Genomic DNA, 57,671 nt, shown 5'->3' with positions numbered 1-57,671 from the left:
CGAACCCTCGATGCGGCTGCTGGCTCTCGCAAGCAGCCGCATGATCGACAGCGAGGTTACGCTTTTGCCGGAGCCGCTCTCGCCGACGATGGCGACCGTTTCCCCCGGCATGACGTCGAAGGAGATGTCCTTGACGACCGAGCGCCACTCACCATCGACGAGAAACGAGGTGGTCAGATTGGAAACGGAAAGGACAGGCTGCCTGTTCGGGTCGATCGTCTGCGCGGCGTTGGTCGTCATCGGTTCCCCTTACATGATTTTGCGCATTGCTCGGACATCGCTGAGCGCCGTTGATGGTTGCTGGGGGCTCTACCTCCCTATGGCATAGGCCTGCATCAGACGCGGGGTTGCAGCGGCGCGCAAAAGGCCCGATGCATCGCGTCGCGCGGCGGTCAGCCGGCCGACGGTCCATTCCGGCGCGACGGTCAGCTGATGGCCCTTCCTGCGGAGTGCTTCGAGCACAGCGGCGCCGAAATTCGCCTCCGCCGTAAGGCCGCCTGGCTCGCGGGTGCGCGGATAGAACGAGCTCGGGAAATGCGTGCTGTGGAACAACGGCTTGTCGATCGCTTCCTGCAGGTTAAGGCCGTGATGGACATAGCGCAGGAAGAAGGAAAGCTGCCATTGCTCCTGCTGATCGCCGCCGGGCGTGCCGAAAGCGAGCGTCGGGCGCCCTTCATGCAGCGCCAGCGTCGGGGTGAGCGTCGTGCGCGGTCGCTTGCCGGGCGCAAGCGAGGAAGGCAGTCCGGGTTGCAGCCAGAACATCTGGGCGCGGGAGTTCAGGCAGAAACCGAGGCCGGGCACGATGGGGGAGGATTGAAGCCAGCCGCCGGAAGGCGTCACCGACACCATGTTGCCCTCGCGATCGATGACGTCGATATGCACGGTATCGCCGCGCTTCTCGGTAAGATGCGACATTGTCGGCTCATAGACCGCTCCGCTCTTGGCTTCCGGCGCCTCAAGCATCTTCATGGTGAGATCGTACTGGTCCTCGAAGCCGGGCACTTTGCCTGGGCGCAGAGCGAGGGAGGCTTCCGGCGATATCAGCCTGCGGCGTTCGGCGGCGTAGGCGTCCGAGAGCAAGGTGTCGAGCGGTACGGTCGTAAAATTCGGATCGCCATAATAGACCTCCCGATCGGCGAAGGCGAGTTTCATGGCTTCGGTGACGGTATGGACGAAGTCGGTCCCGGCCGGGTCCATGCCAGCGAGATCGAAGCCCTTGAGCAGCGACAGCGTCTGCAGGAACACAGGCCCCTGACCCCACGGGCCGATCTTGGCGACGGTCCAGTCGTGATAATCATAGGTCTGCGGCGCCTCGACCGTGGCCTGCCAGTTGGCCATGTCATCGGCGGTCAGCACCCCCTTGTGGCGCTCGCCGCTCGCATCCATGACGGCTGTCTTGCTGGCATAGCTGTCGATCGCTTCCGCCACAAAGCCGCGATAGTAGGCATCTCGCGCAGCTTCGATCTGCGCTTCGCGGTCGCTCTTGCTTTCCGCCTCGGCGACGACACGCTTCCAGGTTTCGGCGAGCACGGGGTTCCTGAAGTTGGACCAGGGTTCCGGGACGGCCCCGCCGGGAAGCCAGGTCTCGTAGGAGGTCGGCCATTCCTTGCGGTAGAAATCGGCAAGCCCGGCGATGGTGGCCGAGACGCGCGGCAGGACGGGGTGCCCGCTTTCGGCATAGTGGATCGCCGGTTCGAGAACGTCGCGGACGGTCAGCCGGCCGTAGTCGCGCAGCATCAGCATCCAGCCGTCGAAGGCTCCGGGGATGACAGTCGCAAGCAGGCCGTCGCCGGGGATCAGCTTCAGCCCTTCGTTCGTATAGTGCTCGATCGTCGCACCGGCTGGAGCCGGTCCCTGGGCGCAGATCACCTCGACCTTGTCCTTCTTCTTCGAATAGAAGATGGCCGGCATGTCGCCGCCGGGGCCGCAGAGATGCGGCTCGACGATCTGCAGCACGAAGCCGGTCGCCACGGCGGCGTCGAAGGCGTTGCCGCCTTTTTCGAGGATGCTCATGCCGACGGCCGACGCGATCCAGTGCGTCGAGGTGACGACACCGAAGGTGCCGAGGATTTCGGGGCGGGTGGTGAATGCGGTCATTGCGGGCATCCTTTCAGTTTATTCATGCTTCGCGCGGGTCGAGCGCATCGCGCAGACCATCGCCGAGGAGGTTGAAGCCGATAACGACGAGAAAAATGGCGGCGCCCGGCCACATGGCCATCCAGGGCGCCTGTTCGAGATAGTTCTTGGCGACATTGAGCATCGAGCCCCAGCTGGGGGCGGGAGGCTGCTGTCCGAGGCCGAGGAAGGAGAGGCTCGCTTCCGCAATGATCGCGGTTGCGATGGTGAGCGTGGCCTGTACCAGGATGGATGCAAAGACGTTCGGCAGGATGTAGCGGGTGATGATGCTGAAGTGGCGCAGCCCGATCGACCGGGCACCTTCCACATACTCTTCTGTCTTGACCGCCAGCACCTGGCCGCGCGTCAGCCGCACGAAGACCGGCGTCGCCGAAAGCCCGATGGCGATCATGGCATTCGTGAGGCTCGGCCCGAGGAAGGCGGCAAGGGCAATGGCGGTGATCAGGAATGGCATCGCCAGGAAGGCCTCGGTAATGCGCGAGATGATCTGGTCGATCCAGCCACCGTAATAGCCGGAAATCAGGCCAAACGGCACGCCGATCACGACCGCGATGGCGACCGAGAAGATGCCGGCCATAAGCGATGCCTGCGCCCCCCAGATCATGCGAGACAGGATGTCCCTGCCGAGATCATCGGTGCCGAGCCAATGCGCGGCTGATGGCGCCTTGCGGATCGCCGACCAGCTCGTGGCGACCGGATCCGGGATCGGCAGGAGCGGCGCCAGTGCGGCGAGAGCCGTAAAGAAGAGGATGATGGCGAGCCCGACCAATGCCCCCTTGTTGGCCCTGAGCTTCCGCCAGGCGCGACTGGGCGCGCGTTTGGCCGAAGTGCCTGCTGCGGTCGCCTGGACGATCGTGCTCATAGGGCTGCCCTCATGCGCGGATTGAGGAGGACGTAAAGAATATCGGCAATGAGGTTCATGGCGATGAAGCCGATAGCCGTGCAGAGCACGACCCCCTGGACCACCGCATAATCCCGGTTGAAGACCGCGTCGACGATGAGCTTGCCAAAGCCCGGAATGGTAAAGATCTGCTCGGTCAGCACCGCGCCGGCCAGAAGCTCGCCGAAGAGCAGGGCGCTGACGGTGACGACGGGCAGGATGGCGTTGCGAAAGCTATGCTGCAGGACGACGGCCGTTTCCGGAAGGCCCTTGGCGCGGGCCGTGCGGATGTAATCGGCACTGAGCACGCTCAGCATGGAAGAGCGGGTATGACGCATCAGCGTCGCGGCAAGCGCGTTGCCGAGGACGAAGGACGGCATCAGCATGGTCTGGATCGAGCGCCAGGGGTCCTCGAAGAAAGGCTGGTATCCGGAGGCCGGCAGCCAGTGCAGCTTCACCGAGACCAGCAGGATCAGCATGATGCCGAGCCAGAAGTTCGGCACGGACAGGCCGCACAGGGCGACGATGTTGGCCAGAAAATCGATGATGGTGTTCTTCTTCACCGCCGCCAATATGCCCATGGGAATGCCGATCGCGAAAGCGAAGATCATCGACATGACGGCCAGCTGGATCGTCACCGGCAGCTTTTCGGCAACGAGCGTAAGAACAGGCTGATTGGTGCGCAGCGAGACGCCGAGATCACCCTTGGCGACGCCCTGCAGCCAGTAGCCATATTGATAGATGACGGGATCGTTCAGGCGATATTTCTCGCGAAGCAGCTCGAGAACCTGCGGGTCGCGCTCCTCGCCGGCCATGGCCAGAACGGGGTCGCCGGGCAGAAGCTTTTGCAGCGAGAAGACGAAGATCGAAATGATCAGCAGCGTCGGTATGGCGACCAGCAGCCTCTTTCCGATATAGCTATACATGGGCAGATCCTCGGCGCGGTATCGAATACCGGAAGAGCCATGCGGGAGGGAGCCCGCATGGCGTTGCTAGCTCAGCCGCTCTTCTTCACGCCGACAAGACGGATCATGCCGTCAGGCGAGGGCACGAAGCCGGAGACTTTTTTGTTGTAGGCCCAGATCCAGGCCTGGTGCCCGAGAAAGGTGATCGGCAGGTCCTCGTTCAGGATCGCCTCGGCGGCATCGTATTTCTGCTTGCGCACGGCATTGTCCTGCGACTGGCGGGCCTCGAGCAGCAACTTGTCGACGTCGGGATTGCTATATTTGGAATCGTTGAGGCCGGCGCCGGTCGTGACGAACTGCTGGACATTGCCGTCGGGATCGGAGCGTCCGGACCAGTCGGAGCGGCTGAGCTGGTAGTTGCCGCTCGACTGCGCGTCGAGCAGCGTCGCGAACTCGGTTGTTTTCAGCGTCACGTCGAATCCGGCTTCGGCGACCATCGACTGGATGATCTGCATCATCTGCATGGAAACGGGATTGTTGGCGACGGCAAGCTCGACTGGAATGCGATCGAATCCGGCTTCCTTGATCAGCGCCTTGGCTTTGTCGACGTCGCGGGCCGGCACGGGAACATCCTTGTCGAACCAGGGGCTGTTGGGCGCAAACGGCTGGTTGCCGGCAAGTCCGGTGCCGTCGAAGACGATTTGCATGGCGGCCTCACGGTCGATCGCCAGCGAGAATGCCTGACGCAGACGCTTGTCCTTGCCCATCGGATTGTCGGCGCGCGGACCGTTGCCGATATTGGCATAGACGCCGAGCCAGCCGGTGCCGACGGCATCCGCGTAGACGAGATTGGAATCGCTCTTGACCGTGCCCGCATCGGATGCGGCCACGCGCTCGATCATGTCGAGGTCGCCGGAGCGCAGGTTTGCCAGGCGAACCGTCGTATCGGGAATCGGCAGGTAGGTGACCTTGTCGATGAAGATGTTGTCCTTGTTCCAGTAGTCCTGGAATTTCTCCAGTACGATGCGGTCCTGCTGCACGCGCTCGACGAATTTGAACGGACCGGAGCAGACAGGATGATCGCCGAACTTCGCGCCGGCAGCCTTTGCCGCGGTCGGCGAAACCATCATGCCGGAGCGGTCGGAAAGCTGGGCAAGCAGCGTGACGTCTGGCGCCTTCAAGGTAAACGTCACCTGATATTCGCCTGATGCCTCGACCTTCTCGACGGAGGAAAGCTCGCTCTTGCGGCGCGATTCCGGCAGGGTCTGATAGCGCTGGATGTTGTCGACAACCGCTTGCGCGTTGAACGGCGTCTCGTCCTGGAATTTCACGCCCTGGCGCAGTTCCATGATGAGCTGCTTGCCGTCCGCGGACCATTTCCAGGATGTGGCAAGCTGGGGCACGAACTGCAGGTCCGGCGTCACGTCGACGAGCTTGTCGCAGAGCGCGGTATAGACGATGCGACCGACGAAGGTGCGTGATTGCGCCGGATCCAGCGCGTCGGCATCGTCCTGCAGGCCGATCTTGAGTTCGACGGCAAAGGCCGGCAGCGCGATCAGGGCGCCGGCGGCAAGCGATGTCAGGAATCGGGCGATCTTCATTTCGTTCTCCTGTTCATGGTTGTCGTTCACCCGCGTCTTCGACCGTTTTCCTCTCCGGTCGTTATCCGTCGCGGTGTCGTGCCGATGCTCAGCCCGCCTCCCCGGTCAATCGCAGCTGCGGGTTTTGCGCGTCGAGGGACGTGATGCGGACCAGGCTTTCCTGAAGCATCAGAAGGTGTTCGCGCATGGCTTCGGCCGCCTTCATCGGATTGCGCGCGGCAATCGCATCGATGATCGCCATATGCTGGGCGTAAGAGACGGGGCGCGTCTTGTTGATGCTGCGGGCCAATTCGCGAATGGTTTGCCATGCTTCGTCCTGACGGACATGATTGATCACGTCGAAAATGGTCAGAAAGAACTGGTTGCCGGCGCTCTGCGCAATCAGCCGGTGCAGCGCGCCGTCCCAAAGTTCGCGGCTGTCGGCATCATCGCTGGCGGTGATCTTCTTCGCCAGCTCATACATGCGGTCGATGTCGTCGGGCTTGGCGCGCATGGCGGCGAGCTGCGCCAGTTGTGGTTCGATACGCAGCCGGACCTCCATGACCTCCATCAGATCCGTATCGGCGACAAGGGTGCTGACATGCTGGCTCCACTCGTCCGGCCGCTGCCCAACATAGGTTCCGGAGCCCTGACGCCGCCAGACGCGGCCTTCCGCTTCCAGCACCTCCAGCGCGCGCCGGATCGCGCGTCGGCTGACGCCCAGCGTCTCCGAGAGGGCGCGCTCTGTCGGAAGCTTTCCGTCCGCCGGCAGATCGGCGGAGTTCAGAAGCCCCCGGAGCCTTTCCAGGGCATGAACCGAATTCTCCGGAAGGCTGCTGGTTGCCATGGCGAGGGTTGAACCAATTTGGAATTGGTTCAATAGAAATTCAACTCAACTTCGCCGTCAAGCTCTTTTTTGAGCAATTCGAGCAATGCACAATGTTTGTGCGCAATGCGAAAGGCGACCCGCGGAAACGGGTCGCCTGTCTAATATGACGGAACGATTATGTTCGGGCTTTTCGGTGCTTGCCGGGACGGTCAGCGACCGATGGCGCGCGCCGAAAGTGCCGTTATGGGCGTGAAATCGAAATCCTTGTCGAAGGGATAGGTCGGCTTCGTCTTGCGCAGACGCGGCAGCCGCTCGACGAACTGGTCGACGACACCGGGCGACAGCGCCATCAGGTTCGGATTGGCGATCGGCGCCAGTTCCGGCGAGAGGTAGCCGGACTTGACGACGACGATCCGGGCCTTGCGCGGATCGAGCCCGAGACGGGTGAAATCGGCGATATTGTGATAGGGGCGGCGCTTGGCCGACAGCACCAGGTCGATACCGCCGATCGAAACCACGGCCTGCGCATCGCTTGGTTCGGTGACATCGAGCAGATACTTGACGGTAAAATTGCCCTTGACCGGCTGGCTTCCTTTCGTGTCGAGCGATGCGCCGACGGAGAGATCGAGTGTGGCGCCGACGCCTGCCGCATAGCAGGCTTCCGTCGCAGCCCTGTCGGCGATACCGGCGAAGATGACGCCTGCGGCGCCCCTGGCAATCAGTTCCGCCAGCACATCGGCGCGGTCGCCGACGCCGCCACCCGTCGGGTTGTCGCCGGATTCGGCCAGCACCACGGGCGCGGTCTCGCTCGCAATTGCTCTTGCGACGCATTCCCCGATCGAGCCGGTTTCGCAGCCGAAAACGAAATCCTCGCGCACATCCCAATAAGCTCGTGCCAGACGCTTTGCCTCACGCTCGAGCACGGTGCGATCCGTGCCGGTCATGATGGCGGCTGCCGTGGTGCGGGGCTCGTCGGCCCAGACGTAACCGACCATGAGCGACGCATCCCAGACGCCGTCGACGGCATCTATTCCAGGCAGCATGTCGTAGAGGCTCTTTGCCGGCTCGTCGACGGTGCTGGTGCGCTCGCCCGGCAGGACCACCGGGATCGGTGCCCAGAGCAGGATCGGTTTCACGCCGGTCTTCAGGCTTTCCGTCAGCATCCTGACGGCGCGGCGCATGGTCTCCTCGACGTCGATATGCGGCGCGGTGCGATAGGTGGAGTACATGTCGAGCGCATCGATGATGCGTTGGGTGACGTTGCCGTGCAGGTCGTAGCTGGCCGAGACCATGCAGTCTTCGCCGACCATGGCGCGCGCAGCGCTGATCCAGTCGCCTTCGGCGTCCTCCATGCCTTCGACATACATCGCGCCGTGCATGGCGAGATAGAGCCCGTCCAGCGGCAGCAACGGCTTCAGACGCTCCAGGAATTCAGCCTTGAAGGCCTCATATGTATGGCGGGCGACCGGGCCGCCGGCGATGGCTCTGGCATGAATGGTCGGCAGGAACTCACCATCATAATCCCCGAGGAAGGCGAAGTAGGGTGCGGCGGTCAAATCCGCGCCGCGCAGGACACGAAAGTCCTTCTCTTCATTCAGGACGGGATTATAGGTGCTGCATTCGATGTGAATGCCTCCGACTGCGATGCGCATGGGAACCTCAATAGGGAGTGGGACCAATCAGAAAATTATGAGCGGCGATGCTGGCGGCGCCGCGCGCCCAGACATCGCCATCGACGCGCTGTGTGCGGATCGATGTCTGGCCTGCGTAATGCGGCAATACGTTCGCCTCGGCCGCCTGCCGCATGACGGTGCCGAAAAGGCCGTCGAACCGACCTTCGACATGGGTGATCAGGATCAGGCCGGGATCGTTGAACTGGATGAGGTGCGCGATCGCCAGCCCAAGCGCGCTGCCGGCCCGATGCAGGATGCGGATCGCTGCCGCGTTGCCGAGCGACGCTTCCGTTTCCAGATCGTTGAGGCACTGGCATGCGAAGCCGTCGGCTTTCGCCATTTCCTTGATTGCCTTCAGTGACGCCACCGCGTCGAGGCAGCCGCGCTTGCCGCATCGGCATGGCGAACCATTGGGTTCGATAGTGCAATGGGCGATCTCGCCCGCGCCGCCATGGTTGCCGCGATAGAGTTTCCCGCCGACGAAATGGGCGCAGCCGATCCCGTTGTCGAAGGAGACGACGCTGAAATTCTGTACGTCGCGGGCGCTGCCGAACAGTTTTTCGCTGACGGCAACCGCCTTGGCGTCGTTCTCTATGAAGGTGTCGATGCCTGTCTTCTGCCTGACGATGCCGGCAAGCGGCACGTCCTGCCACCCGAGCAGGGTGGATTTGACACAGCTTGCCTGCTGCTCATCGACGAAGCCGGAGAGCGCTATGCCGAGCCCGGAGAACTTCTGTGCGGCGCCGCCACGTTCGGCCAGCAGTTTCGGCAGCGTGCCGGCAATCATGTCCGCAATGGCATCCGGATCGCGCGACAGCGGCATGGTTTGGCGGGCGACGATATTGCCGTTGAAATCACAAAGCACCAGCGGCGCCGGATCCTCCAGCAGCGAAATCCCGACGAAGAAAGCACCCTCCGGATGCAGATCCAGCAGGATCGACGGACGGCCCTGACCGTAGATGGTCTCGGTCTCCCTTAATACGCCGAGGGAAATCAAATCGCGCGCAATCCCGCTCATGGCGGCCTTGCTCAATCCCATGGAAGCGGCCAGAGCAGTCCTGCTGGAAGGCCCCGATTGGCCAATGACGCGCAGAAGCTGCTGCTGGGAAGACGTAAGCAATTCGACGGTCCGCCTGGATTCTTTCCTGTTTTCGCCGACGATAAGTTCGGAAAATGAATAAATCAATGGGTAGTTAATTCATTCGTGACCGTTGCGCAACGTGGCGTCAATCGGTGGCTGGCGCCACCCCACTCGGCCAGTTCGGTTGGATCGAGAGAGGAAGCCTGTGCCTCGTCGCCTCACGACATATGCGATGGTTTTGGAGGTCTCCGGTTCGGACATGGGATGGTGGTTGGGCGGCGCCCCATGTGTGTTCGGCCCTTTAATTGCGACTTTTAGTCAAGCGTCTGTGCGTCCGTGCCTCATGATGATGGTCGGATCCTGCTTCAACATAGGGAAATGAATTCGGCATACCGTCTCCAGCCTAGACAACGAAGTCACTGCAACCACCGTCCCGGCGGGACTTTGCTGGCTGGTCTGGCCTACAAAAAGCGTTTTGATGCTACTTTGCCGGCATTCCATTCAAAGGTCGTACCATCGATCCAAATGCAGCGAAGGATAGAGACTTCTTCAATTCAACGTCCTTGTTCGACCAGCGCGAGCCTTTACCCGGATCATGAATGAGTAGCGGTCTCCGACCAGCCGATTTTTAAGCCGTCGACATCAGCAATGCTGGAGAAGGGCGAAGGGCGGGTTCTCCCTTCCGGCGACCTAAACCTGCGGGACCGTCCTCGACCCCAAATCGGTCATTCCATCGAGGTCCAGCCGAGTATGCTATTAAAAATTCGAGGCAACGGCCTTTTTGTGACCACGGGGTCGTGGGTTCTGATCCCTTCAAGACCTAACGGATCATTGTATATCGCGTTCAGTCACGATGGATCATGATGGTGCGCGCTACGGTGCACACGTCTCTTGCGTCTTTTCCGATTTGATCGAAAGTCCAGCCCTGGCTTAGCCTTTACTATCTCGTTAACCGCCTCTTCGGCTCAATATGTTTTCTTGAGGTCGTGATCTAAATCCTACCGCTCGTACCAATACCGATGTAAATCAATATCTATCAATGTCTTGGCGCGGATAGGCGAATACGAAATAATCCATTGGCTCGGCGATAGCGAAGTTGATCTTGCCCTATGCCGTCAATGGTTCGTCATATCGCATCAGCCGCCCGGCGTTCGCCAGCACCAGCAGGGTGCTGAAATTATGAAGGAGGGCGGCGACAACGGCTCCCGCCGCTCCAAGAAAACCGAAACCCGCCAATACGACGATGGCCACGGTCCAGCCGAGGCCGATGATGATGTTGGTTTTCAATGTCCGGCGGCAAAGCCTGCTGAGGCGGATGCATGTGCCGAGTCGCCGCAGATCGCTGCTGATCAGGATGATGTCCGAGGAGGCGAGCGCGATATCGGCGCCGCCCGCGCCCATGGCAATCCCGACGGCCCCTGCCTTGAGGGCGAGCGAGTCGTTGATCCCGTCGCCGACGACCAGAGGTTTGAAGCCGCTTTTCGTTTCGCTTAGCACGCGTTTCAGCTTGTCTGCGGGCAGGGCCTCGGCCGCGACATCGGGTATGCCGATCTCCCGCGCCAGGGCTTGCGCGACCGATTGACGGTCGCCGGTGAGCAGAAGCTGACGGTTGAGCCCGAGCGTCCGCAACTCCGTCATCGCAACCACCGCCTCCGGTTTGACCGTGTCCGACAGGAGCAGCCAGGCGACAAACTCGTCGCCGATGGAAAGCCCTGCGAGCGGACCGTCATGCGAGGGAACCGGGGGAGCGACGACCGACAGGCGTTCGAACAGTTCGGGGCGCCCAAGGGCCACTTCGCCCGTTGCCGCACTGGCAACGACACCCAGTCCTTGCAGTTCCCTGACGTTTGCCAGCGGATGATAAGCGTCATGGGCGACGAGCGAAGCCAGCGCCCGGCTGACCGGATGGCTGCTGGCAGCACCCAGGGAGGCCGCCAGGGCCAGAACGATTTCCCGGTCCGTATAGCCCGTCAGCCTGATCTCCTGCAGCCGAAGCCGGCCGAAGGTGAGGGTGCCGGTCTTGTCGATGACCAGGGAGCTCAAATCAGCCAGTTCCTCGAGAAATGCCGAGCTGCGGATGAGAATGCCGTGGCGCGCGGCGACCGCGATACCGGCAATCGCCGTTGCCGGTGCGGACAGCACCAGGGCGCAGGGGCAGGCCGCGACCAGGATCGCAAGCATGATCTGGTCATTGTAGGTGAGAAACCAGGCGATGGCCGCGATCGTCAGCACGAAGCCCAGATATTGCTGGGCATAGCGCTCCAGCAGCCGGGTGATCGGTGGTTTCGAGTTTTCCGCACGCTGCATCAGCGCGATGACTTTTCCAAGCGTCGAATCCTCGCCGGTTCGGGTCACCTCGATCTCGAGACGGCCGTCCAGATTGATCGCGCCACCGAAGACCTCCATGCTCGCGGTAACTTCGAGAGGCACGGATTCGCCAGTGATCGGCGCGGTGTCGAGGCTTGCTTGTCCCTGCCTGACACGACCATCGGCGGGAATACAGTCTCCAGCTCTCACCTCCACCAGATCGCCTGGCTTCAGCGTGACATTGTCGACTTCATGGATCTCGCCATCCGGCGTGATCAGCCGTGCGTGGCTACGGGTCAGACGCGCCAGCGCCTCCATCGCTTCTTTCGATCCGATGACGCTACGCTCCTCCAGCACATGGCCGAAAATCATGATGATCGGGAGGAGGGCGGCGGTCAGCAGATCGCCCGTCGCCCAGGCGGCTAACATCGCCAGGGCGATCAACTGATCGGTGATGCCATGCAGGCTTGGATGGCGCAGGCTATGCCAACCGGAGCGAATGACCGGAATGGCAACAATCAGCGAGGCCGCCGCCAGCAGAAGCTGGCTCACACCCTCTTCGTCCGGCGCAAGCCAGCGCCAGGCAATGCCGAGCGCGAGCAGGCTCAAGGCGATCATGGCGAGGGTCAGCTGAACGGCCGCCGCCTGCTTTTCGTTGGCCGTCAGCAGGCCAGCACTGAGTAGATGGCCATGATGATGCGCGTGGCCCTGGGAGCCGTGGGAATGATCGGTTGCGACGCTCATTTGTCGGTTCCCTGCAGGATGAGGCGTGCATCGTCCCTGGGGTCGACCGTGACCACCGAGCCTGCTTGCGACAGGATTTTGGCAACGCGATCGCGATAGAGGCGCCAGAGAAGGCCGGGGTCGTTATCGGGACCTTGTGCGCTTGCAAAGCCGGTGACGGTGGCCGTGTCGGCGCGCGCCTTTGCCAGACGTTCGCTGGATTGAGCTTCCGCCACCTGCACGATCCGGTCGGCTTCCTGATCGGCAGCTTGCTTGTCCTTCTCCGCATCGTTTTGTGCTGACGCAATCGCCTGCTCTGCCTGCTGGCTCGCCGTCAGCACTCCGTCGAAAGCGCTAACGGCTGCTGTCGGAAGTGCGGATTGAACGTCGGCACGGTCGATCTCGACCCCGAGACCCATGCCCTTCGATTTCAACGAGATCAGGCTGGTGTTGATGCTGTTTACCAGGTCGGCCCGCAATCGCTCGCGGCGCTCGGCGACATCGCTGTCGGCGGAAACAAGTTCCGGGCGGGCGACCAGAATGCTGTCCAGGTCTCGCGAGGCGCAGATCACAACAGCGTTGCGGGTGACGAGGCGGTCGAGCGCCGGCAGAACATGGTCCTCTTGCAGGGCATAGGCGAGGGGATCGGTCACCCTGTAAAAGACACGGATGTCGAGTTGAACGACACTCGCGTCGGCGGTCAGCAGATATCCCGATCCCGCCAGTGTGTCGCTCTCCGTTGCCGCGTTGACCTCACCGCTCTGAGCCGCTGGAGAGCGAAGCAATCCATCGATCCGGCGTTCCAAAACCGTCGCGGCGGCGGGCAGAAGCAGGACCTTTTCGAAAGGCGCGGGTAGGGCCCACAGCAGGCCGGACTCCTGCACCCGGTTCAAGGCTCCCAGACGAAAGACGACGGCCCGATTTTGTGGTGCGATCTCCCTGATATTCGATGTTGCCCAGCCCACGGCCGCAAACACCATGATCCCAGACAGCAGCATGGACACCAGACGAACAGCCTGATGCTGCGCTGTCGAATTCCTATCCCCGACCGCACCCATCTCTAGTGTGCTCCGCCTACCGACGCGGCGCTGGGCGGACCATCGATCAAGGCCCGGAAAGGTGCTGCATCGGTGCGCAGGATGAGGCGCGTGTTGGAATTGACGATGGTGCCGAGCGTGTCGAGGGAGCGGAGCAGTTCGTAAAGCTCAGGCGCGCTTTTATAAGCCGTTCCATAGATCTTCGCCGCCTCGACGCGGGATTTCGCCTCTATATCGGCGGCCTTCACGGTCGCGTCCGCCTGCAGCACTCTCGCGTCGCGTTCCGCTGCCGAGCGGATTTCCGCCGCCTGGCGTTTGCCGATCGCCGCACGTTCGGTGGCGATCGTCTCACGCTCGGCCCGCATGCGGTCGACGGTCGCGTTCAGCGTCACCGAAGGCAGGGTCAGGCGCTCGATGCCGACATCAACAACCTGTAAGCCGTAGGTATCGAACAATTGCTGTGCGATCTGCACTTTGAGCTGGGCTTCGAGGGCATCGATCTGCAGTTTGGTCGGATCGGGATTGATCAGTGACGACAGGTCGAAATTGCTGGCCGTGGTCTCCAGCGACGAGCCGAGGAATGTGCGGATTTGCGCTGCCGCCTGGTCCGGCTGGTTCTGAACCGACCGCACGAAGCGCTTGATCGCCTCTGGATCCGGCGGAACCTGCCAGATCGCGTAGGCCTGTGCGATGATCCGCAGCCCATCCTTGGTTCCGACATCCTGCAGGCCGCTGGAGGTCGATTTGGCACGCAGATCGACGTCGATGGTCTTTTCCAGGGGAATGGGAAGCCGGAAGGCGAGACCGGGGTCGATCAGAACGCGCGCCGGATTGCCAAACCTGGTGATGATGGTCGCTGACCCCGACCTTACCTGGACGAGACAGGCGGCGACCAGAATGATAGCGACGACGATCATCGCAACGACCAGACGGGACCACCGAAAGGGCATTGCTTCCTTGTGATCATCGTCGTGATTATGATGATGATCGTGCTCGTGATGGTCCGATCCCGAATGGGCGTGCGTGTCAGTCATGGGCCGGTTTCTTCGCTTTGGTATGGGATGTCAGGCTTGGCACTTGTGTCCGGATCCACCAGTGGCATCATGCTGCGGAGATCGAGGGTCGGAGCGATGCTTCCGCCGATACGGTGATCGAGGACGAGAGCCTTCGAGTGGGAGAGCCCCATCGTCAGTTGACTGAAGTATTCCTCGGTCAGAAACGCTTGCCCCGCTTCGTGGAAGGCCGATTGCTCGGCCTGAAAACGCAACTCTGCGACCTCCGAGGCTGCGACACCTTCCCTTGCGGTTGCCGTCGCATTGTTCTGTGCGAGGCTGGCATTCAATTGCGCCTCATTCGTCTGTTCGGCGGCCGTTCCCCGCTCGCGCGCAACCAGCGCCTCCGCGCTGATCTGTGCCGCCTGGACCCCGTGAAAGGCATTGGCCGCGCCGGCGGGTGGGTGGATGGCCTCGACGACGACAGCCAGGATTTCGACGCCGCTGTTTTGCTCATCCATGTTTTTCTGGAGTGCCGAGGCGATATCGTTCGCCAGCGACAAACGGCCTTCGCTCAAGACATCAGTCAGTGTTCTTCTGGCAAAATCATGCACCAAGACGCGGTTTGCCGTGCTTTCGATCAAGGCTGGCAGATCGGCGACCCGATAGGCCGCCTGCATCGCCGCCTGGTCCGAAAGGCCGATGCGGTAGACGAAGCGCACGTCCATGTTGACGATCTGAAAGCTTTGCCCACCGCCGGTGCCACTGGCAATAAGCTGTGATTTCTCGCTGATGTGCGAGGCATCCCACAGTCGGTTTGCACTTTCGGGCGCGGGGCCCTCGGCATCGGCTAGCGGTTCGTCACTGTCGTTTGTGCTGACGGCGGTTGCCAGCTCGTGCACACTGCCGTTCTCAATGGGAATGACGCGGCCAAACGGCCAAGGAAGGCCGATGTGCAGACCGGAATGCAAGATAGCCTGGGCCCTGCCGAACCGTTCGTATACGCCCCGGCCGGTCATTGGAATTTCGCGCACGCCACTCAACAGCCAGCCCAGAAGGAGCGTTCCGAAAATGATGGCCGGAGCGGTCTTTCGAATGAACGAAAAGGCCCATATCTGGCGGAGATCAATGCCATGCCTGGTCCGTAGCTCCAATTGAATGCTGACCAGTGGCTGGGGCGGCCACTGAAGAGCGCCGGCGACAAGGCTTGTGGCGATCAGTGCCGGCTCGCGCCCGTCGTTTTGTGGGCGAAACATGGAGGCGAGCGCGCGCAACAGGAACTCAAGCCCGACAAGTGCGACAAAGCCTCCGAGCGCCGCCAGGAGCTTGATGGAGAGCCCGGATCCGCGCGTGCTCAGGAACAGGCAGAAGCAAGACAGGACGAGCACGAAAATCGGCACGCGCGCCAATTGCGAAATCGCTTTTGCCTCGGGCCATTCCGCCGCATCAATCGCGGCCAGCCGTCGTTCCGTCACAAGCAAAAGAAAGGCGAAAGCCAGACAGGCCGCAATGATGAGGAGGGACGGCGTTCCGATTACTGTGCTATCCGCCCTCAATGTCCAGCCGGCGTAGACGATCAAGCATGCGAGCATGGATAGACTGGCGACCCAGAGCGGGCGAGCTCCGATCCGCAACAGAAGCGATCGCCCGGCGAAGAAAGCGCTTCCCGTCCATCGATCGATCCGATCCGGTCCTTCCGTCGGCTGCTGCGACCACGGCGACGTCACGAAAGCAATGAGCGATTGCGCGGGTTTCCCGAGCCGAATATCCGCTAGACCGGCTTTCTTTCGACGCCACTCTGCAACGTCGTAGGCAGATCGAAGCCCGGCGTCATACAAGATAAGTGCGGCGGCGTTATTGCAAAAGAGAGCCACCCAAATTGGGCTCAGGCCGAATGTACTTGCAATCATGGCAAAGAGCAAAAGCAGGGTCGCGAAGATTGAAACGCTGAAGCCCTGGCTTGCAAGATCATGGGCTTGGACCGCGGCAAGCTGGAAGTCTGCTCGGTTTTTGATCTCGGCAAGCTGCTGCGTATCGTCGGAACTCGTTTTCGGCATTCCCATACTTCACGCGCTCTTCCGCGCCGCATTAGAGAAAGGTTTTCTATCTATTTCGCCAGCACCGCGATCATTTGGCTGGAGGGATACGTTATTACGTATCGTCGTCTTATCTGCAAGGCTTGGCCTTGATCAAGAAAAACCGGGTGATCGGCATCATTTATGCCGCGTAGCCTTGGAAACAGATACAGTTTAGCGAGGCCGAGCTTGGTCGCCGTCCTGAAGTCGATGCACGCATTTTAAACAGCGCCAGCGGATGACCCCGTGATCACGCGTATCCTTCACGAGCCTGAAATCCAATTTGGTGGATGGATGGTTCAAACCCCATCAAGACCGCCGGTCAGGCAATGGCAGATGGGCGGATCACATCTCTGGAAGAGCGTTGTTTCTTGCGCTTCCGCTATATTCATCAATGAGAAATGGGTTGTCGACTTGCGGCCAGTAGGGCTTGCGCAGCCTGGTGAAGGGAATTTTTTCGTAATTGGGTTGGGTTGCACCGGGTGGTGCGCAAAACAGGATACGCCCGGCGATCGGGGCGAAGCCCGCCTGAAAATGATAGTTCGACTTGACGACGACAATTTTCCTGTCCGCCGGATCGAGGCCGAGTGCAACCATGAACTCCGGATGAAAGACCTGGGTCCTTTGGGTGTTGATGATCAGGTCCACGCCGTCGGCGCTAACCCATGCGGCATCGCCGAGCGTGCAGGGCATGCCGCCATAGGTCTGCGTCAATCCGAAGCCAATGGCCTTGACCACGACATCCAGATCGATGGGATCGCCCGAGAAGGGGCCGCATTTGCCACCGACCCTCAGCTTTATCTCCGCTCCAACGCCTGCTTCCGCACAGAAACGGAATGCGATCGGGTCCCAATACATGGCGCTGACGACATCCTTGATACCGCGCTCGAGAATCCGGCGGAGGATGAACGTCGAATCGCCTGGAGCACCGCCGCCGGCATTGTCCGAGGTGTCGGCAATGACGATCGGGCCGTCCGTTTCGGCAAGGGCCGCATCAAGCGCCTGATCGATCGTCAATGCTCCGCGCCCAAGCTGATCGCGCATGGAGAAAAACTCGAGGCCCAAATCCTTGGCGATGCCGGTTGCACGATCCGCATCGCCATCGGTAACGACAAGCATTTTCGCGCCGACATCGGCGACATCGCCATGCGGAAAGCCGTGGCAGAGCGATACCGCAAGAATGCCGTCCTTGCCTTCCATCGCCTTCATGCGGTCGACGAAACCGCGCATCGGCTCTTCCTGCACGCGAAACGTCGCGATCATCCGGCAATCGAAGACGCCCAAGCGGGGTCTGATTTCTTTCCTGGCTGTTGCGACAAACAGGTCATAGAGCTCACCTGCCACTTCCATGATGTCGGTGTGGGGGTATTCCTTGTACGCCTTGATCAGGTCGGCGTTATAGAGCATATCGTCCGTCAGATGGCAGTGGAGATCGAGTTCCACCGCAATCGGCACGCCCTCTCCGACGATCGCCCGCACCCTGGAGAGCAGATCGCCTTCCGTGTCGTCGTAGCCCTGCGCGACGAAAGCGCCGTGCAGGGCGAACATGACACCGTCAACGGGCAGGGCGTTGCGCAAATCCGCGAGGATCTCATCGCGGAAATCCTCGTAAACCTTGCGAACGGTCGTGCCGCCTGGCTCGGCATTGACGCACAGGCTCTCGATGATCGTGTGGCCATCTGCCTCGCCCTTCTGCCGCCAGACATAGAGCTGGCAGGACGGTTCGTTGAGCGGACGGCTGGTCGCATCGCCATGCGCGATGCCGACATCGTCAAAGCTTCGATAGCCGGTCGGGATCGGAACGAACGTATTGGTTTCGGTGTCCATGCCAGCAATGAAGATCCGCATCACGTCTCCGATTTGCAAAAGGTATTTGAAGAGAAGCTCCGGCGATCGCGCTTTCCTAGAGCAATTTGCCTCTGGCATCGATCGGGTATGTTGTGAAGCCCCCATCGCTGTTTCGCATGACGAAACTGTCGGAAAGCGCGACGACGGCGCATGAGTGATTGGGAAAAACCCGCACCCGGCTTCCGACCGAAAGTGTCCGGCCTTCGAGCGGCAGGAAACCATGCTCCTCGGAGAGCTTCGCGACGCTGAAGGAAGAAGACTTGCCGCTATCCTCGATCCTGATCGCCCGCCCATAACCGCCGCCGCCCGTGCCATGCGGGCCATGATCGGAGCTCAGCGTCTTTGAACCGGCGTCGATGATCGCATAGGTGTCGTTCGTCGCGACGACCGTGGCGACGACCGACAGCGCCAGATCATCGGCGGAAGCAATGCCGAGTCGTACAGCCGTCAGATCGAGAAAGGCGTAATTTCCCGGGCGGATCTCGTCGGTCGCCGGCGTAATCGGGGCACCGAGCGCCGTCGGCGTGGAGCCGGTTGAAACACTAAGATTTGCAACTCCTGACGCCTCCAGCCGCTGGCGCAGCCCAAGGAGATTGATTCCCTCGGCGATCGCGATCTCCTCGATCGCTTCCAGGCTGTTCGCGCCGTAGGAATGTCCGGCATGCGACAGCAGTCCGGCGAATTTGAGCCCTTTCGCCAAGATAATTTCCTGTGCGACCTGCAAGGCCATCGCGCTCTGCGGTTTCACGCCGACACGGCCCAGTCCGACATCCACCTTCATGAACACCGGCAGACGCATCTCAGCCGTGGCCGCGGCTTCGTTCAATGCCTTGACCCCGGCTGTATCGCCGGCAATGAAAGCGACGCGCGCATTGGCGTCTTTCGCCAGTTGCAGCAGGGGCCCTATGGTGTCGGCGTGGATCACCGGATAGGCCATCAGCACATCCTTGAAGCCGGCTTGCAGAAAAACCTCTGCTTCGCTCGCTTTCGACGCGGTCAGTCCGGCTGCGCCGGCCTCGACCTGGCGGCGGGCAATTTCGATGCTCTTGTGGGTCTTGATGTGTGGCCGCAGGCGCACGCCCGCCTTCTCGGCGATCGACTGCATTTTCGCGATGTTGCGGTTCAGTCGAAATTCATCCACTTCGATGAACGGGGTCGCGCGTTCAGCCGGCAAGGGTCGCGCGAAGCCAGGTTCGGGAGCGTTGAAAGAATTGAAGACTTCATTCGGCATGAAATTCGAACCCGGCATTGTCAATCGCGACGGCCGCCAGAGGCGAACCGCCTGTTCAAATCGAAGAGGTTGGTACCCTGATCGCCCGGATGCGTTTTCCGTGGAAACACCATTGCCCCGCGCCAAGGCTTGCGACGGAAATTGCGACGGCGGGGAGTGTCATGTCAATGAAAATTTCTTTTGCGATAATATTTTTATCAAAGTAAAAATAGCTGGCGGCTTTCGCGCGGGGTAGGCGGTGCTCGGTTTGCTAGATTAAAAGCGCCGACGTATAGCGCCTAAAAAGCCAGGCGGTTTTGCGCGGGCGAGACGGTAAGGAGACGACAATTGCGCAATATCAGCGAAGGCGCTGCCCAGCCAAAGACGGATCAGGATTTTGGCGTTCGCGTCAAGGACCTGCGCTCGGCACGCAAATGGACCTTGGAACGGCTTGCTGATATGAGTGGCGTCTCGATCTCGGCGCTGTCGAAGATCGAAAATGGGCAGGTCTCCGCCTCGTTCGACACCATCGTCAAGATCGCTCATGCATTTGGGCTGACATTTGCCGAGCTCTTTGCCTCCAGCGCCATCGATCCCGCGCCCGAGGCGCCTTCGATCATCGGGCGCCGGACCTATACCTTCGCAGGCAAGGGCCTGCCTTTCTCGACGGACTATTACGACTACCAGGTTCATTCCGCCGAACTCATCCACAAAGGCATGATCCCGCTGGTCATGACCATAAAGTCGAGGGAAGTGCTGCCGCGCAAGGACTGGTCGACACATGACGGCGAGGAGTTCATCTATGTCGTCAGCGGCGTCACGGAGCTGCATACCGCCTATTACGCACCGCTCAAGCTTTCGGCCGGCGACAGCGCCTATATCGACAGCACCATGGCGCATTGCTTCGTGTCGATCGGCGACGAAGATGCGAGCATCCTGTCCATCTGCATGACCGAGCAATTGATGTTCAATGACGTCTCGGTCGGGAACGCTCGCTAACAGGTTCTTCCAGGCGCTTGCGCCGGCTTCCAGGACCATCATCCGCGCTCCACATCGATCGCTCGTCGGATGCGATCGATGATGGTTTCTTGTGCACTGCGCCTACTTTACTATCATAAAATACTGTTTCTTTTAAGAAAATATTTGTTGCCATCGGATAATTCCTCGGTATTTTACCTCTACGAGACAGAGCAACTCGTTACGGGCCGCCGGGAGGGTGGTTCCGTGCGGCGGTCCCTTCCTTTGGGCAATCGCGATCTCAACGTGGACTGTTTCATCCAGAAACTTGGGAGCCGCACAAAGATGCGGCAGCAAAGAGGGAACCATGAACAAGAAACAAAAACTTCTCAGCACCGTCGCGGCAGTTGCTTCGATTGCAACCGGTCTCTTGATGGCCGGCGCGGCAACATCAGCCGATCTTAACCGCGGCGGCGTCTTGACGATGGGCAGGCCGGACGAGCCTTTAACCCTGGATCCCTTCCTTCCATCCGACAACGGCTCGATCTTCGCGATCGCCCAGGTCTGTGAGCCCTTGATTCTGGCGGACAAGGCCGGCACCGGCCTCGAACCGGGGCTGGCATCCTCCTGGACGATATCGCCCGACGGCCTGACTTATGTTTTCACGCTGCGCGACGGCGTCGTCTTCAGCGACGGCAAGCCGCTGACGGCCGAGGACGTGATCTTCTCGCTCAACAAGCAGATGGACCCATCCGCCTCCTTCGGCTTCGCCTTCGCAGCGGTCAAGACGGTCGAAAAAACGGACGACAAACACGTCACCATCACGTTGAAGACGCCTTATGTGCCGATCCTGTCGGCGCTTTCGCTCTATGCCGCGTCGATCGTGGAAAAGACGGCCTACGAGGCCAGCCCGGAAGCTTTCGGCCTGAAGCCCGTTTGCACTGGCCCGTTCACGGTCGACACCTATGAGCGCGGCAGCCAGGTCGTGCTGAAGGCCAATCCGAAATACTGGGCCATGGGGGACGATGGCAAGCCGCTACCCTATCTCGACAAGATCGTCATGAAATACATGCCGGACGGCAACTCGCGCATCCTTGGCCTGAAGAACGGCGATATCGACGTCGCGTTGCAGCTTCCGCTGAGCCAGGCCTCTTCGGTCAAGGCGACCGACGGGCTTATTCTCGAAACCGCGCCGTCCTACGCCCTCGATTATATTTATCTCAACCACGCCAAGAAGCCGCTCGACGACAAGCGCATTCGCCTCGCGTTGAACTATGCCACCAATCACGATGCGCTGATGAAGGCCGTCTATTTCGGCTTTGGCGAGGTGCCGAACTCCTTCACGCCCAAGGTCAATTACTGGTCGGCCGATGTGAAGCCGATACCCTACGATCCCGACAAGGCGGCACAGCTGGTCAAGGAAGCCAATTATGACGGCACGCCCATCGAACTCATGGTGTCGTCCGGAAACTCCACCCAGCGCCAGACCGCGTCCATCCTGCAGGCTGCCTGGCAGAAGGCTGGCCTCAAGGTGAACATCGTGCAGTATGAAGGCGCGACCGCCGGCGCGATGATGCGCAAGGGCGACTACCAGGCGCGCGTCAACCTGATCTCGAGCGACATCAACGACAGCGATGAGATCGCCACGCTGCAGACCGATTACTACGGCAGCTCGCATTCCTTCTTTACCTGGTACAAGAACGACGACGTCATCGCGCTTCTCAACCAGGCGCGCGGCGAACTCGATACGACCAAGCGCGCCGCGCTCTACGCAAAGGTGCAGGATATCGTCTACAACGACGGCTACAGCGTACCCCTGAACTTCGTGCCCTTCATCAACGGCTACAAGTCCAAGGTGGAAAACTGGCAAAACATCGCCGTCGGCTGGTGGTGGCTGAAGACGACCCGGATCGCCCCATAAATCTTCAGCGATGGCCTGCCTAGTATCCAGGCAGGCCACGGAGATCCAGATGATCTATTTGCGCTACATTCTCTCGCGTTTGATTGCCGCAATGCCCGTCCTAGTGGCCGTGACCCTGTTCAGCTTCGTTGCGATCAAGCTTGTTCCGGGCGATCCGGTCCGCATCATGATGCGCGACCGCGTCAGCGATGCCGAAGTCGCAGCGATCTATGCCAAGCTCGGCATGGATCGTCCGCTGGTCGTCCAATACCTGAGCTTCGTCAAAAAGGCGGCGACGGGCGATCTGGGGCAGAGCATCATTCAAAACCAGCCGGTCTCCGCGCTCGTCAGTGAAAGAATCGCGCCGACATTGATGTTGCTTTGCGTCGGGACGATCTTCTCGATCCTGATCGCGCTGCCGATCGGGATTCTCGCCGCGTCGCGCCCCGATACGGTCTTCGATCAGGTCGTGCGCATCATCTGCATCCTCGGCTTCGCCATGCCGCATTTCTGGGTCGGGCTTCTCCTGATGCTCGCCTTCGGCATACAATTGCGGCTGCTGCCGATCTCCGGTTATGGGGCAAATTTCCCCGAACATCTCGTGCATATGATCTTGCCCGGCCTGACGATTGCGCTGTTTCTCGGGCCCGTCCTCATCCGAACGCTTCGCGCCTCGATGATCGAGGTGTTGACCACGGATCAGATCGAAGTGGCCCGCGCCCGCGGCCTGCCGAGCTGGCGCATTCTCGGCAAACATGCGCTACGCAACGCGCTCATCCCGACGCTCACAGTCCTGGCGGTCAACATCAGCTGGCTCGTCAGCGGCGCGGTCGTTATTGAATCGGTGTTTGCCCTGCCTGGCCTTGGCTCCCTTCTCATCCAGGCCGTGAGCTTCCGCGATTATCCGCTGATCCAGGGCCTGTCCGTCGTCCTTGCTGTTACCACCGTGGGCATCAATCTCATCGCTGATCTCAGCTATGCCCTCGTCGATCGCCGCGTTTTACGGGACTGACATATGAGCAACTCCATGGATAAAGTCGGGCCATCCGCGTCGCCGGTCATCGAGACATGCCAGGTCGTCATCGCCGAGGTCAGGTCTTGGCCGATGACGCTGAAGATCGGCAGCGTGCTGTTTCTGATCCTGGTCATTGCCGCGATCGCCGCCCCGGTGGTCGCACCTTACGACCCCGATCTCCAGGATTTCGACGCGATCATGGTGCCGCCGAACTTTCAGCATCTGTTCGGCACAGACAATATCGGTCGCGATATATTCTCGCGCGTGCTGTTTGGCGCACGGATCGATCTTCTCTCCGGATTGATCATGACCTATGTGCCGATGGCTTATGGCGTGCTGATCGGGGCCTATGCCGGCTACCGGGGCGGTTTCTTCGACTCGATGATCGCCATGATCATCAATATCGTCATCGCCTTTCCCTTCCTTGTCGTCATCATCATCGTGATCGCGGTCGCCGGACCCGGCCTTCAGAACATCTATATCGCCGTGTTCCTGGGATCGTGGACGATGTATGCACGGCTGGCACGCGCCGAAATGCTGGTGGAGCGCAACAAGGACTATGTCCAGGCGGCCAAGGTGCTCGGTTTCCCTACCAGCCGCGTGCTGCTCCTGCACGCGCTTCCGAATACGATCGGATCGGCGGTCGCCTTTTCCATGTCCGACTTCGTTCTCAACATCCTGATGCTCGCCGGCCTGAGCTTCATCGGCTTCGGGGCGCAGCCGCCGATGCCCGAATGGGGTGCGATGATTGCCGAAGGCAAGGAATTCATCCTCGATGCGTGGTGGATCTGTGCCATGCCGGGCCTCGTTGTCGTCTATGCGGGAGCGGCACTCAGTCTCATCGGCGACGGCCTTGCGACGCGGCTCGGTGTCAGCGGCGGAGGACATAAATGATGAACATGGATGCGACTACAGCGACACCGTTGTTGGATATTGAAGGCCTGAGTGTCCGTTTCGCCAAGGGGCGGGTGCTTGCCAACGACAATATCAGCCTGACCGTCCTGCCGGGCGAAACCCTCGGCATCGTCGGGGAGTCCGGCAGTGGCAAATCGGTATTGTGCCGTGCCGTGCTCCGGCTTCTCGGTGCGAACGTGACGGCCCGCCGTCTCGCCTTTCAGGGACAGGACCTCCTCTCCCTGTCGGAGCGCGAGATGAGGCGATTGCGTGGCTCGGGGATCTCGATGATCTTCCAAAGCCCGATGAGCAGTCTCGATCCGGTATGGTCGATCGGCGATCAGATCATGGAAACCCTGCGTCTGCACCGGCGCCTGAATGGGCCGGCCGCCCGCAAGGAGGCGATCGCATTGCTTGAGAAAGTCGGCATTCCGTCGGCGGCGCGGCGCGTGGACGAATATGCCCATCAATGGTCCGGCGGCATGCTCCAGCGCGCCGTCATTGCGCTTGCGCTCGCGGGCAAGCCGAAGCTGATGCTTGCCGATGAGCCGACCACTGCCCTCGACGTCACGATCCAGGACCAGATCCTTTCTCTTCTGCTGAGTCTGCAGGCCGAGACGGGAATGGCACTTGTCCTTGTATCTCACGACATGGGCGTGATTGCCGAGACATGTGATCGGGTCGCCGTGATGTATGCCGGCCGCATCGTCGAGACGGCGCCTGTGAGGCAGATCTTCGACGAGCCGGCGCATCCCTATACCCAGGGCCTCCTCAATTCCATGGTGCATGTCGAAGGGCCTATCCAGCGTCTCACGCCAATTCCTGGACAGCCGCCGGATCTGACCATGCTGGGGCAGGGCTGCGCATTTGCGCCGCGATGCGCCCGGGCCACGAATGATTGCGTGGAGAAGGTCGTGCCGCTTGCTAGTATCGGTCCAGATCGCAAAGCCGCCTGCATTCATCGGGGAGCAACGCACTAATGGTGGCTGCAGATCGGAATAGGGTGGCGACCGTCGCGGACGGTTTGAAGGATGCCGAAGACATGCACGACGTCGCAACGAAACCCGCAAAGACCGTCGCGCGGCTTGCTGTGGATCGGCTTTCCGTCGAGTTTCGCGGAAATCACACGATCGCCTCCATGCTGAGGGGCGAACAGCCGGGCAAGGTCCGTGCCGTCGATAAGGTGAGCTTTGAAATCGCCCCGGGCGAGACGCTTGGGCTGGTGGGTGAAAGCGGCAGCGGCAAGACGACGGTCGGCCGAACCTTGCTCGGTCTCAATAAACCGTTCGACGGCAGGATGCTGCTCGACGGCGACGATCTGGCAACCCTGACGGACCAGCAGAAAAAGCAGTTGCCGCGCAAGATCCAGATGGTTTTCCAGGATCCTTACGGATCTCTCAATCCGAGGCGCACCGTTCGCCAGACGCTCGCCGAAGTCTTGTCTTTTCACGCGATAGTCCCACCCGAGGACGTACAGGAAGAAGTGTCCCGGCTCATGTCGCTCGTGGGGCTGCCGCCAACCCTTGCCGAGCGTCGTCCGCGCGGCCTCTCCGGAGGCCAGCGGCAGCGCGTCGGCCTGGCACGGGCACTTGCGGTCCGGCCTTCGGTGCTCGTTCTCGACGAACCCGTGGCTGCCCTTGATGTCTCGATCCAGGCTCAGGTTCTCAATCTTCTCGAGGACTTGCGCGGCCAGCTCGGCCTCACCATGCTGTTCATTGCGCATGAGCTCGGCGTAGTCAGGCATATCTCGGACCGGGTCGCCGTCATGTACCTTGGGCATGTGATGGAAATCGGCACGACCGAAGAGATATTCTCATCAGCGAAGCACCCGTACACGGTCAGCTTGCTGAAAGCGATGCCGCGCCTCGTCCCCCAGAAGCGTAATAGGCCGCCGGTCCTGCAAGGCGAAGTGCCGAGCCCGTTTGCCATTCCGACCGGATGTCGTTTCCGCACCCGGTGTCCGGCCGCCCAGGCCATATGCGAAACAGAACCGCCGATGGCGGCGCTTAGCGATACCCATTCCGCGTCGTGTCACTTCGCGACGCGTTAGACGCGCTTCGCAACGAGAAAACCGATTGTAACCAGTCATTTTTGAGGCCGCTTCATGTTCAACACCGGAAATGCCGTTCTGGACGAAGTCCTACGCTCCATCCCCTCCGAGTATCGCGGTCCCGGTGGTGCCTTCGCTGTCCTCAGGAACGGCGAGGTTCTTGCGCGCCACGCCTGGGGCTATGCCGATCTGGAACGACATATTCCGATGACCGTTGAAACGCTGATGCCGATGTGCTCCATCAGCAAGGAGTTCACCTGCGCCGCTCTGCTGGAGGTGCTGGGTGATCCTTCCGTGCTGGATGAGGCAGTTCGGCGCTATCTGCACCTGCTCGATGGCGCAGTGCCCCGCGCCGCCGACCTCTGCAACAACCAGTCCGGTCTTCGTGACTATTGGGCGCTGACGGTTTTGTCCGGTGCCTCGCCACAAGGCGAATGCCGGGCGGGGGACGGCAAGCGGCTCCTCTCCCAGGCTCGCACAACGCATTTCGATCCCGGCTCTCAATATTCCTATTCCAATGGAAACTTCCGCATCCTGTCGGACCTCATAGCGGACCATACCGGGCGGCCGCTCGGCGAGTGGGTCAAGGAGCGCATTTTCGCACCCGCGCAAATGAAGACCGCACAATGGTGCGAGGAATCGAGCGAATTCCCGGGAGATGCCGTGGGCTATGAGGGCAGCATGGCGACCGGCCATTTCCCGGCGGTCAATAAAATACACCTGTCGGGCGATTCCGGCGTCAATGCCTCGTTGGAAGATATGATCGCCTGGGAGCGTTTCGTGGACGCGACACGCGACGACGAAAACAGCATCTACGGCCGCATCTCAAGAGCGACGACGTTTTCCGACGGCAAACCCGCATGCTACAGCTTCGGTCTGCGGCACATGAACTTTCATGGCGTTGCGATGACCGGCCATGGTGGCGCGTTGCGTGGATGGCGCCTGCAGCGGCGATACGCTCCGTCCGAACGTCTTTCTGTCGTCGTCATGTTCAACCACGAGGTTTCCGCACCCGAAGCCGCCGACAAGATCACTGCAGCGGCGCTCGGTATCAAGCCGTCGCAGCCGAAGCAGACCGCGATCGATCCGTTATGGCTCGGCAACTATCTGGATGACGAGACCAAGCTGTCTCTGACGGTGAGCATGGCAGGCCCGGGTAAGATCAAGGCGCGTTTCGCGACAGCGCCCGATATCATGGAACTGGACGACGAAGATACCGCACGCTCGCGGCTGATGACCCTGACGCGAACGGGCGAGGGCATTCGGCTGGAACGTCCTGACGAAAACCTTGTCGCCACGATGCGAAAGGTCGGCGGGGAAGCAAAAAGGGATATCGAAGGACGATATTATTCGGCCGAACTCGACGCCGAACTGGTCTGCGAAGATGCCGCAGGGGAAATGTACGTCGCCTTCGAAGGCTTCCTCGGCAAGGGAGCAATGCAGCCGATTTACGCGATCGGTCCCGATGTCTGGATCATGCCAAACGAGCGCGCCATGGACTCTGCTGCTCCAGGCGACTGGACCGTCGTCTTCGGCCGAGGCAGTGATGGTGGCATCGAGAGATTGACGATCGGCTGCTGGCTTGCCCGGAAGGTGATTTTCGAGAAGCGTTGAAAACGGATCGATGCAGCCATGCAAACCGCCAGAACCAGCTGGCTGCCAACCTTCCTCTATCGCCGCACGAAAATGGTCGCTGCCGATCGGCTTTGCGTTCGCGGCTACAAGAGCAACCGCTGAAGCAACGACTCAAGTCGATCCGCAAACACGAACAACCGGCGCGAAACAGGCTGGCGATGGGTAAGCAAGGTCATCGATCTTTCGGAAGTGCGCAACGGTTCGTCTCCACGCACTCGGCCATCCGCAGCCGCATTTCAGCTCCCTCATGCCGCCGAACCGCACAAACAATTCGCTACCATAGGCTCGAGGCTTCCGATGCTTGGAAGCTGCGGCCCGCATCGACTGAAACCCAAGACCTCTGGGCTTTCTCAGTCAGAGAGCTTACCGTGGCAACACCCGCGTCTGACGGAGCAGGCCGCGGGCTGGTGACGATGGAGGAGTTGTCGTTGCCGCCGGCGATTGGTTGGCGCGGTGTTTTTTCACCGAGTCCAGCTCCACTGTGAGTTGGCCAATCTTGCGTTCCAGCGCCGCGATTTGTGCCTCGTATTCGGCGATGACGCTCGCCTCGGCTTCCGCGTCGCTGAGTTCGCCGCGATCGAATTGCGTCAACCACAACTGAATGAGGTTGGCCGATACGCCGTGAGCGCGCTGTGCATCTCGCCTTCCAATAGCACCGTTTCGAATATCCTGGCAAAGCTGCAACTTGAATAGTGTTGAGTGCCGTCGATATGGTCCTTGGGACTTCTTGAGCCATCTCCGATTGAGGCCCGCAGAGCCTATCAGTTTTTCCGGGTCCCGTGGTCCAGCCCCAGGGGGTCACACCACTTTTCTCGCTTGATGTCATCTAAAGTGAGTCATATAAAGACATAAAGAATTCTTTATATGGATTTGACCGATGGCTATCGATCTGTTGAATTTGACCCTGTTTTCTCTGGCCGCCGTCGTCCTGCTTGGGTCGCCGGGACCGGGCATTGCGGCGCTGATCGCGGTCGGCAAGGAACGTGGATTTCTTCAGGGTTTGCGCTTCTACGGCGGCCTGCAGATTGGCTTGGCAATAGCTGCCGGGCTGAGCGCCGTCGGGCTGTTTTCGATCATCGCCGCCATTCCGGGCGCCACGCACACAATGGCTTTGGTCGCAACGGCTTATCTTCTTTATCTCTCGTACAAGATCGCCTTTGCTCCGGTTGGCGTGGGCACTACAGGGTCTGGATCGGGTTTTGCCACAACGGCGCTCGGTGGAACGCTGTTGGGCATCACCAATCCCAAGGCGTATATCGCCTTCGCATCCTTGATGGCGTCCTATTCAATCGTTCGGTTCAATAGTGTCGCCGACATCTCGATCAAATGGATGGTTTGTGTTCTCGTGATGATCCTCGTTGATATCGCCTGGCTGTGGGCGGGCGTGGCGCTCGGCAGGGCCAATCTGAAGCCGGCTGCGGAGCGGATCGTCAACGTCCTCATGGGCAGCACGATACTTGCCACGGCGGTCATAGCACTTCTTTAGGGACGCAATTTTAGGAAAAGTGCGCGGCGGCTTTCCGCCCGGAATTGCGTCAAAGCGAAAGAGCGAGCGGTTCAGAGATTCCATGAATAGCTCAATCGCCAGGCGTGCAGTTTCGTCAATGAGTTTGAGAATAGGTGCCGCTTGCTTCGATGCGGAACCACGGATCTCGATATTGCATCCGTCTCCGGGCGATCGGGACGATATGGCTGTCCTTTAAACAGTTGACATCGCGCTGCATCAATATGCAAAGCTTATCATAACGATTCCGCAGGCGCCGTCCTCCAGTCGTCTCGCCCCAGACTTTGATCCCACCAGCCAATCGCTCGACCACGGCCGTTTTGCCGGCCTATGCGTCTTCGATATCGGGTGCAGCAGTCAGAAAGGAATGCCATGTCCAGCAAGGTCGATCGTTCGAGACGCCCGTTGGTCATCGTCTCGATCATGCTGGCGACCTTCATGGTCGCCGTGGAAGCGACCATCGTTGCAACCGCCATGCCGCGCATCGTCGGCCAACTCGGCGGCTTCACCTATTACAGCTGGGTCTTTTCCGCCTTTCTGCTTGCGCAGTCCACGACGACGGTCATCTATGGCAAACTTTCCGACATCTTCGGCCGCAAGCCCATGCTCATCTGCGGTATCCTCATCTTTCTGGTGGGCTCGACACTTGCGGGCTTTGCGTGGTCGATGGCCTCCCTGATCGTCTTCAGGCTGCTGCAGGGCCTCGGCGCCGGCGCCATTCAGCCCGTGACGATGACCGTCGTCGGCGACCTCTACAGGCTCGAAGAGCGAGCCAAGGTGCAGGGTGCGCTTGCCAGCGTCTGGGCCATATCCGCGGTCATTGGCCCGCTTGCCGGCGGCATCATCGTCGACAATCTGTCATGGGCCTGGATTTTCTGGATCAACCTGCCGGTCGGCGTGCTCTCCATCGCCGGTTTCATCTTCTTCCTGCACGAGTCCGTCACGCCGCGCGAGGCGAAGATCGACTATCTGGGCACGATCCTGTTTTCGATCTCGATCGTTTCGCTGCTTGTCATGCTGACGGAAACAGATGCGGGCTTTGCGGTTCTCTGTCCGCTCGCAATCGTCTTTGTCGTCACCGGCATCCTGTTTCTCTTGCAGGAGCGACGGGCACCGGAGCCCATCATCTCGATTGCGCTCTGGAGCCGGCGGCTCATTGCGACCAGCAATGCGGCCACGCTTCTCGCCGGCATGGCGCTGATCGGGCTGACCACGGTACTGCCGATCTACGTCCAGGGCGTGCTCGGACGGTCTCCGCTCGAAGCCGGCTTCACCCTGACGATGCTGATCGTCGGCTGGCCGCTCGCCGTGATGCTCTCGAGCCGCTTCTTTCGCGCCTTTGGTATCCGCAGAACCCTGCGCGCCGGTAGTCTCATGTTCCCCTTCGGTGCAGTCTTCCTCCTGTTCCTGACGCCGGATAGCAGCCCGGTGATCGCCGGTATCGGCTCGTTCCTGATGGGCTTCGGCATGGGGCTCATCAGTCTCACCAGCGTCGTGCTCGTGCAGGAAAGCGTCGAGTGGTCCATGCGCGGCAGTGCGACGGCGTCGATCATATTCTCGCGCAGCCTCGGCAACACCCTTGGCGCGACGGCACTCGGCGCGATCATGAATGTCGGCATAGCGCACTACGGCAGCGGTGATCTGGCAACCAGGCTTCACGATATTCTCAACCAGCCGACCGGCCTTTCCGATCTCGTCGGCGATCCGGCGATCAGAGGCGTCTTCGATGCGGCGCTGCACTGGAGCTTCTGGGGTGTCGTCGTCGTCGCGGTGACAGCCTTTGCGACCATCTGGCTCATCCCGGTTGCGCATGACGCCGGGCGTGGATCATCCGTGCCCAAGGCGGATGCGCAGGATGCGATGACCCACTAGAGCAATTCCAGGAAAAGTTGATAGCGGTTTTCCGTCTGGAATTGCAGAAAAACAAAGGACCTGGCGTGGCAGGCCCACCGCTTCAGCACGCTGCCGTGTTCATCACGAAAGTGGGGCCATGGAACCATATTTGACGCGATCCGTCAGAAACCGTAGTCACGGGCGAGCCATTCATCGAGCAGGTTTCGCGAAGCCTTCGTTGCGGCCTTCGCATCCTGGGCGATGATGGCGTCCAGAATAGCCTTGTGAAGCGGCAGGGAGCGTTTTTGACCCTCCGCGATGTCTTCATGGCCGGACAGCGTGCGATTGGCGTAGATTCCGACGGCGATCAGGTCGATCAACTGCGAATAGATCATGTTGTGCGTGGCAGCGAAGATCGCGGTATGGAAGCGCAGGTCGGCATCGGCATTGCTGTTGATGTCGCCGATGGTGGAGGCCATTTCCTCGTAAGCCGAATTGATGGCGGCAACGTCGCTCTCGGTACGGCGCAAGGCTGCACGCGCCGTCGCTTCCGGCTCCAGAGCCAGCCGCAAGTCCTTGATCGAACGCATGATTTCGACCGAAGGTCCTGTCTCGTAGTACCAGACCATGACATCCGTATCGAGATGGTGCCAGTTGGAGCGTTCCTTGACGCGCGTGCCGACGCGGGTCTTGATCTCGATCAGTCCCTTGCCGGCAAGGCATTTCATCGCTTCGCGGATGACTGTGCGACTGATGCCGAATTGTTCGACCAGATCCGGCTCGTTGGGCAGTGTCGTGCCGACGGGGTAGTCGGCCCGGACGATCCGACGGCCGAGCTCATGGACGAAATAGCCGAACACACCGCGCCGCGGGATCGTACCGTATTTTCGCACAAAGGCATCGAAGGGCGACTGCGTTGCGATCAGTTTCGACCCCGGAGTAGCCGGAGAGGTTATTGCGTCCTGGCCATGTTTCATTATGCGGGACTCTCGTTCCTTATTGATGCGCCGTTTCAAGGACAAACGTCGGCCTATGTGCGGCGGGGGGAAACTTCACGCTGGTGTCTCGGCTTGCTCGAGGCTGTTCCATAGTGTTCGAATGTCGATCCTGTCGTCCATTTTGCGGCATATTCCGGCAAAACCCTAGCATGTCTTGCGCACGGATGCCTACAGGCACGGGATGGGCTCGCCTGTTCGCCCACATGAACGCGCAGACCTGCCCTTTCCGCGCTGAGACGTTGCGGGGGCGGCCGTATCATCAAATTGCACACATTCCGCTAAGCGAAACGTGATCGCTTAATCGATTGATGGGACGATTTCGGTCTATCGTAAACGTTGCCGAACCGTTTAAATACGGCGGGGATGCGAGGCGGATTCGGAGTAGCTTATCGATGAATGACATGTCCACGCGTGGGCAGGGGGAAGAGGCGCAGGAGGCCGGCTCTCGCTCGCTGTTGATTGCATTGCTGGTGGCCGGTGCCTTCTTCATGGAAAACCTGGACGGCACGGTGATTGCGACTGCGCTGCCGCAAATGGCCGTTTCCTTCGGTGCCCGACCGGTCGATCTTAATATCGGGATGAGCGCCTATCTCCTGACCCTTGGCGTCTTCATTCCAATCAGTGGCTGGATCAGCGATCGTTTCGGTGCGCGTCTGGTATTCACGACGGCAGTCGTCGTCTTTACGCTTGCATCCGTCCTTTGCGGCTTTGCCGATGGAGTCGGTTCCTTCGTGGCGATGCGCATCCTGCAGGGCATCGGCGGGGCGATGATGGTGCCTGTGGGCAGATTGGTCGTCTTGAACAACACGCCCAAGGACAAGCTGATCTCGGCGATCGCGACGATCACCTGGCCCGCGTTGGTGGCGCCGATCCTGGGACCGCCGCTCGGCGGCTTCATTACCGATCATGCAAGCTGGCGCTGGATCTTCTTCCTCAACCTGCCGCTCGGAATTCTGGCATTCGTCTTCGCGCTCATGCTCATTCCTGAAACCAAGAGCACGGCGCGTCCGCCCTTCGATTGGATCGGTTTCATCGTCAGCGGCATTGGTCTGGCCGGCCTGATGTATGGGCTGGAACTGATCGGGCGGCCCGATCCTGTCTGGCTCGAGGCATGGGCCTATGTGATTGTCGGCATCATCCTGCTTGCCGTCGCCGTGTTCCATTTCCTTCGCACGGAGCATCCGTTGATCGATCTCTCGGGGCTTAAGCTTTCGAGCTTCGCGATCACCATCTCGGGCGGATCGCTGTTCCGCATCGCCATCGGGGCCGTGCCCTTCCTGCTGCCGCTGATGTTCCAGGTCGGGTTCGGGCTCAGCGCCTTTCATGCCGGTATGCTGACCCTGGCGGTTTTTGCCGGCAATCTGGCGATGAAGCCGGCAACGACGCCGATCCTGCGTCGGTTTGGTTTCAAGCCGGTGCTGATCGTCAACGGCCTTCTCAATGCCGTCTTCATTGCCGCCTGCGCCTTGTTTTCTCCCGACACGTCCTTGTGGTTCATCATACCGGTGCTGTTCATCGGCGGCATGTGCCGCTCGATGCATTTTACCGCGCTGAATACGATTGCCTTTGCCGATATCCCGCCCCAGCAAATGACGGGCGCCAACACGCTGTTCAGCACTGTCTTTCAGCTGACCATGGGCATGGGCATCGCTGTCGGCGCCATCGGCATCCGTATCGGCCAGGCGATCAGCGCGCCATTGGGGGCGAGCGGCATCGTCGCCGTGGAATTCCGTCTCGCCTTCGTGCTGCTCGGGATCATCGCGCTTCTCGCCGTACTGGATTGCCTGCCGCTTGACAGCAAGGCCGGCGACAATGTCTCGCGCAAGCCAAAGCAAAGTGCGAGGAAGGCGGCATAACCTATTGCTTTCAGATGCGTTCAGCGCGGGTATTGAATAAGATTATAGTGCAGCAATATCACGGGTATCGCCATGAGCATGATCAGAAGCATTGCGACGCTTGCCGTGCGCACCATCTTCATTCGGCGGACGCGCTGACCGGTCCAGTCATATACTGCCATAATAAGCCCCTCCTTGTCCTCGGCCCCTAGAAAGGCAAGAAATGGAACTCCAGTCAATATCGGCAATAGCGAGCCTTATAATAAGTATTTACTAATATTTGTTGGTGCGAGTGGCTTTTTGGTCGCAATCGCATCCCCGATAATTTTGAAGGGATTTCGTGAAGATCGTTTTGTGGTGTTCGTTCAGGCGGTATAACGGGTTGGAATTTCGTCCCCATTGCAGTGGGACTACCGGTTTGCTTTGAAAAGAGGAAAAGGCAATGAGCAAGATGCGTGCCCTGGTGTTGGAGCGCCAGCATGAATTGGCGATCCGCGATATCGATCTGCCGCAGGATGTCGGACCGGGCGAGGTGAAGATCAAGATCCATACAGTCGGCGTCTGCGGATCCGACGTGCATTACTACACGCATGGAAAGATCGGGCCCTTCGTCGTCAACGAGCCGATGGTGCTCGGTCATGAGGCTGCCGGGATTGTCGTCGAAGTCGGGTCCGGCGTAACGCATCTGAAGGTCGGGGATCGCGTCTGCATGGAGCCGGGTATTCCGGATGCGAATTCCAAGGCCAGCCGGCTTGGCATGTACAATGTCGATCCCGCCGTCACTTTCTGGGCGACGCCGCCGATCCATGGCGTCCTGACGCCCTTCGTCGTGCATCCGGCCAACTACACCTTCAAGCTGCCGGACAATGTCAGCTTTGCGGAGGGGGCTATGGTCGAGCCCTTTGCTGTGGGCATGCAGGCCGCGACCAAGGCGCGCATTACGCCTGGCGATACGGCAGTCGTGCTCGGTGCCGGTCCCATCGGCATCATGGTGGCGGTTGCAGCGCTCGCCGGCGGGTGCGCGCGGGCGATCGTTGCCGATCTGGCGCAGCCGAAGCTTGATATCGCCGCCCAGTATCAGGGCGTCATTCCGGTCAATATTCGCGAGAAGAACCTGCTTGAGGAAGTCGAGAGGCTCACGGAAGGCTGGGGTGCGGATGTCGTCTTCGAATGCTCGGGTTCGCCGAAGGCCTGGGAAACCGTGATGTCGCTGCCGCGCCCGGGTGGCGTCATCGTCGCCGTCGGACTGCCCGTCAATCCGGTCGGCTTCGATGTTTCGACCGCATCCACCAAGGAAATCCGCATCGAGACGGTTTTCCGTTATGCGCATCAGTATGAGCGCTCCATCGCGCTGATCGCGTCCGGCCGCGTCGATCTCAAGCCGCTGATCTCCGAAACCTTCGCCTTCGAGGATTCCATCAAGGCGTTCGACCGCGCCGTCGAAGCCCGGCCCACGGACGTCAAGCTACAGATCGTCCTGGAGCAGTAAGCTTCTGTTTTTGCATCGCCTTGCCTTGGCAAGGCGATGTTTTCCTTCAGTTTCACTCGACCCCGTAGACGGCCCGGCAAAAGCGGTGCTAGGTAGCCTTATACGCAGGGAATAGGCTTTAACGCCGTGAAACGGGAAGGACTGCCGTGCCGCACGACGTTGCATTGATCGCATTGATTGCCGCTGGCTTCGTGTTCGCGGCCGTTTTCGGCTATCTGGCCGACAGGCTGCACCTGCCGCCGCTGGTCGGCTATCTCGTGGCAGGCGTCATCATCGGCTCGTCCACACCGGGCTTCGTCGCCGATGTTTCGCTGGCGTCGCAATTGGCCGAGATCGGCGTCATCCTGCTGATGTTCGGCGTCGGCCTGCATTTCTCGGCTGCGGACTTGCTCGCCGTGCGCGGCGTCGCGATCCCCGGCGCCATCGGGCAGATCGCGATTGCAACCGTGCTGGGTGTCGGCCTGACCTCGCTTTGGGGCTGGAGCGTCGGCGCGGGCGTGGTTTTCGGCCTGAGCCTTGCCGTTGCCAGTACCGTCGTGCTCTTGAAGGCACTGGAAGAGCGCAATCTTGTCAGTTCGACCAATGGCCGCGTCGCCGTCGGCTGGCTGATCGTCGAGGATCTGGCGATGGTCCTAGCCCTTGTCCTGCTGCCGGCTTTTGCCGGTGTCCTGGGCGGACACGGGGATGCCGGCGACCATGCCGCTTCCGGTTCCATCTGGCTGACGATCGGCATGACGCTCGTCAAGGTGGCGGCGTTTGCGGCCGTCGCGATCTTTATCGGCCCGCGTGTTGTGCCCTGGCTTTTGACCTCCGTGGCACGCACCGGCTCGCGCGAACTGTTTACGCTATCCGTTCTCGCGATCGCGCTCGGCATCGCCTTTGGCGCGGCGGAGATATTCGGCGTGTCCTTCGCGCTCGGCGCCTTCTTTGCCGGCCTCGTGATGAGTGAATCGCATCTCAGCCACAGGGCGGCGGCTGACTCCCTGCCATTGCAGAACGCGTTTTCCGTTCTGTTTTTCGTATCCGTCGGCATGCTCTTCGATCCGTCGGTCCTGATCCGGGAACCGCTGATGATTATCGGCGTGCTTGCGCTCATCATGCTCGGCAAGTCGCTGATCGCCTTTTGTGTCGTGTTGCTGCTGCGTTATCCCGCCAGCATCGGTTTTGCTGTTGCGGCGGGACTTGCGCAGATCGGCGAATTCTCCTTCATTCTCGCAGGGCTCGGCGTGTCGCTGGGACTGCTGACGCGGGAAGGGCAGGATCTCATCCTTGCTGGAGCGATCCTGTCGATCACGCTCAATCCGCTGGCCTTTTTCGCCACCGAGAAGCTGGAAAAATGGGCGTTTTCCCGCTGGCCGTTTCTAGCAACCAAATACGGCATGGCCAAGCTGGAAAGCTTGCGCCGCCAGTTGACCACCATCAACAAGCAGCGCGAGGAAAGGGATCGCCAGCATCACCTCGAGATCGAACAACTCATCGAAACCTTCCCGATGTTTGCCGAGCTCGACGACAATGCGCATGAGGAGCTTCTGTTGCTTTTCCGGCCGCGGTCTGCTTCGCCGGGCGACCGCGTCATTCGTACCGGTGATCGCGGCGACAGCATGTTCTTCATCGCCTCCGGTGCAGTCGAGGTCCAGCTCGAGGATGAGGAAATTCCTCTCGGCGCCGGTTCCTTCTTCGGCGAGATGGCGCTGCTAACGGGCGCGCGCCGCACCGCCGACGTTGTCGCCGTCGATTTCTGTCAGCTTTTCGTGCTGGACCGGCGCGATTTCAACCTGTTCATGTCGCGGCATCCGCAATTGCGCGCGGCCGTCAGCCGCATGGCGCGCGAGCGCCAGGAGAGCAACGTGTCGCGCCAGCGGCGCGACCAGTCGCTGGATGCAAGCTGAGCTCGTCCCGGATTTAGCGGCGCTTGAGCCAGGATTTCGAAACGCGGCAGGCCATGGTATAGGCGGGATCGAAGACGTTGCCGACATCGTAGCGCACGACCTGGCCGAGCAGATGGCTGGCGGCGGTCCTGTCGAGGCCGTAGTCGGAGCCAAGCCAGCGCAGCATTTCGCTGGTTGCGTGCTGCAAGGCCTGGTCGAGCGGTCGCGCATTGCCGATGGTGAAAATATCGTCCGCCGTCTCGCCGCGCGGCCAGACGATCGTCTTTTTCTTTTCCACGCTTAGCCGGACAGTGACCTCGAAGGTGGTTTCGATCCCGGTGCCGACGATCTCGCCGTCTCCCTGCACTGCATGGCAATCGCCCAGGAAGAAGAGCGCGCCGGGCGCCGACACCGGAAACCAGACGGTCGTGCCCGGGCCGAGCAGGCGATAGTCCATATTGCCGCCGAACTCGCCGCTGGTGGCGGTCGATATGGCCTGGCCGAGCGCGGGCGCGACACCGAAGCAGCCGATCATCGGCGAGAGCGGCAGGGTCAGGGTTTCGAGGCCCGCGACGGGTTCGGCGAGCCGCGTCGTCCGGGCTTCGCGGTCGATCTGCCAGATGACCTTTTGGCTTGCCGGCAAGGCGCGCACGTCCTGCGGATCGACGACATTGCTCGCGACGACGCTGCGGGTGAAGCCCGTATCGCGCGTCGGCAGCATGGCAAGGATCTCGACCTTGAGGGAATCGCCCGGCTCCGCGCCGTCGACGAAGATCGGTCCGTTCATCGGATTGGGGCCGGAGATACGGTGAACGTCGTGTTTGTCGTAGCCGGCGGCATCGAGCGTTTCGGTGACAACCGTATCGCCGTCGGCGATATGCAAGGCCGGCGGCAGCGAACCGATGACATTGTGGTAGACGGTGGGGGAGAAGCGGTGCGTTACCATTCTGCAGAACCTTGTCTTGAATCCGATTTGGCCAAACTAAGACGAGTCAACCGGTTTCGGAAGGTTGCTGAGGCGGTATTTGTGCGGGGACGGCACCGCTTGCCTGGGAGTGGGGCGGGTCGTGTCGGCCTTGATCTTTTCAGGCGAAATGATCGCGGAACGCCTGCGGCGTGGTGCCGAATTTTCGCATGAAGTTGCGCCGCATGGTCTCTTCCGAGCTGAAACCGCATCGCATGCGCGCCTGATGCACCGTCAGGCCTTCCTCCAGAAGACGACGGGCGGCCTCGATGCGGATTTCCTCCACCGCTCGCGCCGGCGTGCGGCCGGTCGCCTTCAGATAGTGGCGGGAAAAGCTGCGGGCACTCATATTTGCCTGTTCGGCGAGCGCCGGCAAGGAAAGGTCGGCGCGCAAATTGTCCGTGATCCAGCCGTGCAGGCGATCGAAGCGCTCGTCGTTCTCCTGCAGGCGCAGCGCCGAACTGAACTGCGCCTGGCCGCCGGGACGCTTGAGAAAGACGACGAGCTCACGCGCAACCGCAAGCGCCAGCTTGCGCCCGAGATCCGCTTCCACCAGGGCGAGCGAAAGATCGATGCCCGCCGTCACACCGGCCGAACTCCAGATCGATCCGTCCCGAACGAAGATGGGATCGGGCTCGAGCTTTACCTTTGGGAAGCGTCGGGTGAATTCGTCGCAGCGGTTCCAATGGGTTGCGGCGCGGCGCCCATCCAGAAGCCCGGCTTCGGCGAGAAGAAAGGCGCCGCTGCAGACGGAGGCGGTGCGCCGGGCACTTGCCGATCGTCTGCGTATCCATTCAAGCAGGATCACGTCTTCGCAGGCCTTGTTGACACCCCAACCGCCCGCGACGATCAATGTGTCGATCGGACCGCCTGCTTCGCCAAGCGGGGTCGTCACGAGCGCAAGGCCGGAACTGGTCTTCGTGCGCCCGCCCATGGCGACGGCGATTGCTTCATAAGGTTTTTCCCGTCCAGCCTCGAATGCCGCCTCGTTGGCGCTGGTGAAGACCTGCAGCGGGCCGGCGATATCGAGCAGCTGTGCGTTGTCGAAGGCGAGAATTTCGATGCGGCGCATGATTGGCACAAAATGACGGTGGTTTGGCAAGTATGCCAGATTGTTGTCGCATAAGCTCGCAGGTGTCAATCATTGGAGACGTATCATGACCATCCGCTTCGGCCTGCTTGCCTTTCCCGGCGTCCAGCAACTCGATCTGACCGCGCCCTATGAGATATTCGCATCGATGGAGGATGCCGAGGTCCATCTGGTCTGGAAGGATAAGGGGCCGATCATTTCGGCGACAAAACTGGTGTTGCAGGCGACGACCGCCTTTGCCGAATGCCCGCAGCTCGATGTCGTCTGCGTGCCGGGCGGCAGCGGCGTCAATGCCTTGCTCGAAGACGAAGCCGTGCTGTCATTTGTCCGGGCGCAGGCTGCCGGCGCGCGTTTCCTGACATCCGTCTGCACCGGCGCCCTTGTCCTTGGCGCCGCCGGCTTGCTGGAAGGCAAAAGAGCGACGACCCATTGGAACGCGCGTGATTTTCTTGCCGATTTCGGTGCGATCGCCACGCCCGGCCGCGTCGTTCGGGACGGCAATCTCTTTACCGCGGGCGGTGTTACCGCCGGTATCGATTTCGGGCTGACCATCGTCGCGGCCCTGCGCGATCAGCGGCAGGCGGAAGAGATCCAGCTTTCACTGGAATATGCACCGGAGCCGCCGTTCCACTCGGGAACGCCCGACGAGGCAAGCGCGGAGGTGCTGGCGGCCACGAGGCAGCGTCTTTCTGGCTCGCGAAGGGCGAGAGAGGCAATCATGGCCCGTCTGCTGGCTGCAAATCGTAGGGCCGGCTGATCCGCCGATAGCAGCGGGAGCTTTCATCCGAGCGCAATGGAAGGCCGATAGGCAGGCGCCAGAACCGCCGATCCCGCCATTTCTCCCGCTTGACACGAACCGGGTTTCTGCGACCGTAGCCTCACAACATCGTGTTCGGTCGCGGAAAAGGCGTCTCTTATGAATGAGTTCCGATCATTTCGCTGCATGTCCTGTTTTGCCCTCGCGGCGGTCGTTACGATCGCCGCAGCCTTTTTGCAGATGCCTCGGGCTATCGCCGCCGAGACGCCCGGAATAGCGCCGCAGACGAAGTCTTCTATCCAGCAGGTCGAGAAGCTGATCGGCACCTTGCGCGACAGCGGCGCCATGTCCGGTCCGGACCTTGGACAGCGGCGCGCGGGCTTTGAGACATTGATGGCTTCGACACCGGATCCGACGCGGGTGCAGATCCGGCGGGTCGACGCCAACGGCGTGGATGGCAATCTGATCTGGCCCGCACGGTTACATCACCCGATCGGCCGGCGCGCGGTCCTCTATCTGCATGGCGGCGGCTTCTATAGCGGTTCGCTCAGAACGCATCGCAATGTCGCTGCCGCGCTCGCCAAGGCAACATCGGCCGATGTGCTTCTGATCGACTATCGTCTCACACCCGAAAACGGCTTTCCCGCGCAAAGAGACGATGCGGTGGCAGGTTATCGCTGGCTTCTGTCGTCCGGGTACAAGCCCAGCAACATCGTCATTGTCGGCGAGTCCGTCGGGGCGACCCTGGCAATCGAGGTCGTCCTGAACCAGATGCGCCTCAGGGGAACGCTTCCTGCGGCTGTGGTTGCCATGAGCCCGGTCACCGACTTTACTGCGACGGGGGCATCGTTAGCCACCAACGCCAGCAACGATCCGTTCATGGGCAAGAACGAGTTGGCCCTTATCAGCAGCGCATTCGTTGGGGACCGTTCCCTCGCCGATCCCGACATATCGCCGCTTTATGGCAATTTCTCCGGCTTTCCGCCGATGCTGATACAGGTGGGCTCGCGTGAGACGCTGCTCGATGACAGCACGCGCCTGGCAGACAGGATTCGCCAGGCGGGTGGGACTGTGAGCGTGGAAATCTGGCCGGGGATGATCCATCAGTGGCAGATCTTCCCGTTCTGGCTGGACGACGCACAGAAGGCGATCGGCAGGGTCGCCGAGTTCGCGATCGCGCATTTTGCCGACAGGCCGGCGCAATAATATCTGCGCGCAATTCGCGGTCGGCGCGGCAGGCGTCGCCGACAAGTCACCGGAAGCAACAAGGCGTGCCGTTGGGCTTGGCCGGTAGCCAAGGCTCGCTCATTTATTTATCGCAATAAATAATCGCGAACTAAATTTGTCGTAGACAAGGAAGATCGAAGGGCGTATGCCTATTCATGTCGCGATAATAAATCGTGCGATAAATTTCAAAGTGGAGATTGAAATGAGCCAGTCGATCCATCAAGCTACCCGCCGGGGGGTTATGACAGCCGGGCTCGGCCTTGCCGCCGCTGCGGCCGTCACCCCCTTCGCTCAACCTGCACAAGCCTCTACAAAGCAACCATCTTCGAAAGGTACGGACACAATGAGCAGCAGCACGATCACCACCAAAGACGGCACTCAGATCTTTTACAAGGACTGGGGCTCACGCGATGCGCAGCCGATCGTCTTCCATCACGGCTGGCCGTTGAGCGCCGACGACTGGGACGCCCAGATGATGTTCTTCCTGGAGAAGGGCTATCGCGTCATCGCGCATGACCGGCGCGGTCACGGCCGCTCCAGCCAGACGGCGACCGGCAACGAGATGGATACCTATGCTGCCGACGTTGCCGAGCTTGCCGAGCATCTCGACCTCAAGAATGCGGTGCACATCGGCCATTCGACGGGCGGCGGCGAGGTCGCCCACTATGTTGCCCGCGCCAGGAAGGGCCGCGTCGCCAAAGCGGTCCTGATCGGCGCCGTGCCGCCGATCATGGTCAAGTCCGACAAGAACCCGGGCGGCCTGCCGATCGAAGTCTTCGACGGCTTCCGCGCGGCCCTCGTTGCCAATCGGGCGCAATTCTTCCTCGACGTGCCCAGCGGGCCGTTCTACGGCTTCAACCGGCCGGATGCGAAGGTCAGCCAGGGCGTGATCCAGAATTGGTGGCGCCAGGGCATGATGGGCGGCGCCAAGGCGCACTACGATTGCATCAAGGCCTTTTCGGAAACGGACTTCACCGAGGATCTGCAGAAGATCGACGTGCCGACGCTGGTTCTGCACGGCGAGGACGACCAGATCGTTCCGATCGCGGATTCGGCGCTGCTGTCGATCAAGCTTCTCAAGCACGGCACGCTGAAGACCTACAAGGGCTTCCCGCACGGCATGGCAACCACCCATGCCGACGTCATCAATGCCGATCTGCTCGAGTTCATCAAGGCCTGACGCAGCCTGAAACCAGAGCGCCCGCCTTTCGGCGGGCGCTTCACAGCCTGCCGGGTGCTGTTACCGCCTCCGCCGCTTCAGCTGTCGAGTTTCAACGAGAGCTGAACGGCGCGCGGCAAGGGCGGTAGCGGCCGGCTGATTTCGACCCGGCGCGTCCAGTCGGCGCGCCGCTCCTGTTCGCGCTCCCTAAGCGCCTTCGATACAGCGACAAAGCTCATTGCACGTTCGATGACTTGTTCGGCCTTGGTCATGGATATCTCCATATGTTCACTTTATGTTCTCATATTGAATGGAGAAAGTCAAGCCGGCCGGGCATTGCTGTTCTCCGGTGTCGTCGAGGCAGCATGCTTCGGATCCTCGCCAGCGAGAAAGCTGCACCACCGACATTCTCCAGGAATGCGCCACCCGTCAGACCCCTCATTGCCGGCGCAGGTCGATTTGGCTCGTGACGACCGATTTGCCGGAGTTCAGGTCCTTGTCGATCGTTTCGATCGTCAGCCGGCTGCCGCCCTGCTTGCGGATTGTCATGTTGGCGTTCCGGTCGCCGTTGACCATACGCGCCCAGTGCACCGCGAGATTGATGACGCTGCCTTGCCGGCTTCCCGAGAGCTGTGACGGCGCGCCGGACGGGCCGACATAGGTGCCGGAATAGCGTGTTCCTCGTGCGGCAAGCTCGGCCGAGACCGAACGGCTGACGACAAGCAGGCCGCGGCAGTTGCCTTTCATCGAGATTGAAGAACCCGGTGCGCTGATATTGAATTTGCAGGAAACGTTGATGGGCGCTCCGCCAATCTTTCGAAGCACCTTGCCGTTTCCCGTCCAATTGCCGTCGAGCGGCTTCAGAAATCCCGCCTCGTCGGCCGCAGCGGGTGGCGCGGCACAAAATACGGCGAGGATTGCGAGGAGGCATGCTTGGCGATGCATGATATCAACCCCTTGGATATGATGGACGAAGAACGCCGCAGAACGCCGGCGGTTCCCCGCAATCAAAGCCAGTTGATGCGTTTCAATATGTAGAGCGTGACGATGGACGTGATGGCCACCAATGCGACGATAACGACGAACGCCCATGTGTCGTTGACGCCCGGAATGCCACCGACATTCATGCCGAAGAGGCCGGCGACGACACTCGGCGGCAGAAGTAGCGCGGCAAGTGCGGCAAGCCGGTTGGAATTGCGGGCAATGCGTTCGCTGATCACGGTGGAAAGGTCGTCATGCAGAATGCTGGTCCGGTCGCGGATGGCGTCCAGATATTCGATGCAGCGCATGAGCTTGTCGATGACTTCGCGCATCCGGAGTTTGTCGCGCTCGGTAAGCCAGGGCGCATCGTCATGCTCGATACGGTTGAGGGCGTCGCGTTGCGGTGAGAGATAGCGTCGCAACTGTACGGCTCGTCTGCGAAGTAATTTGAGACGCTCGCGGACTTCGGCGGCCTCTCCATGGAAGATCAGTTCATCGAGTTCGTCCACCTCCTCGTCCATCTGGTCGAGGACAGGTTCCAGGTCTCTGACGAGCTTGTCGCTGACGAGGGCGAGCAACTCTCCGGCGCGTTTCGGACCTTTGCCTTTCTCGAGCGCCTGGCGAATGTCGCGAAGAGCGGTGATGTAGTGTCCGCTGTCACGGAGCGTGACGACGCGGTTCTCTTCCACCCAGGCATGGAGGGGCACGAGATCGAGCTCATCGGCCGTTTTTTCCGCCTCCTGGGGAGGGGTCGCGCAGACACCGCGAAGGATGATCAGCAGACCCTCTTCGACCGGTTCCACACGCGGGCGGGATTCATCTTCCAGCAGCGCGTCCGCGACGAGAGGATCGAAACCGCCGCTGCTCGTGACCCATGTTGCTGCCGCATCGTGGTCACGTTCGAGGTGGACCCACAGAATGCCGTCTTCAGGCGTCCAGCGCTGCAGACCTGCTGCGCCGATTTCGCGACAGCCGCCATTGCCGTCGAGAAGGACGGCAAAGCGAATGCCGGGCTCGGCACCATAACTCAAATGAATCTTCTGGCCTGCAACCTCCATCCGCCCTCATCCTCCCCGAGCGTCCAAGAGGAGAAATCATACGGCCACTTTCCAACGAGAGCAAAGCACTCCTGTCCTCGATCCCTGCTGGCTCAGCGTTGCCAATAGGCGGCGACGCTGAAGGTGGCGGGATCCCTGGCCAATTCGCTCTTGACGAAGGCGCGGATGGCACGGGCTTGCCTTTGCTCGCACGCGGCCCAGACGTAAGTCTGCGGGTCGGCGGCGGGTACGATATCGCGCAGAATGCGCTCCAGCGCATCGGATGCGCCAGGCGCCGTACCATTGCGATGCAGCCAGGTGACATCCATCGAGGCACTGGAAACGAGCGTCTGCTCCTCCTGCCCGTCGGCTACCTCGAGGAAGATGCGCAAGTCCGCTTGCGCCGGCATCGCGGCCGCAATGCGGGCAATGGCCGGGAGCGCGGTTTCATCGCCGGCCAGAATGAGCTTGCGGGCAGCCGGTACGCCGCCGCCGCCCGGCCCGATGAGGCCGGCACGATCGCCGGGTTGCGCGGTCATCGCCCATGTTGCTCCTGGAATGTTGTCGCCTTCGTGCACAACGAAATCGATGTTCATCGTGCCACGGGCAAGATCGATGCTGCGGATCGTATAGGCGCGAAGGGTCAGCTCGTCTTCGCCCTTCGGCCAGTGGATGCGTCCGTCGGGTTCCGTATGCGGCCAGACCGGCTCGCGGCCCTTCGGCGGAATGAGAAGGCGGACATGCATCCCGCCCTCGACGAAATGCCTGGCGTCGTCGGTTGCGACCACAACGCGGCGCATGTGCGGTGTGATATTATAGGCGTCGATAACGCTGATCTCCCGAAAATTCGGTATGGCCGACGGCTGCGGTCCATCGGCCCAATTCAGATCGAGGGTGTTGCCCGTTGAGAGTTCGAAGAGGTTTTCGGCGACCATGCTGCGGACGGTGAAGAGCATGGCTGCGGTCGGGCAACGCAGCCGGATGTCGAGGCGGTCATTGCTGACAGCGATGTCGGCGCTGCCGATGACTGTCTCCAGGCGAGCTCCGGCGGCACTGCGCGTGATCGTGACGTGCTCGGCGAAACGTGCGCAGAATTGATCCAGCAATTGACCGGCATCCTTATGCGTGGCAACGCCGGAGGCAGTGAAATCCCTTGCATGCATCATTGCGTAGTCTCCTTGCGGGTCAGGAACCAGATGAGATAGGGGCCGCCGATCAGGGCGGCGAACAGGCCGACCGGAACCTCGTAGGGAAAGATCACCATTCGAGACAGCCAGTCGGCAAGCGTCAGCAGCATGGCGCCGAACAACAGGCTGGCGATCAGCTGTTTGCCGATCTCGCGAAAGCCGACAAGCCGCGCGAGATGCGGCGCTATCAGCCCTGTGAGGCTTAGGGGGCCGACGAGAAAGGATGGGATGGCGGTGAGAAGGGCTGCCAGGATAGCCAAAGCGAGCCTGCTGATTGCAACGGAGAGGCCGACAGAGCGGGCGACGTCGCCGCCGAGCGGCAGAACATCAAACCACCGCCGCAGAAGCGGCAGCATCGGGATAAGAAGCGCGGCCGAGATAATTCCCGTCCATGCTTCGAAGGAGCCGGCGCGATTGGTGGACCCCGACAGCCAGGTCAGCAGGAGATAGCCGCGCAGATCGCCGCGGGCAAGAACGACGGTGACGATTGCCATCGAGAGGGCGCCGATCGCGATCCCGGAAAGCAGAAGACGCTCCGGGCCGAAGTTTCCGCGAGCGCTGAATGCCATCATGGCGAGGAACGCGACCAGAGCGCCGATCGTCATCGCGATAATGGTGATGGCAGGCGAGGGGAACGCAAAGAGGAAAAGCGCTGCCGTGAGCCCGGCGCCGCTGCCGGCGCTGACGCCCAGAACCTCAGGGCTTGCAAGCGGATTGCCGGTCAGGCGCTGCATGATAAAGCCGGCTGCGGCCAGCATGGCGCCGGCCGTGGCTGAAACGACGGTGCGCGGCAGGCGAAAAGGCAGAAGCTCCCAGAACCGGACGCCGAAAGCCAATTGCCAGCCGTCGATGCTGCGCCCTGCCGATAGTGCCAAGGTCGTCAGCAGGATGACGCCGATAACGAGCGCGGCCAGAGCCATCTTGGGTGCGGCAAGGTTTGATCGCGGCCGAGGAGCGCTGTCCGGCCGCAGCGCACTCGTCGAATGCAGGCGCGGCAGGAGCAGGAGCAATAGCGGCCCGCCCAGAAGCGCGGTCGCCGCGCCTGTCGGTGCAAGATCGGTGAATCCCGGTGAAAGGAGCTGCACGGCGCAATCCGTGAGGAACAATAATCCTGCGCCGGCAATGGGCGCTGCGACGAGCAATTGTCTGGTGCGGCGTGCGCCGCAAAACCGGGCGAGATGGGGCGCGGCGAGCCCGAGGAAGCCAATGACGCCAACCTGCGCCGTCACCGAAGCCGCAAGCCAGACGGCAAGAGCCAGGACGACAAAGCGCATGCTGTGCAACGCCAGACCGAGGCTTTTGGCGCTGTTGTCGTCAAGGCTCATGACGGTGAGAGGGCGAAGGAGCAACAGTGCCGCCGCAAAGCCGATGGCGAGGCGGGGTGCCAGCGTTATGACGCCGTCCCAACTTTGCTGGTTTAGCGCTCCCGCGCCCCAGATGAACACGGACATGGCATATTCACCGCGCGCTAGAATAATGGTGACGCTGAGAGCGCCGGCGACCAGGGTTACCATCATGCCGCACAGAGCCACGGTCACCGGATCGAGACCTCGTCGCCAACTCAAGGCCAGTACGATCAGGACAGCGGCAAGCCCGCCGGCAAAGGCCGAAAATTCGCGTGGAAGGCCGACGAGCAGTGGAAAGAGGCCGACTGCGATCGTCATCGCCAGCTGTGCGCCGGCTGCGATACCGAGGGTCGAGGCGTCGGCGATCGGATTGCGCAGGACCCGTTGCAACAAGGCGCCGGAAAGGCCAAGCGCCGCGCCGGCGATGATCGCGACGGCTGATCGCGGCAGCAGGCTGTCGATCAGCAGGATGCGGTTGAGGGCGACCGCATCGCGCATGTCCTTGGCAAGCTGCGGCCGCAGGGCGACCAGTGCTGCAAATGCAAGGGTGCAGACGACGCCGAGCGCGACGCCGTTGCGCGCCAGCAACGTGCTTCTGGCGATCATGGGCCGCTCAACCATTCCATGCACGGGTCAGTCCTCCTGCAAGGAGATCGGCAAAACGCTCCGCCGCCGGCAGCGCGCCATAGGGGTTAATCGAGCCGAGGAGAAGAACGCGGCCCTCTTGCACCGGCGGGAGCGCCTTCCAGAAGGCACTTTGCCGGAGCTCTTCCAATGCTTCCGCCGGGTGCGGCGGGATCAGGACGATCCATGCCTCCGGCATGGCGGCGAGGCGCTCGATGCCAACGGGCGCCGTCGCCGAATAGCTCGTCAGATCCGGCCAGGCATTGATGAGGCCGGTCCGGGCCAGAACCTCTCCGAACATGCTATCGGAGCCGAAAACGCGAAAATGTCTGGAATCACCCAGATTGATCGGCAGGATGGGGCGATGATCGCCCTTGCCGAAGATGATGCGGTGGGCTTCCAGCTTTGCCCGCGTGGTGTCGACGAGCGCATGGCCGGTTGGCAGACCTAGCCGTTCGCCAATCGCAAGCGTCATCTGCTCGGAAAGCCGATAGGGACTGGCGCCCGGCCGATAGACGGCATGGCTCTCGACCGGTGCGATCAGGCGCAGGCGATCATCGGCCCAGGCATAGAAATTCGAGTTGAAGATCAACTCCGGCATGGCGGCATACAGGACTTCGAAGTTCGGTGTGCCGCGCAGCCCGAGATCGGCGACGCCTGCAGGAATGGCGGGCGTCACCGCGACGTCCCGGAACTGCAGCAGCTCGGTTCCGGCGACCACATTGGCGCCGATCGCAAGCAGGGTTTCCAAAACAGCCCAATCGAGCGTCGCCACGCGCGGGCCTGCCGCCGCGCGTGCCGGTTTCAGGCCAATCGCGCCGACCGCCGCCATGGCCAGAAGTTGCCGACGCGATAGCATATGAGCGTTTATTGCCGTCATGGAAGATCGCTGACCGGTTGACGCTGCGGATGGGGAGAAGCTCTCATGCCGACGCTGAAAATTCGCTGCCGCTGTTGCGCCGTCATTCGGGCGTCGCCCCTGGTTTCAAACGAGTTCGAGGATTGCCTTGCGGCAATCCCCGGCTCTTTGCCACGATGGAGAAAGAAAGTATACTTTTTTTATCAACTTACCACTTCTTGCTGAGCTTGAAGGTGACGGTTCTGGCATCGCCATAGCCGCAGACATTCTCTCCGGCGCAACCCGAGACATAGTCCTTGTCGAAGAGGTTGGCGACGTTGAGCGAGGCGCCCCATCCCTTCTTCTCATAGCGAATGCCCGCATCGAAAAGCGTCGCGGAAGGCACGCGCAGGGTATTGGCTTCATCCGCCCAGGACTTGCCCTGGTAGCGCACGCCGGCACCGATGCTGAGACCTTCAAGCGCATCGCTGGTAAAGGCATAGTCGAGCCAAAGCGAGGCGGTGGAGTTCGGCACCAGATAGGGCGAGTTGCCGACGACGGACGTGTCGATATCCTTGGTGATCTTCAGATCGGTGTAGGAATAGGAGCCGAGCAGCTTCCAGTTATCGTCCAGATTGACCTTGCCTTCGAATTCGACGCCACGCGAACGCACCTCGCCGACTTGCCGCTGCAGGAAGGTGACCGGATCAGTCAGGGCCATGTTCTTCCGGTCGATCTGGAAGATGGACGCCGTGAACAGGCCGTCGATGAAGTCTGGCTGGTATTTGACGCCAGCCTCGTACTGCTCGCCCTTTTCAGGGGTCAGGCCGCCGCCGGTAACACTGGTGCCGATGAGAGGATTAAAGAAGGTGCCCGCACTGATATAGGGCGTGATGCCATTGGAGAACTCGTAGGCAAGTCCGGCACGGCCGCTCGGGGCATTTTCGTTCGACTTGTAGGTCGTGCCAATCTTCGAGTCGGAATTGGTATCGACGAAATCGTAGCGGCCGTTGAGCGTTACCAGCCAGCCGTCGCCGAAGCGCATCTGGTCTTGCGTATAGACGCCGAGCTGCTGCTGCGTCATGACCTGATTGAGGTAGACGAAGTTCGTGCCTTGCGGCGTGCCATAGACCGGGTTGGTGGCGCTGATCGGATTGGAGCCGCAGCAGGCCTGAATCTGGTCGAGACGATAGATCGAATAGTCGGTGCCGATCAGGAAATCATGGCTGATCGGGCCCGTGTCGAACTTGTTCTCCGCGCGCGTGTCGACCGAGAACGTATCGACTTTCGAGCGTTCGAAGAAGCCGATGCGGTTCAGCATGTAGTTAGGGTCATCATAGCCTGGGCTGAGCGGATTTCCATCCACATAGCCGTTCAGATAGGGACCTTCCTCACGCTTGTAGAGGTGGCCGTAACGCGCGTTCTGCGACACGGTCCAGCCGCCGTCAAAGTCGTGCGAAAACTCGTAGCCGAGCATCTGCTGCGCATATTTCAGGTTGTCGATACTGCGTTCGCCATAAAAGGCATCGCGCTTGATCTTGCCGAAAGGCGCATCGACGACAGTGCCGACATAGGGAAAGAAACCGTTGCCGCTATGGATTTCATCAAGGCCGCTCAACATGCCGAAAACGGTTAGCTTGGTGGAATCGTCGGGCGAGATCGTCACCTGCGGCATGATGAAGCCGCGCAGGTCATGGGTGCCGTCGCTGTAGGTATCGCCGCCTGCAATCTTGCCGGTCAGGCGGTAGCGGTAGACGCCATCTGCCGAGAGCTTGTCGGAGAAATCGAAGCCGACGAAAGCGTTGCCGAGATTGTTGATGCCGATCTCGGTGGAATATTGAGGAGTGTCGGTCGGCTCCTTGCGGATCATGTTGACGAGGCCGCCGGGATTGGCGCCGCCATAGAGCACGGAGGACGGGCCCTTCAGGACTTCGACACGTTCGAGCATGTACGGATCGATCTGGAAGCCGCCGAAGCCGTAGCTGTAGAGCGTCAGGCCGTTCAGGAAGACGCCGGTCTGTGTCGCGTCGAAGCCGCGAATATAGAACCAGTCGGTATCGCCGTCGTTGCCGAAGGGCTGGGTGGTCACGCCGGGCGTGTAACGCAGCGCTTCATCCACCTTGTTGGTGATGCCACGATCCTGCATCTCCTGCTGGCCGACGATGGAGACCGATTGCGGCACCTCGGTGATCGGCGTGTCGGCCTTCGAACCGGATGTCGTCTTCTTGGCGACATAGCCCTTGACCGGGGCGGTGCCGCTGTCCTCGCTCTTCTGTTGCGAACCGCCTTGAATGACCAGCGGCTGCAATTCCGTGGGCTTTTCCTGCGCCGCAACCTGCGTGCCGGCCAACAATACGGCAATGGCCGCGCCCGTCGCCAGAAGCGACACTCGCGATACGTCTTTCTTCAATCCCTGCATTTCCGTCGTTCGTCCCGATTTTACGCCCGTTCGGCCGGAGGCGGCCGATCCCTCAATAAGATGAGGAGTTAACTCATATTTACCGGCGAAGCTTGTCTGTCACGAGGGAAATTGAACGTTTTTGGGCAATTCTCCGCAAAGCATGCAATTGCTCGGGAACTGTGGTCTTCAGGCAAGCCTGCTGCGTTTCCAGCTTGCGGGAGCGGCGCCGACATTCTTGCGGAAGACGCGGGTAAAATGCGCCTGGTCGGCAAATCCGGTTTCGACGGCAACTGTCGTCAGCGGCATTTCGCTCTTCAGGAGAAGCTCCTTGGCTCGCTCCAGCCTTGCCTGCGTTTGCCATTGATGCGGAGGGAGGCCGGTTGACGCCTTGAAGGCGTGGCTGAAGTGTGATTGCGACAGGCCGGTCAGCACTGCCAGTTCCTCCAGCCGGATGGCCCGTGTGCAATTTTCCTCTATGTAGTCCACGGCTCGACGCAATTGCCAGGTGGCAAGGGCGCTACGCTTGCGTGGCTGAGTTCCGCGCAATTGCAGCACGTCGATCAACAGCGAAAGCGTCAGACCGTCGCCATAGAGGTCGTGCAGCGGTTCGGGATTTTCACATTCGGCAGCGATAAGCTCAGCGAGCGCCATCACGCGCTGGTCGGTGAAATGCAATTGCGGCCGATCGAGCCGCGCAGGATCGATATTCTCCATCAGCCGCTGGCTGATGATTTCCGCATTGAAGTGAATATCGAGGTGGCGCACGAATTCAACGTCGGAAATATCGACCCAGAGTTCCATGCGAGCCGGAATGTAGGAGATCCGCCCCCTGTTGTAATCCTGGAGCTGAGCCGGCGCTCGCGGCGACTGTCGAACGTTGGTGGTGCCTGCGCCGCGCTGTTCCAGAAGAATGAACAGACGCGGATCGTTCGCGACATAGTATCCACCGGCATGGGCCGCGCAGTTGACATTCCAGATATCGGCGACAATGCCGTTCCACTGGCGTCGGTGCATGCCGCCGATGACGGAAAAGCCTCCGATCTTGTTCTGCATTCTTGGCTGAAACGTCATTCGCGGTTTCCGGTGTTGCTCTCGCGCAATAATCCTTCCCATTTAACTCAAGTTATTACAGCAACCGAGCGCGGATGGCAATCGGGCTGCTGCGACGCGAAATAATGGTGTAGCCGCATGCGCATATGCAAAAGGGACGCTCTTGTCGAGCGTCCCTTTTGCCGGATTTGGATCGCCGCTGCTAGAAGAGCCCGGCCGTTCGGATTGTTTTCGAATTTGGCCGATAAGAAGCTTCGATAACGCCGGACGACTGATGTTTGGACAATGGGGGCGGAGCAATGGCGTGCGCGCGCTTGGCGGCCGGGCTCTGCAATGCGTCGCAATTTCCAGAGCTGCTCGTCCTGACCTGCGGCTTGTCGCTGCCGGAGCTGATGTATTCCGTGATCCGGGTGCAGGTGCCCTTGCCGGATGTCGTCGAGATCATCGTGTAGCCCTGGGCACCTTTTGGCAGCCTGGACAGATCGATCTTCATGACATTATCTGCCCCCGCCGGCCATTGCGCCAGGAACTGTGCGTTGTTGAACATGGCCGCCGTCTCGCGGTCCATCTCCGCTGAAATGCGCTGCATTTCGGCAAAGGGCGAGGCGTCATCGAACGGATCGAAGGCTGTGACGGTATAGGAGGTCGGATCAGAAGCGCCGCGGAATTCGACGGCCGGCGGCTGATCGCCGCTGTAGCGGATCACCTCCAGCGAGCCGTCCGGCAGGCGGACGGTCATTTGATGCCTGGTGGCGGGTGGTCTGGTCTGCTGTTGGGCGAGCGCCTGGCTTGCCAATCCTGCTGCTGCGATGAGGCCGGCGCCGATAAGGAACGCACTGCGAAGGGTTTGCACGATGGTCTCCTTTTCTTGAAGAGCATATCCGATGGGCTTCCGAGCGGATGGCTTCGGGCGCCCATCAATGTGACCCGCTCGATTTTGGGCGTACCTTGGCCAAATTTATGGCATGTCGCCGTAACGGCGCGGCGTAGAAGGATGGTTCAGGTAAAACCTGTGTGATTGGCGCGAAATCCGGATATTGCCAGTCGTCGATGTCACCTGCGGAAAGAGCGCCGTTCGTCGATTGGGCATTCGATATGACAACGCCCGCTTGAAATTTCCCTCGTCTTCCGCCACCTGTTCGGCGTGACGTTCAACATTCCCAGGAGACTAGACGCATATGACAGCGACCACCGCAGAACAGACCGCCGAGAGCCACGTCTTTGAGGCCGACGTTGCCCGCCTTCTGCATATGATGGTTCACTCGGTTTATTCGGACAAGGATGTTTTCCTTCGCGAGCTGATCTCGAACGCGGCCGACGCTTGCGAGAAGCTGCGCTACGAGGCCATCGCCGAGCCCGGCTTGCTTGCGAGCGATCCCGACAGCCGCATCCTCCTGACGCTCGATGCCGATGGCGGCAAGCTCGTCGTGGAAGACAATGGCATCGGCATGAGCCGCGACGAGATGATCGAAGCGCTCGGCACGATCGCCCGCTCGGGCACGCGCGCCTTCATGGAGCGTATCGAGGCGAACAGGCAGGGCGAGGGCGCCCAGCTCATCGGCCAGTTCGGCGTCGGCTTCTACTCCTGTTTCATGGTGGCCGATCGCGTTGACGTCGTCTCGCGCAAGGCAGGTGCCGAGGACGCATGGCTCTGGTCTTCCGATGGCAAAGGCGGCTACAGCGTTGCTCCTGTCGATGCGGGCGAGGCTCCGGCGCGCGGCACGCGTATCACCTTGCACCTGATGGAGGATGCCAAGAGCTACGCGTCGCGCTGGACCGTCGAGCGCATCGTCAAGGAACAGTCAGGCCATGTTCCGGTGCCGATCAAGATCGCCGAGAAGCCTGGCGAGGAAGCCACGCAGCTTACCGACGGCACCGCACTCTGGACGAAGTCGAAGAACGACATCACAGCCGAGGAATACACCGATTTCTATCGCAGCGTTTCCGGTCAGTATGACGAGCCGGCATTGACGGTGCATTTCCGCGCTGAAGGCCGTCATGAATATTCTGCTCTCGCCTTTGTGCCCGGTTCGCAGCCGTTCGATCTCTTCGATCCGGATCGCAAGGGCCGCATGAAGCTCTATGTGAAGCGGGTCTTCATCACCGACGAGGCGGAATTGCTGCCGCGCTATCTCCGCTTCGTGCGCGGCCTTGTCGATACGACCGATCTGCCGTTGAACGTCTCGCGCGAGATGATCCAGGAAAGCCCAATCCTGACGGCGATCCGCAAGGGCGTCACCAACCGCATCATCACGGCGATCGAGAAACAGGCCGAGAGCGACCATGACGCCTTCCTGAAGATCTGGGAGAACTTCGGCAGCCTCATCAAAGAAGGCATCTACGAGGACTTCGAGCGACGCTCGCAACTTCTGGCGCTCGCGCGCTTCCGCACGACTGTGTCCGCGGACGGCTACCGGTCGCTTGCGGATTACGTCAAGGATGCCAAGGAGGGCCAGCAGTCGATCTATTATCTCGTTGGTGGCAGCCTCGAGCAGCTGAAGGCCTCGCCGCAGCTCGAAGGCTTCCGCGCCCGCGGCATCGAAGTTCTGCTGCTCACCGATTCCGTCGACAGTTTCTGGGTCACCAATGCTCCGGAATTCGAAGGCAAGAGCTTCAAGTCGATCACGCAAGGCTCCGCGGATCTTGCGCAGTTCAAGAAACAGGACGAAGACAAGCCGGAAAGCGAAAGCGCGCCCGCGGACGTGCAGGCCTTCCTCGACTACGCCAAGCAGAAGCTCGCCGACGAGGTCTCTGATGTCCGTGCCTCCGATCGCCTGATCGAAAGCGCTGTCTGCCTTGTTGCTTCCGAACAGGGGTATGACCGGCAGCTTGAGAAGATCCTGCAGGGGGCCGGCCGTCTGCAGTCCGGTGCCAAGCCGATCCTCGAGATCAACATGGATCACCCCGTCGTCAAAGCCATAGCTGCCAGGGCGGATGCGCCGTCCTTGCGTGACGACGCCGCCTTTCTTCTGCTCGATCAGGCGCGTGTTCTCGATGGTGACAAGCCGGCCGATCCGCGTGCCTTTGCCGAGAGATTGGCGCGCCTGATGGAGAAGGCGCTCCAGTGATCCAATCGAGGTCGGCGCGGCTGAAACGACCGCGCCGACCCGGCCCGCGGAGCGTTGCTGCCGCAGCGCGTCGCCGGCACGCCAGTAAACTTGTCTTTAAAAGTCATCTTTTTGTTGCGAGGCGAGCATTCTTCTTCTATAGAAAGCGCAGTTTGGTCGGGCAGTGCCCGGCCACGTAAGCGTTAACGTCACTCAACGCGTATGATCGAACGGCTCTGCGGCTTCGGTCTGCGCGACTGTGTCCTGCGGATCGAGATCGAAGCGCCTCAAAAGGACACACATGGACAATCCCCATACTTCCAATCCGGCGGTCTCTGCACCGAAGATCGAGCGCGTCCGACATGAGTTGAAGCGGCGCACCCTGACGGTTGCGGCCATCGAAAGGATCACGCCGGGCATGTTGCGCCTGCAATTGTCAGGCGATGATCTGGCCGATTTCGTCAGTCTGGCGCCCGACGATCACATCAAGATTCTCGTGCCGGGCGCAGGCGAGGAGATGGAGCGGCGTGACTATACGCCTCGCCGTTATGATACCGATGCGCGGACGCTGCTGATCGATTTCGCCATCCACGAGGCCGGACCGGTGACCAAATGGGCGCTCGATGCGCGCATTGGCGATCGATTGGAGATCGGCGGCCCCCGTGGCTCGGCCGTCGTTTCCGGCGATATCGAGAACTGGCTGCTCATCGGCGACGAAACGGCGCTGCCGGCAATAGGCCGTCGGGTCGAGGAGGCTGCCGCGAATACACGTATCACTGCGATCGTGGCGGTTGCCGATGCTGGCGAGCATCAAATCCTTCAAACCAGCGCGCAGCTCGATATCCGCTGGGCGCATCGGCCCCTGTCGAAAGCTACGGATCCGGCCGCGCTGATGGACATTCTCCGATCCGTCGACCTGCAGGCCGGAACTTTCGTCTGGATCGCGGCGGAAGCCTCCGTCACGCGGGCCCTGCGTACTTACCTGGTCGAGGAACGCGGCTATCCGCTGAGCTGGATCAAGGCATCCGGCTATTGGGTGAAGGGCAAGGCTGATACGACCGAGAAATTCGATTGAATGTAAATAACGCAGGTGGCATTAAGCCACCTGCGTTGGATCATGCTTCCAATAAAGCCTGTTGAATTCGGATTTTTCTAGCTACGATCGCGACCGTTGGAAAATTCTTTCATCGCTTCCGTATTCGCTAGTTCACCTAGTTCGATGAGCCAAGGTGAGGCAATATAAATAAATGCACTAAATGCGCTTGTTGGTATCAAGAGACCATATCTGCTAACAGAAGCAGCGATTGAATGAAACTCTGGTTTAGTATATCCGGCTTTTGTTATGGATTCTTCCAAGTTTTTCCAGAATTGAGTCTGTGAATTGTCCTCGAGTTGGCGCCCGAATAGCGCTGCGCTGTAAGCAAAGCCTATCATTACCAACTCGTCTCTGGTCGCTTGTTCTAGAATGCTTGCCCAGCGACGAAAGTTATTGCCACTAAGAGCTTTGTTCTTTTTCAATCCGGCAATGACCTGTGCAAGCAGCTTTAGGTTTTCAATCGCCGCGCCATCTTCAACCGCTTTGTTAAAGCGATGAATGACTTCAAGCATAGGATCGACGTCGCCGGCACTAAACTCTATCGGACCATGATAACCGTGACTAATCTCATCGATAAATGCATCGGTCGCCTCCCTGGTGCGCTTTTCAGTCCAGGCGTCTGCAGCTACTGCTAATGTGTTTCCACCCGGCAATTGCAGCATGCCTAAGATGTCGCCGATCACGCCAGCGCTTAATTTCACGAGTTTTGTGTCGACCACTTCTATCTCCATCCGCTAAGTCCTAGCTCATTTAAGAATTGGAAGAAATTGTTTCAAAGCCTCTTGAAACTCGTCCTCGATTTCCCCTTCCAATTCTACATTTCCTTTAGATCTTGCAAACTACGAAGGAAGGCGTCGTTTCCAACGCGCTGGCCTCTATCAAGGAAAATCTTGATTGCGAGCTAATGTTAGCGTTTGCAAAGAGTGGTTCTTTAATTGCCAGCACTCGTGCTCCAATTCTCGTAGAAAGCATCTTGCCGGAGCAGGTCGCTGCTCCATCTCATGGCACAACTGTGCCGTAACTGCACACGGCGCCCGATGCTAAGATTGGGTTCACCGAAACTGAAATCGGAGCAAATTTCGACTTTCTAAATTGCGTGGAATCGCCAAAGGTTAGGCGTGAGGCGTCAAGAGTGGCCACGGCCATCAGGATCGCTTTGTGGGTTCATGGGGCCGAGCGGGAGGCGGCGCCATGGGCATCATGTGAAGCCCTGCCGTACGCGACGGCGAATGTTGAGGATCGAGGCAAGGTGCTTGCTCTCCCGAAAGACCCGCCGCAGAGCTTTGTCGCGTTGATGCTATCGACGCTTCGCAAGGCCTTCCTCGGTATCGCCCTGGCGAGCGCCGCCATCAACGTCCTGGCACTAACCGGCTCGTTCTTCATGCTCCAGGTTTACGATCGGGTCATTCCGAGCCGCAGCCTGCCGACGTTGTCCGGCCTCGTCATCATCGTCGTGACGCTCTTTCTCTTTCAGGGCGTCCTGGAGCTGCTGCGTTCCATGCTGCTTGTCCGCGTCGGCATGTCGCTTGACGAGCGTCTGAACAAAAGGGTCTTCGGCTCGCTTCTGTTCCTGCCGACGAGAAAGCAGACGTCGGACGATGGCCTGCAATCGG

The 57,671-nt window shown here is 60.6% G+C and carries 47 protein-coding genes and 1 pseudogene (2 of these 48 only partly in view); 19 read left to right on the top strand and 29 right to left on the bottom strand.

Going from position 1 to position 57,671, the window contains the following annotated elements; all coding sequences use genetic code 11:
* The 14 genes from ACQZ6J_RS21030 to ACQZ6J_RS20965 all read right to left on the bottom strand — a co-directional run.
* Nucleotides 1-240: the beginning of an ABC transporter ATP-binding protein gene (locus ACQZ6J_RS21030; RefSeq protein ID WP_449085480.1), read on the bottom strand. 1,611 nt of this gene lie to the left of the window's left edge; the window shows 240 of its 1,851 coding nt (coding positions 1-240); it begins with the start codon at nucleotides 238-240; the stop codon falls past the left edge of the window.
* Nucleotides 241-309: 69 nt separating this feature from the next.
* Nucleotides 310-2,097 carry a gamma-glutamyltransferase family protein gene (locus tag ACQZ6J_RS21025; protein ID WP_449085479.1) on the bottom strand — a complete coding sequence of 596 codons (1,788 nt, stop codon included), beginning with the start codon at nucleotides 2,095-2,097 and terminating at the stop codon, nucleotides 310-312.
* A 22-nt stretch (nucleotides 2,098-2,119) separates the two neighbouring features.
* The gene (locus ACQZ6J_RS21020; RefSeq protein ID WP_449085478.1) at nucleotides 2,120-2,998 is read right to left on the bottom strand and encodes an ABC transporter permease; all 879 of its coding nucleotides are present in this window, start codon (nucleotides 2,996-2,998) and stop codon (nucleotides 2,120-2,122) included.
* Entirely contained in the window at nucleotides 2,995-3,942 is a 948-nt protein-coding gene (locus tag ACQZ6J_RS21015; RefSeq protein WP_163993519.1) for an ABC transporter permease, read from the bottom strand. The genes ACQZ6J_RS21020 and ACQZ6J_RS21015 overlap by 4 nt, the downstream gene beginning before the upstream one ends.
* Before the next feature lie 71 nt (nucleotides 3,943-4,013).
* Nucleotides 4,014-5,522 (bottom strand): ABC transporter substrate-binding protein, encoded by a 1,509-nt coding sequence (locus ACQZ6J_RS21010; RefSeq protein WP_449085477.1) that lies wholly within the window; start codon nucleotides 5,520-5,522, stop codon nucleotides 4,014-4,016.
* 88 nt (nucleotides 5,523-5,610) lie between these two features.
* Complete coding sequence (locus tag ACQZ6J_RS21005; protein ID WP_163993523.1) at nucleotides 5,611-6,348, bottom strand: FadR/GntR family transcriptional regulator; 738 nt, start codon at nucleotides 6,346-6,348, stop codon at nucleotides 5,611-5,613.
* Nucleotides 6,349-6,539: 191 nt separating this feature from the next.
* Nucleotides 6,540-7,982, bottom strand: a complete 1,443-nt coding sequence (locus ACQZ6J_RS21000; protein ID WP_449085476.1) for a M81 family metallopeptidase — start codon at nucleotides 7,980-7,982, stop codon at nucleotides 6,540-6,542.
* A gap of 7 nt (nucleotides 7,983-7,989) precedes the next feature.
* Nucleotides 7,990-9,123 carry an ROK family protein gene (locus ACQZ6J_RS20995; RefSeq protein WP_449085475.1) on the bottom strand — a complete coding sequence of 378 codons (1,134 nt, stop codon included), beginning with the start codon at nucleotides 9,121-9,123 and terminating at the stop codon, nucleotides 7,990-7,992.
* Nucleotides 9,124-10,191: 1,068 nt separating this feature from the next.
* A complete protein-coding gene (locus ACQZ6J_RS20990; protein WP_449085474.1) occupies nucleotides 10,192-12,135 on the bottom strand; it encodes a heavy metal translocating P-type ATPase in 1,944 nt (647 codons plus the stop codon).
* Nucleotides 12,132-13,172, bottom strand: coding sequence for a protease modulator HflK (gene hflK, locus ACQZ6J_RS20985; protein ID WP_449085473.1), 1,041 nt, complete (start codon nucleotides 13,170-13,172; stop codon nucleotides 12,132-12,134). Before hflK (ACQZ6J_RS20985) ends, ACQZ6J_RS20990 begins: the two co-directional genes overlap by 4 nt.
* 2 nt (nucleotides 13,173-13,174) lie before the next feature.
* Nucleotides 13,175-14,185 carry a protease modulator HflC gene (hflC, locus tag ACQZ6J_RS20980; RefSeq protein WP_449085472.1) on the bottom strand — a complete coding sequence of 337 codons (1,011 nt, stop codon included), beginning with the start codon at nucleotides 14,183-14,185 and terminating at the stop codon, nucleotides 13,175-13,177.
* Nucleotides 14,182-16,206 carry a protease modulator HflK gene (hflK, locus tag ACQZ6J_RS20975; protein WP_449085471.1) on the bottom strand — a complete coding sequence of 675 codons (2,025 nt, stop codon included), beginning with the start codon at nucleotides 16,204-16,206 and terminating at the stop codon, nucleotides 14,182-14,184. The genes hflC and hflK (ACQZ6J_RS20975) overlap by 4 nt, the downstream gene beginning before the upstream one ends.
* Nucleotides 16,207-16,563: 357 nt before the next feature.
* Nucleotides 16,564-18,066, bottom strand: a complete 1,503-nt coding sequence (locus ACQZ6J_RS20970; protein ID WP_449085470.1) for a M81 family metallopeptidase — start codon at nucleotides 18,064-18,066, stop codon at nucleotides 16,564-16,566.
* A gap of 55 nt (nucleotides 18,067-18,121) precedes the next feature.
* Nucleotides 18,122-19,297 carry an alanine racemase gene (locus ACQZ6J_RS20965; protein WP_449085469.1) on the bottom strand — a complete coding sequence of 392 codons (1,176 nt, stop codon included), beginning with the start codon at nucleotides 19,295-19,297 and terminating at the stop codon, nucleotides 18,122-18,124.
* A gap of 327 nt (nucleotides 19,298-19,624) precedes the next feature.
* Here ACQZ6J_RS20965 and ACQZ6J_RS20960 point away from each other — a divergent pair, with 327 nt between their 5' ends.
* The 8 genes and pseudogenes from ACQZ6J_RS20960 to ACQZ6J_RS20925 all read left to right on the top strand — a co-directional run.
* Nucleotides 19,625-20,275, top strand: coding sequence for a helix-turn-helix domain-containing protein (locus ACQZ6J_RS20960; protein WP_449085468.1), 651 nt, complete (start codon nucleotides 19,625-19,627; stop codon nucleotides 20,273-20,275).
* A 325-nt stretch (nucleotides 20,276-20,600) separates the two neighbouring features.
* Nucleotides 20,601-22,154, top strand: a complete 1,554-nt coding sequence (locus ACQZ6J_RS20955) for an ABC transporter substrate-binding protein (protein WP_449085467.1) — start codon at nucleotides 20,601-20,603, stop codon at nucleotides 22,152-22,154.
* Nucleotides 22,155-22,203: 49 nt separating this feature from the next.
* A complete protein-coding gene (locus ACQZ6J_RS20950; protein ID WP_449085466.1) occupies nucleotides 22,204-23,145 on the top strand; it encodes an ABC transporter permease in 942 nt (313 codons plus the stop codon).
* 15 nt (nucleotides 23,146-23,160) lie between these two features.
* Nucleotides 23,161-24,042, top strand: coding sequence for an ABC transporter permease (locus ACQZ6J_RS20945; RefSeq protein WP_449085465.1), 882 nt, complete (start codon nucleotides 23,161-23,163; stop codon nucleotides 24,040-24,042).
* Between the two features lie 5 nt (nucleotides 24,043-24,047).
* Nucleotides 24,048-25,022, top strand: a complete 975-nt coding sequence (locus ACQZ6J_RS20940; RefSeq protein ID WP_449085497.1) for an ABC transporter ATP-binding protein — start codon at nucleotides 24,048-24,050, stop codon at nucleotides 25,020-25,022.
* Nucleotides 25,023-25,084: 62 nt separating this feature from the next.
* Nucleotides 25,085-26,092: an ABC transporter ATP-binding protein gene (locus ACQZ6J_RS20935; protein WP_449085464.1), complete on the top strand. Its 1,008-nt coding sequence runs from the start codon at nucleotides 25,085-25,087 to the stop codon at nucleotides 26,090-26,092.
* Between the two features lie 54 nt (nucleotides 26,093-26,146).
* Nucleotides 26,147-27,706 carry a D-aminopeptidase gene (locus tag ACQZ6J_RS20930; RefSeq protein WP_449085463.1) on the top strand — a complete coding sequence of 520 codons (1,560 nt, stop codon included), beginning with the start codon at nucleotides 26,147-26,149 and terminating at the stop codon, nucleotides 27,704-27,706.
* Nucleotides 27,707-27,894: 188 nt separating this feature from the next.
* Nucleotides 27,895-28,038, top strand: a pseudogene (locus ACQZ6J_RS20925) (IS6 family transposase); the annotation flags it as partial.
* A gap of 52 nt (nucleotides 28,039-28,090) precedes the next feature.
* On the opposite strand, the gene ACQZ6J_RS20920 reads toward ACQZ6J_RS20925, so the two are convergent.
* Nucleotides 28,091-28,318 carry a hypothetical protein gene (locus ACQZ6J_RS20920; protein WP_449085500.1) on the bottom strand — a complete coding sequence of 76 codons (228 nt, stop codon included), beginning with the start codon at nucleotides 28,316-28,318 and terminating at the stop codon, nucleotides 28,091-28,093.
* Nucleotides 28,319-28,604: 286 nt separating this feature from the next.
* On the opposite strand from ACQZ6J_RS20920, the gene ACQZ6J_RS20915 reads away from it, so the two are divergent.
* Complete coding sequence (locus ACQZ6J_RS20915) at nucleotides 28,605-29,213, top strand: LysE family translocator (protein ID WP_449085462.1); 609 nt, start codon at nucleotides 28,605-28,607, stop codon at nucleotides 29,211-29,213.
* Between the two features lie 390 nt (nucleotides 29,214-29,603).
* The gene (locus ACQZ6J_RS20910) at nucleotides 29,604-31,103 is read left to right on the top strand and encodes an MDR family MFS transporter (RefSeq protein WP_163988563.1); all 1,500 of its coding nucleotides are present in this window, start codon (nucleotides 29,604-29,606) and stop codon (nucleotides 31,101-31,103) included.
* Nucleotides 31,104-31,246: 143 nt separating this feature from the next.
* Here ACQZ6J_RS20910 and ACQZ6J_RS20905 read toward each other — a convergent pair whose 3' ends face one another.
* A complete protein-coding gene (locus ACQZ6J_RS20905; RefSeq protein WP_449085461.1) occupies nucleotides 31,247-32,041 on the bottom strand; it encodes a FadR/GntR family transcriptional regulator in 795 nt (264 codons plus the stop codon).
* Between the two features lie 413 nt (nucleotides 32,042-32,454).
* Between ACQZ6J_RS20905 and ACQZ6J_RS20900 the strand changes: the two genes are divergently transcribed.
* Entirely contained in the window at nucleotides 32,455-33,918 is a 1,464-nt protein-coding gene (locus ACQZ6J_RS20900; protein ID WP_449085460.1) for a DHA2 family efflux MFS transporter permease subunit, read from the top strand.
* Nucleotides 33,919-33,938: 20 nt separating this feature from the next.
* On the opposite strand, the gene ACQZ6J_RS20895 is transcribed toward ACQZ6J_RS20900, so the two are convergent.
* Entirely contained in the window at nucleotides 33,939-34,079 is a 141-nt protein-coding gene (locus ACQZ6J_RS20895) for a hypothetical protein (protein WP_163988567.1), read from the bottom strand.
* A gap of 260 nt (nucleotides 34,080-34,339) precedes the next feature.
* Here ACQZ6J_RS20895 and ACQZ6J_RS20890 point away from each other — a divergent pair, with 260 nt between their 5' ends.
* Both ACQZ6J_RS20890 and ACQZ6J_RS20885 read left to right on the top strand, forming a co-directional pair.
* Nucleotides 34,340-35,386 carry an NAD(P)-dependent alcohol dehydrogenase gene (locus tag ACQZ6J_RS20890; RefSeq protein ID WP_449085459.1) on the top strand — a complete coding sequence of 349 codons (1,047 nt, stop codon included), beginning with the start codon at nucleotides 34,340-34,342 and terminating at the stop codon, nucleotides 35,384-35,386.
* 146 nt (nucleotides 35,387-35,532) lie between these two features.
* The gene (locus ACQZ6J_RS20885) at nucleotides 35,533-37,275 is read left to right on the top strand and encodes a cation:proton antiporter domain-containing protein (protein WP_449085458.1); all 1,743 of its coding nucleotides are present in this window, start codon (nucleotides 35,533-35,535) and stop codon (nucleotides 37,273-37,275) included.
* A gap of 13 nt (nucleotides 37,276-37,288) precedes the next feature.
* Here the strand turns inward: ACQZ6J_RS20885 and ACQZ6J_RS20880 are convergent, their stop codons facing one another.
* Together ACQZ6J_RS20880 and ACQZ6J_RS20875 are read right to left on the bottom strand one after the other, a co-directional pair.
* The gene (locus tag ACQZ6J_RS20880) at nucleotides 37,289-38,200 is read right to left on the bottom strand and encodes an acetamidase/formamidase family protein (protein ID WP_449085457.1); all 912 of its coding nucleotides are present in this window, start codon (nucleotides 38,198-38,200) and stop codon (nucleotides 37,289-37,291) included.
* A gap of 139 nt (nucleotides 38,201-38,339) precedes the next feature.
* The gene (locus ACQZ6J_RS20875; RefSeq protein ID WP_449085456.1) at nucleotides 38,340-39,290 is read right to left on the bottom strand and encodes a GlxA family transcriptional regulator; all 951 of its coding nucleotides are present in this window, start codon (nucleotides 39,288-39,290) and stop codon (nucleotides 38,340-38,342) included.
* 85 nt (nucleotides 39,291-39,375) lie between these two features.
* On the opposite strand from ACQZ6J_RS20875, the gene ACQZ6J_RS20870 reads away from it, so the two are divergent.
* From ACQZ6J_RS20870 to ACQZ6J_RS20860, 3 genes are all read left to right on the top strand, one after another.
* Nucleotides 39,376-40,065: a DJ-1/PfpI family protein gene (locus ACQZ6J_RS20870; protein ID WP_449085455.1), complete on the top strand. Its 690-nt coding sequence runs from the start codon at nucleotides 39,376-39,378 to the stop codon at nucleotides 40,063-40,065.
* A 186-nt stretch (nucleotides 40,066-40,251) separates the two neighbouring features.
* Complete coding sequence (locus ACQZ6J_RS20865; protein ID WP_449085454.1) at nucleotides 40,252-41,271, top strand: alpha/beta hydrolase; 1,020 nt, start codon at nucleotides 40,252-40,254, stop codon at nucleotides 41,269-41,271.
* A gap of 364 nt (nucleotides 41,272-41,635) precedes the next feature.
* Complete coding sequence (locus ACQZ6J_RS20860; RefSeq protein WP_449085453.1) at nucleotides 41,636-42,472, top strand: alpha/beta fold hydrolase; 837 nt, start codon at nucleotides 41,636-41,638, stop codon at nucleotides 42,470-42,472.
* Between the two features lie 77 nt (nucleotides 42,473-42,549).
* Here ACQZ6J_RS20860 and ACQZ6J_RS20855 read toward each other — a convergent pair whose 3' ends face one another.
* The 9 genes from ACQZ6J_RS20855 to ACQZ6J_RS20815 all read right to left on the bottom strand — a co-directional run bounded on the left by ACQZ6J_RS20855 (nucleotide 42,550) and on the right by ACQZ6J_RS20815 (nucleotide 52,768).
* On the bottom strand, nucleotides 42,550-42,723 hold the full coding sequence (locus ACQZ6J_RS20855; protein ID WP_204326669.1) for a hypothetical protein: 174 nt from the start codon (nucleotides 42,721-42,723) through the stop codon (nucleotides 42,550-42,552).
* 166 nt (nucleotides 42,724-42,889) lie between these two features.
* Entirely contained in the window at nucleotides 42,890-43,396 is a 507-nt protein-coding gene (locus tag ACQZ6J_RS20850) for a hypothetical protein (RefSeq protein ID WP_449085452.1), read from the bottom strand.
* Between the two features lie 62 nt (nucleotides 43,397-43,458).
* On the bottom strand, nucleotides 43,459-44,490 hold the full coding sequence (locus ACQZ6J_RS20845) for a CorA family divalent cation transporter (protein ID WP_163988584.1): 1,032 nt from the start codon (nucleotides 44,488-44,490) through the stop codon (nucleotides 43,459-43,461).
* Between the two features lie 92 nt (nucleotides 44,491-44,582).
* A complete protein-coding gene (locus ACQZ6J_RS20840) occupies nucleotides 44,583-45,635 on the bottom strand; it encodes a DUF2218 domain-containing protein (RefSeq protein WP_449085451.1) in 1,053 nt (350 codons plus the stop codon).
* The gene (gene fhuB, locus ACQZ6J_RS20835; protein WP_449085450.1) at nucleotides 45,632-47,608 is read right to left on the bottom strand and encodes a Fe(3+)-hydroxamate ABC transporter permease FhuB; all 1,977 of its coding nucleotides are present in this window, start codon (nucleotides 47,606-47,608) and stop codon (nucleotides 45,632-45,634) included. Before fhuB ends, ACQZ6J_RS20840 begins: the two co-directional genes overlap by 4 nt.
* Nucleotides 47,609-47,615: 7 nt before the next feature.
* On the bottom strand, nucleotides 47,616-48,506 hold the full coding sequence (locus tag ACQZ6J_RS20830; protein ID WP_449085449.1) for an ABC transporter substrate-binding protein: 891 nt from the start codon (nucleotides 48,504-48,506) through the stop codon (nucleotides 47,616-47,618).
* Nucleotides 48,507-48,693: 187 nt separating this feature from the next.
* The gene (locus ACQZ6J_RS20825) at nucleotides 48,694-50,883 is read right to left on the bottom strand and encodes a TonB-dependent siderophore receptor (protein ID WP_449085448.1); all 2,190 of its coding nucleotides are present in this window, start codon (nucleotides 50,881-50,883) and stop codon (nucleotides 48,694-48,696) included.
* 168 nt (nucleotides 50,884-51,051) lie between these two features.
* Nucleotides 51,052-51,936, bottom strand: coding sequence for a helix-turn-helix domain-containing protein (locus tag ACQZ6J_RS20820; protein ID WP_449085447.1), 885 nt, complete (start codon nucleotides 51,934-51,936; stop codon nucleotides 51,052-51,054).
* Nucleotides 51,937-52,117: 181 nt separating this feature from the next.
* Nucleotides 52,118-52,768, bottom strand: a complete 651-nt coding sequence (locus ACQZ6J_RS20815) for a hypothetical protein (RefSeq protein WP_449085446.1) — start codon at nucleotides 52,766-52,768, stop codon at nucleotides 52,118-52,120.
* 325 nt (nucleotides 52,769-53,093) lie between these two features.
* On the opposite strand from ACQZ6J_RS20815, the gene htpG reads away from it, so the two are divergent.
* The gene (gene htpG / locus ACQZ6J_RS20810; protein ID WP_449085445.1) at nucleotides 53,094-54,983 is read left to right on the top strand and encodes a molecular chaperone HtpG; all 1,890 of its coding nucleotides are present in this window, start codon (nucleotides 53,094-53,096) and stop codon (nucleotides 54,981-54,983) included.
* 280 nt (nucleotides 54,984-55,263) lie between these two features.
* Nucleotides 55,264-56,037 carry a siderophore-interacting protein gene (locus ACQZ6J_RS20805; protein ID WP_449085444.1) on the top strand — a complete coding sequence of 258 codons (774 nt, stop codon included), beginning with the start codon at nucleotides 55,264-55,266 and terminating at the stop codon, nucleotides 56,035-56,037.
* 77 nt (nucleotides 56,038-56,114) lie between these two features.
* Here the strand turns inward: ACQZ6J_RS20805 and ACQZ6J_RS20800 are convergent, their stop codons facing one another.
* The gene (locus tag ACQZ6J_RS20800; RefSeq protein WP_449085443.1) at nucleotides 56,115-56,789 is read right to left on the bottom strand and encodes a hypothetical protein; all 675 of its coding nucleotides are present in this window, start codon (nucleotides 56,787-56,789) and stop codon (nucleotides 56,115-56,117) included.
* A gap of 518 nt (nucleotides 56,790-57,307) precedes the next feature.
* On the opposite strand from ACQZ6J_RS20800, the gene ACQZ6J_RS20795 reads away from it, so the two are divergent.
* Nucleotides 57,308-57,671 carry the 5' end (the start) of a type I secretion system permease/ATPase gene (locus ACQZ6J_RS20795; protein WP_449085442.1) on the top strand. Its footprint extends 1,376 nt past the window's final position, so 364 of the gene's 1,740 nt are visible here — the first part of the coding sequence; its start codon is at nucleotides 57,308-57,310; its stop codon lies off the right edge, out of view.

This window comes from Rhizobium sp. A37_96, from assembly GCF_053521765.1.
Note: the sequence above shows the minus strand (reverse complement) of the source record. Positions and strands in the feature narration are given on the sequence as shown.

Bases quoted from the DNA above. Each gene is read 5' to 3' on its own strand.
- ACQZ6J_RS21020 (WP_449085478.1), bottom strand. From the start codon at position 2,998: ATGAGCACGATCGTCCAGGCGACCGCAGCAGGCACTTCGGCCAAACGC.
- ACQZ6J_RS20945 (WP_449085465.1), top strand. From the start codon at position 23,161: ATGGATAAAGTCGGGCCATCCGCGTCGCCGGTCATCGAGACATGCCAG.
- ACQZ6J_RS20950 (WP_449085466.1), top strand. From the start codon at position 22,204: ATGATCTATTTGCGCTACATTCTCTCGCGTTTGATTGCCGCAATGCCC.
- ACQZ6J_RS20850 (WP_449085452.1), bottom strand. From the start codon at position 43,396: ATGCATCGCCAAGCATGCCTCCTCGCAATCCTCGCCGTATTTTGTGCC.
- ACQZ6J_RS20845 (WP_163988584.1), bottom strand. From the start codon at position 44,490: ATGGAGGTTGCAGGCCAGAAGATTCATTTGAGTTATGGTGCCGAGCCC.
- ACQZ6J_RS20860 (WP_449085453.1), top strand. From the start codon at position 41,636: ATGAGCAGCAGCACGATCACCACCAAAGACGGCACTCAGATCTTTTAC.
- ACQZ6J_RS21015 (WP_163993519.1), bottom strand. From the start codon at position 3,942: ATGTATAGCTATATCGGAAAGAGGCTGCTGGTCGCCATACCGACGCTG.
- fhuB (WP_449085450.1), bottom strand. From the start codon at position 47,608: ATGATCGCCAGAAGCACGTTGCTGGCGCGCAACGGCGTCGCGCTCGGC.
- ACQZ6J_RS20965 (WP_449085469.1), bottom strand. From the start codon at position 19,297: ATGCCGAATGAAGTCTTCAATTCTTTCAACGCTCCCGAACCTGGCTTC.
- ACQZ6J_RS20880 (WP_449085457.1), bottom strand. From the start codon at position 38,200: ATGGTAACGCACCGCTTCTCCCCCACCGTCTACCACAATGTCATCGGT.
- ACQZ6J_RS20805 (WP_449085444.1), top strand. From the start codon at position 55,264: ATGGACAATCCCCATACTTCCAATCCGGCGGTCTCTGCACCGAAGATC.
- ACQZ6J_RS20830 (WP_449085449.1), bottom strand. From the start codon at position 48,506: ATGACGGCAATAAACGCTCATATGCTATCGCGTCGGCAACTTCTGGCC.
- ACQZ6J_RS20955 (WP_449085467.1), top strand. From the start codon at position 20,601: ATGAACAAGAAACAAAAACTTCTCAGCACCGTCGCGGCAGTTGCTTCG.
- ACQZ6J_RS20875 (WP_449085456.1), bottom strand. From the start codon at position 39,290: ATGCGCCGCATCGAAATTCTCGCCTTCGACAACGCACAGCTGCTCGAT.
- ACQZ6J_RS20890 (WP_449085459.1), top strand. From the start codon at position 34,340: ATGAGCAAGATGCGTGCCCTGGTGTTGGAGCGCCAGCATGAATTGGCG.
- ACQZ6J_RS20840 (WP_449085451.1), bottom strand. From the start codon at position 45,635: ATGATGCATGCAAGGGATTTCACTGCCTCCGGCGTTGCCACGCATAAG.
- ACQZ6J_RS21005 (WP_163993523.1), bottom strand. From the start codon at position 6,348: ATGGCAACCAGCAGCCTTCCGGAGAATTCGGTTCATGCCCTGGAAAGG.
- ACQZ6J_RS20915 (WP_449085462.1), top strand. From the start codon at position 28,605: ATGGCTATCGATCTGTTGAATTTGACCCTGTTTTCTCTGGCCGCCGTC.
- ACQZ6J_RS20990 (WP_449085474.1), bottom strand. From the start codon at position 12,135: ATGAGCGTCGCAACCGATCATTCCCACGGCTCCCAGGGCCACGCGCAT.
- ACQZ6J_RS20970 (WP_449085470.1), bottom strand. From the start codon at position 18,066: ATGCGGATCTTCATTGCTGGCATGGACACCGAAACCAATACGTTCGTT.
- htpG (WP_449085445.1), top strand. From the start codon at position 53,094: ATGACAGCGACCACCGCAGAACAGACCGCCGAGAGCCACGTCTTTGAG.
- ACQZ6J_RS20895 (WP_163988567.1), bottom strand. From the start codon at position 34,079: ATGGCAGTATATGACTGGACCGGTCAGCGCGTCCGCCGAATGAAGATG.
- ACQZ6J_RS20940 (WP_449085497.1), top strand. From the start codon at position 24,048: ATGGATGCGACTACAGCGACACCGTTGTTGGATATTGAAGGCCTGAGT.
- ACQZ6J_RS20870 (WP_449085455.1), top strand. From the start codon at position 39,376: ATGACCATCCGCTTCGGCCTGCTTGCCTTTCCCGGCGTCCAGCAACTC.
- ACQZ6J_RS20855 (WP_204326669.1), bottom strand. From the start codon at position 42,723: ATGACCAAGGCCGAACAAGTCATCGAACGTGCAATGAGCTTTGTCGCT.
- ACQZ6J_RS20935 (WP_449085464.1), top strand. From the start codon at position 25,085: ATGCACGACGTCGCAACGAAACCCGCAAAGACCGTCGCGCGGCTTGCT.
- hflK (WP_449085473.1), bottom strand. From the start codon at position 13,172: ATGGGTGCGGTCGGGGATAGGAATTCGACAGCGCAGCATCAGGCTGTT.
- ACQZ6J_RS20825 (WP_449085448.1), bottom strand. From the start codon at position 50,883: ATGCAGGGATTGAAGAAAGACGTATCGCGAGTGTCGCTTCTGGCGACG.
- ACQZ6J_RS21010 (WP_449085477.1), bottom strand. From the start codon at position 5,522: ATGAAGATCGCCCGATTCCTGACATCGCTTGCCGCCGGCGCCCTGATC.
- ACQZ6J_RS20820 (WP_449085447.1), bottom strand. From the start codon at position 51,936: ATGACGTTTCAGCCAAGAATGCAGAACAAGATCGGAGGCTTTTCCGTC.
- ACQZ6J_RS20900 (WP_449085460.1), top strand. From the start codon at position 32,455: ATGAATGACATGTCCACGCGTGGGCAGGGGGAAGAGGCGCAGGAGGCC.
- ACQZ6J_RS20800 (WP_449085443.1), bottom strand. From the start codon at position 56,789: ATGGAGATAGAAGTGGTCGACACAAAACTCGTGAAATTAAGCGCTGGC.
- ACQZ6J_RS20905 (WP_449085461.1), bottom strand. From the start codon at position 32,041: ATGAAACATGGCCAGGACGCAATAACCTCTCCGGCTACTCCGGGGTCG.
- hflC (WP_449085472.1), bottom strand. From the start codon at position 14,185: ATGACTGACACGCACGCCCATTCGGGATCGGACCATCACGAGCACGAT.
- hflK (WP_449085471.1), bottom strand. From the start codon at position 16,206: ATGGGAATGCCGAAAACGAGTTCCGACGATACGCAGCAGCTTGCCGAG.
- ACQZ6J_RS20930 (WP_449085463.1), top strand. From the start codon at position 26,147: ATGTTCAACACCGGAAATGCCGTTCTGGACGAAGTCCTACGCTCCATC.
- ACQZ6J_RS20910 (WP_163988563.1), top strand. From the start codon at position 29,604: ATGTCCAGCAAGGTCGATCGTTCGAGACGCCCGTTGGTCATCGTCTCG.
- ACQZ6J_RS21000 (WP_449085476.1), bottom strand. From the start codon at position 7,982: ATGCGCATCGCAGTCGGAGGCATTCACATCGAATGCAGCACCTATAAT.
- ACQZ6J_RS21025 (WP_449085479.1), bottom strand. From the start codon at position 2,097: ATGACCGCATTCACCACCCGCCCCGAAATCCTCGGCACCTTCGGTGTC.
- ACQZ6J_RS20865 (WP_449085454.1), top strand. From the start codon at position 40,252: ATGTCCTGTTTTGCCCTCGCGGCGGTCGTTACGATCGCCGCAGCCTTT.